Consider the following 54872-nt stretch of genomic DNA (forward strand, 5'->3'; position numbering starts at 1 on the left):
GGCGTCCGGATAGGGCTCGAGGTTCAGATAGGCCTGCAAGAGTTCGTCCCGTATCATCTCGTCGCGCACGCCATGCATCATCAGCGCATGGTCCAGGGCGCGCTGGGTCAAGGTCCAGAAATCCCGGTGATGGCCCATGAGGGCATGGACCCATGAGTATTCCAGTTGCTTGCTGCGCCAGAGTGCGGAAATTGCGCTTGCGTCGGGTCCCAGCAGGTCTGCATGACGGGCAACGGCGGAATGGACATCCAGAAGGGTACCGTAGGCATCGAAAAGACAGACGGTCATGGAAAGCTCCTTTAGTGGCGGCAGTGATCTTTTGACCTGCAGCTTGACAGGCTGTGCCCGGCAAGTCATAGCGCGAAAGTCCGCCTTGGTGCCACAAGGCAGCTGCAAGCGAAACAGACAGGCAAGGCATGACAGACCGGGAACAGCGCAGCGCGATCATACAGGCCTGCCTGGAGATGAACAGGAACGGGCTGAATCAGGGCACGTCCGGCAACATCAGTGCAAGGCACGAGAATGGCCTGCTCATAACCCCGAGCGGTCTCGCCTATGAGAAGCTTCGGCCCGAGGATATCATCTTCCTGGATATGCAGGGACAGCCCCACGGCCGCTGGAAGCCATCCAGCGAATGGCGCTTCCACAGGGATATCCTGCATGCACGTCCGGAGGCTGGCGCCGTGGTCCATGTTCACTCACCCTACGCCACGGCGCTTGCCATACTGGGGCGTGAAATACCGGCCATTCATTACATGATTGCGGCGGCAGGTGGACCGACCATCCGCTGTGCGCCCTATGCCACCTTCGGCACCGAAGAGTTGTCTCGGCATGCCGTGGAGGCGCTGGAAGGGCGCGCGGCCTGCCTGCTGGCCAACCACGGCATGATCGCAGTGGGGCCTGACCTTGCAAAAGCTCTCTGGCTGGCCGGGGAGGTCGAAACCCTGGCGCGTCAGTACCATGCCTGCCTGCAGGTGGGCGAACCTGTTATCCTGTCCGATGCCGAGATTGCTTGTGTGGTCGAGAAGTTCCGTTCCTATGGGCCTGCAGCCCAGGAAGCCGCTTCATCAACGTCGGATTGATCGTCGCGAGGAGATGCCATGTCCCGCTTAGCAGCCAATCTTTCCCTCATGTTCACGGAATGGCCGTTTCTGGAGCGTTTCGACGTGGCGGCTGCCTGCGGCTTCAAAGGCGTTGAATACCTTTCGCCCTACGATATTCCTCCACAGGAACTGGCGAGAAAACTGAAGGATGCAGGCCTGCAGCAGGTGTTGTTCAACCTGTCACCCGGTGACAAGGAGGCGGGTGAGCGCGGACTTGCGGCCCTGCCCGGACGCCAAGCGGAGTTCAGGGAGACGCTTCAGCGGGCGTTGGAGTATGCCGCGATTCTGGAATGTCCGCAGCTCCACGTCATGGCCGGGATCCCTAATGCAGACGAACCGCCTGCGCTTTGCCGCGAGGTTTATCTGGACAACTTGCGTTACGCGAGCGAAGAGGCCGCGAAGGCAGGGTGTCGATTGTTGATCGAGCCGATCAACCAGCGAGATATGCCAGGATACTATCTCAGCCTGCAGGAGGATGCGATGACGCTGCTGAGCGAGGTTGACGCAGACAATCTGAGGCTGCAATTCGACCTCTATCATTGCCAGATCATGCAGGGTGACCTGGAAAGACGTCTTCGCACGCAGATGCCACAGATCAGCCACATCCAGGTGGCCGGGGTGCCGGAACGCCATGAACCCTCGGTGGGTGAGGTCAATTATCCCTATCTTTTCAGTGTAATGGATGAACTTGGCTACGACGGCTGGGTCGGTTGCGAGTATCATCCGCTGGGCGGGACCCTGGAAGGGCTGGACTGGGCGCAGGCCTATGGGATTTCAGCCAGCTTGCCCGGGTGAAAGGAGCGCTTACATTAGTCTGCATGAAACGCTCCATCACGATTGCCGCTGCCTGGCTGTTTCTGAGCGCTTGCAGCACCACACCATCGGTCTATGCGCCGGCCGAAGATGGAAGGTATGGCTATTCGGAGCAGCGGCTGGAGGATAATCGCTACCGTGTTTCCTACTCCGGAAACAGTGCGACGTCGCGCGAAGAGGTCGAGGACTATCTGCTCTACCGCGCTTCCGAGCTTACCCTGCAGAACGGGTACGACCATTTCGTTATAACCTCACGGGATACCGAACCGCGCACCTCCTATTACGGCAATGGCTCGCCCTATGCCGGTTGGCCGCCCGGATACGGTTTCTATGGCTATGGCGGCAGCGGTTTCGGGTGGGGACTGTCCACCAGCACGAGCCGTCCTGTCACACGCTACAGAGCGTATGCGGATATCGTCCTTCATCGCGGCGAGAAGCCAGAGGGGAACGATTGGGCCTATGATGCGCGCGATGTCATGAACCAGCTGGGTCCGAGAATCGTCCATCAGGTTGAAAAGTGATTCTTTTGCCCTCGAAACGTCACGGATGTTCCAGTCGTCGATCCGTTGCCTTGAGCCCAAATACAGGTTTCGCCGACACCACTGAATGACGGCGATGCAGCCAAACCAAGCAATTGAGGAGGTGAGGATATGAATTGGGATACCATCAAGGGCGACTGGCGCCAGTTTCGCGGTAAGCTCCAGGAGCATTGGGGCAAACTGACCGACGATGACCTGGACGTGATCGATGGAAAGCGCGATCAACTGATTGGCCGTATCCAGGAGCGCTATGGCCTGGCGCAGGAGGAAGCCGAAAAGGAAGTGCGCGCTTGGGAGGAACGTTCCTGAACGTGCCTTGCCATTTCTTTTGAATCCCATAAGGGATTTGCAACGTTAAGTAATCGCCCTGGGATCCAAGTGTGGTTCCAGGGCGATTGCTTTCGGAATCCAGGCCCTTTTCGATAAGGGCGCAAGCGATTTCGGCAAAGAAATCTCTCTGGTTCGCATCTTTGGGAAAAGGCAGTTTTCCGGGCTTCTCGAGCGACGAGCCAACTGTCCGATTACCGCCAGCCCATGTCGTTTCTTGAAAAGACGCTGTCGTTGCCTATTATACTGTGACATAAATTAGACAGGCTGACGGGACAGACCGTAGCAGCAAAGAATGACTGACAGGGTATGACAGGCGGTTTGGAAGCGTGTTCCAGTGAACCCTATACCGCAGTCCTCTCCACATCTGTGTATAGCAGGCGCTTGGTTTTGCGCATGCGGTATTCTTTGTCTCTCGCCTGAACGGAAAACTGAATATCGGAAAAGCCGTGACAGACAAGCTAGTTGTAAAGAATCTCTTCAAGGTCTTTGGACCGGACCCTGACCAGGCAGTCGAACTGGCAAAGCAGGGTGTTGCCAAGGACGAAATCTATCGCCAGACAGAAAGTGTTGTTGCCGTCAACGATGTATCCCTGTCCGTCAAGGAGCGGGAGCTTTTCGTTGTCATGGGGCTGTCAGGCTCCGGCAAGTCCACGCTTATCCGCTGCTTCAACCGTTTGATCGATCCCACCAGCGGGGAGATCCTGATCGACGGCGAGTCCTTGACGAACGCTGGCGAGGAGGAACTTCGCCAGTTGCGCAAGAACAAGATGTCGATGGTCTTCCAGCACTTTGCGCTCTTCCCGCACAAGACGGTCTGTGAGAATGCAGAGTATGGCTTGAAGGTGCGCGGTATATCGCGTCGCGAACGGCGCGAGAAGGCCATGGCGGCACTGGAGGCGGTGGGACTGGATGCCTGGGCGGATGCCTATCCAGACAATCTGAGTGGTGGCATGCAGCAGCGTGTGGGGCTGGCGCGCGGCTTGGCCGTGGACCCCGAGGTCCTGTTGATGGACGAGCCCTTCAGCGCCCTTGACCCGCTGATCCGTCGTGAGATGCAGGATGAATTGGCAGGCATTCAGGAAAAGTACAAGACCACCATCATCTTCATCACCCATGACCTGCATGAAGCCCTGAAGCTGGGTGATCACATCGCGATCATGAAGGATGGGCGCTTCGTTCAGGTCGGACCACCCGAAGAAATCGTGACCGCACCGGCGGATGATTACGTTTCGGCCTTCACCCATGATGTGGATCGTGGACGTGTCCTGCGTGCCGAATCCGTTATGGAGGCGCCGGTGACACTGCAGGCCGGCAAGGATACGGCCTCCAGTGCCCTAGCTCGCATGGACGAGGCCGGTCAGGATTGCCTCTATGTGGTGGACGAGAAAGGCCAGCCCGCGGGATATATACGTCGGGCCATGCTCGCCGACCTGTCGGGCGATACGAAGATCACCGACGTGATGGAAAGCAGCTATCCACGGACCGATCCGGATCGGCTTCTCTTCGAACTTTACGAACAGTGCGCAGAGGGTGTCCCCGTGGCGGTCCAGTCCGAGGACGGGAAGTTCCTGGGCGTCGTGCAGCCCTCGCAGGTCTTCACCGAACTGGTGAGCGACGAGACCGCGACAGAGAGCCAGGACAAGGCTCCTGCCGGCGCCGCACAGTAGAGCCGCATTTTGCACGGGCATCCTTGCGCAAGAAAATACAGCCGGAGAATATGAGTTATGGCGAACGGGCCAGATAACGAACAGGCAAGCGGTCTCGGCAAGTTCATTGCAGATCTGCCGGAGTCCCTCAGCCTGTCCTATTACGACACACTTCCCCTGGACGACTGGATCGAGTGGTTCGTCAAGGATTTCCTTGTTCCGAACTTCCGTCCCTTTTTCCAGGCCATTCAGTGGCCCGTGCATCAGGTGCTTTCGGGATTGGACGTTTTCCTTCAGGGCATTCCCATGCTGCTTTTCGTGCTGCTTGTCGCGCTTTTTGCCTGGCGTGTGGCTGGCAAGGGGATAGCGATCTTCACGCTTATCGCCCTGCTGTTCATTGATCTGATCGGGATGTGGGACCCGACCATGACCACCTTCGCGATGGTGTTGACGGCTGTTATATTCTGTGCCCTTGTCGGAGTGCCCACCGGGATCGCGGCGGCCAGGAGCGATCGTTTTGCGACGAGCTTGCGACCAGTCCTGGATATCATGCAGACGATTCCGCCCTTCGTTTACCTGGTCCCGATCGTCATGCTGTTCGGGGTTGGCCTTGTGCCGGGCGTGATCGCGACCATTATCTTTGCCCTGCCACCGATCATCCGTTTCACGAACCTGGGTATCCGCCAGGTGCAGTCGGAAATGGTCGAAGCCGGTTTCGCCTTTGGGGCCACGAAACGCCAGGTACTTTGGGATATTCAGGTACCTCTGGCCTTGCGTACGATCATGGCGGGCCTAAATCAGACTCTGATGCTGGCGCTGTCCATGGTGGTGATTGCCGCCCTGATCGGTGCCGGCGGGCTGGGCGAAACGGTGTTTACCGGCCTTGGACGCCTGGATGTTGGACGGGCGGCTATTGGTGGTATCGGCATCGTGCTCCTGGCCATTGTCATGGACCGCATCACCCAGGCCATGGGTGAAGGCGGAGCCGAGCGAAAAGAAAACTGGACCTTCACAGGCGCATTCAAACGCGTTTTCATGGGGTCGAAACAAACTGCCGGCCAACGGCAGTGAAGAAATAGAGATGGAGCGGCGGGCCTTCGGGTCCGTGTTCCCCTAGCGTTTCTGTTTTTGAGACGCCGGATTGAACCCGCGAGAAAAGCCAAGACAGGAATGGCGGCGGGTCTGTCCGATCACCTTCAAACGAGGAGGACCAAATGAAATACTGGGATATCGCAAAAGCGGCCGGGCTGGCGACGGCCATCACTGTCATGGGAGCGACTGCGGTCACGGCCCAGGACGAACCCGGTGATGGCGTAAGCGTCAAATCCGCTCGCCCGAGTTGGGATACCGGTTGGTTCACCACCGAGATCTACAACGAATTGCTGCGCGAACTGGGTTACGAGGTTTCCGATCCCGTGACTCTGGACAACCCGGCCTTCTATCAGTCCGTCGCCCAGGGTGACGTCGACTACTGGGTCGAGGGCTGGTTCCCGCTGCACAACACCTACGAGGACACCTTTACCAATGGTGCCCAGGTTGTTGGCATGGTCGCCGAGGGCGGCGCGCTCCAGGGCTATCTGGTCGACAAGAAAAGCGCCGAGGAATACGACATCACCAGCCTTGAAGACTTCAAGCGCGATGAAGTCAAGGAAGCCTTCGACAGCAATGGTGACGGCAAGGCCGACATGGTTGCCTGTCCGCCGGGCTGGGGCTGTGAGACCGTGATCGAGCACCATCTGGATGCCTATGATCTGCGCGATCATGTCAACTCCATCAAGGCCAGTTACAACGCCTCGATGGCCGACGCCATCAGCCGTTACAACAACGATGAACCGATCTTCTTCTACACTTGGACGCCGAACTGGACCGTGGGTGTGCTGGAGCCTGGCACCGACGTGGTCTGGATCGAGGTTGATCATCCGGATCTGCCGGAAGACCAGAAAGAGCTTGAGGACGCCACCGAAATGGCTGGTGTCGAGGGCTGTGTGGATGATCCCTGCCAGATGGGCTGGCCCGCCAATGATATTCAGCCAGTGGCCAACAGCGAGTTCCTGAGCGAGAATCCTGCTGCCCGCACCCTGTTGGAGGAGGCCTCCATCCCCATCGGTGACATCTTCGCCCAGAACGCGACGATGAACGAGGGCGAGGACAGCGAGGACGACATCAAGCGTCACGCCCAGGAGTGGATCGAGAACAACCGCGACGCGGTCGACGGTTGGCTTGAGGAAGCCCGCGCCGCTGCCAACTGAGCGGTAAGCTCAAAGCCTCATGCAGACAAAGGGGCGGAGCCAGTCTCCGCCCCTTTTTGCGAGCGGCCTTGTCAATTTGTGAGGCCGCGTTCCAGCCCGCCGGAGCTGTTCCAGGCTTTGCTGGCGGGCCCGTCCTACAAACCAATATAAAGAGGACCAAGATGAATTACTGGAAGATTGCAAAAGCCGCCGGCTTGGCAACAGCCATCACTGTCATGGGCGCGACTGCGGTTGCGGCCCAGGAGCAGCCCGGCGACGGAGTGAGTGTCAAGTCTGCGCGTCCCAGCTGGGATACCGGTTGGTTCACCACCGAGATCTACAACGAACTGCTTCGCGAGCTGGGTTACGAAGTCTCCGACCCCGTCACGCTGGACAACCCGGCCTTCTATCAGTCCGTGGCTCAGGGTGACATCGACTACTGGGTCGAAGGCTGGTTCCCGCTGCACAACACCTACGAGGACACCTTCGAGAACGGGGCCGAGATTTCCGGCATGGTCGTCGAAGCAGGTGCGCTTCAGGGCTATCTGGTCGACAAGAAGACGGCTGAGGAATACGACATCACCAGCCTTGAGGACTTCAAGAAGGACGAGATCAAGGAACTCTTCGACGCCAATGGCGATGGTAAGGCCGACATGGTCGCCTGCCCGCCGGGCTGGGGCTGCGAAGAAGTGATCGAGCATCACATGGATGCCTATGACCTGCGCGATCATGTCAACCTGGTGAAGGCCAGCTACAACGCCTCGATGGCCGATGCCATCAGCCGTTACAACAGCGACGAGCCAATATTCTTCTTTACCTGGACCCCGAACTGGACCGTTGGCGTTCTGGAGCCGGGTGTCGATGTGGTTTGGCTGGAAGTCTCCCACGCGGACCTGCCCGATAACCAGAAGGAGCTCGAGGACGCAACCGAGCTTGCTGGGGTCAAAGGCTGTGTCGATGATCCCTGCCAGATGGGCTGGCCGGCCAACGACATCCGTCCGGTCGCCAACAGTGCGTTTCTGGAAGAGAACCCGGCTGCTCACGAGCTGCTTGAAGCGGCTTCCATCCCCATCGATGACATCTTTGCCCAGAACGCGAAGATGAACGACGGCGAAGACAGTGAGGACGACATCAAGCGTCACGCCCAGGAGTGGATCGAGACCAACCGCGACACGGTTGATGGTTGGCTTGAGGAAGCCCGCGCCGCTGCCAACTGAGCAGCGGTTAGCGTTCCATAGCTGATTCAGATAGGGGGCGAAGCTTGATGGCTTCGCCCCCTATTTCTTGTCTCGTCCTGCATCCGGGCAAGAAAAAACGGCGGCCCCGCAAGGGACCGCCGTTTCTTGTGACTGCTACCGACCCCGAAGAGCCGGAGTACAGTTTGTAGCTTACTCGACCTGCAGGTTGGCAGCGGCCTTCTTGCCGCGCTCCGTCACGATCTCGTAGCTGACCTGCTGGCCTTCATTCAGGCTGTTGAGCCCTGCGCGCTCGACGGCGCTGATGTGGACGAAAACGTCCGGGGCACCGTCATTCGGCTGAATGAAGCCATAGCCCTTGGTGGTGTTGAACCATTTAACCGTACCGTTTGCCATGTCTAGGCCTCCTTTTGTACGCAATTAGAAATCAGGCAAAACGCCCAATGGCGTTCGCCGCGCACAACCTCGATTTTTGGATAGCTTGAAGGGGCCTCTTGGAGAAACGCCGGTAGCAGTGGCCAAAACTCAGATTGCAGAACGCATCAAGCGCCAGAATCTGCAGAAGGTCAAGTGTTTATATTCATAGGTCTATGGCATGAAGATGGAACAGGGCTGTCCCTCACGCATGCTGGTCCTTGATTTACGATAGCCTGTCACGGAAAGTGCAGCCCACAAATCAAGGAGGAACAGCCCCGATGGCCAAATATCGCATCGCCGTGATCCCGGGAGACGGGATCGGCACCGAAGTCATGGAAGAAGGTATCCGCGTGCTCGATGTCGTGGGTGGGCGCTGCGGAATCGAGTTCGAATGGGATCATTTCGACTGGAGCTGCGAACTCTATCATCAGACGGGCCGGATGATGCCGGAGGATGGCCTGGAACAGATTGCGGGACACGACGCGATCTACCTGGGGGCCGTTGGCTTTCCTGGTGTGCCGGACCATGTTTCGCTATGGGGCCTGCTGATCCCCATTCGTCGCCGCTTCCGCCAGTACATCAACCTGCGTCCGGTACGCCTGCTGCACGGCGTGGCCTCGCCACTGGCCAACCGGCATCCGGGAGACATCGATTACTATATCGTGCGCGAGAACAACGAGGGTGAGTATTCCGAGATTGGCGGACGCCTCTATGCCGGCACCGACGAGGAAATGGCCGTCCAGGAGAACATCTTCACACGCAAGGGTGTGGACCGTGCCCTGAAATATGCCTTCGAGCTCGCCCAGCAGAGGCAGAGGAAGCATGTGACCTCGGCCACCAAGTCCAATGGCATCATTCATACCATGCCCTATTGGGACGAACGCTTTGAGGAGATGGCGAAAGCCTATCCGGATATCACCACCGACAAGTTCCATATCGATATCCTGACGGCGCACTTCGTGCTCAATCCCGACTGGTTCGATGTGGTGGTGGGCAGCAACCTGTTCGGCGATATTCTGTCCGACCTGGGGCCGGCGGCGACCGGTACCATCGGCATTGCGCCCTCGGCCAACCTGAACCCCGAGAAGGACCATCCCTCGATGTTCGAGCCGGTCCACGGCTCGGCGCCCGACATTGCCGGGCAGGGCATTGCCAATCCCATCGGCCAGATCTGGTCCGGGGCGATGATGCTGGATCATCTCGGAGAGACCGCTGCGGCGCGCCTGGCGGAACGCGCCTTCGAGACGGTGCTGGCAGAAAGCCATATACGCACACCGGATATGGGCGGCAATGCCACCACCCAGGAGTTCGGCCTGGCCATTGCCGAATCCGCTGCACGGATATCCTTGTAGAGCTACGAGACAGGCGTGAGGCCAGGCCTCACGCCTCGTCCTCAGGCCAGGATACGATATGCTCCTCCCAGTCCTCTTCGGGGACATCGGTTTCGGAGACAATCCGTCCACGCGCGGAAATGCCGGCTTCATGAACGCTGTCCGCGCGGCCGCTGATCAGCGGGTGCCAGTCATACAGCGGCTTGCCTTCGTCAATCAGGCGATAGGCACAGGTGGGCGGTAGCCATGACAGTTCCGGTACCGCTCTTGGCGTCAGGCTGATACACCCGGGTACATAACGCCGCCGGTTCGCGTAATCACTGCAGCGGCAAGTGCCCAGGTCGAGCAGTTTGCAGGCGACGTCGGTGTGCACGATCTGCCCATCGTCAGGATCCTGCAGTTTGTTCAGACAGCATTTCCCGCAGCCGTCACAAAGGGATTCCCACTCCTCGTGGGTCATCTCGGCCAGTGACTTGCGTTCCCAGAAGGGTGGAGTGTCATCGGTCATTGTGGACCAAGTTGTAACCTATCAATCGGTGCTACGCACTTGCGCAGCTTGAGGCTCCGGGCTGGGCGGTTCCACCGTCTCGCTGGGTATACGGCTGCTTTCCAGAAGCCAACTGTATTCGCCCTGGAAGATTGTGCTCATCCGGTCAGCCAGCAGGCGCCGGGCGGCCTGGGCCAGGCGTGCCGGTGCGTGGCCCATCTCACCCTTGCGGGCCATCAGGGTGATGCGGCGCGAGAAGCTGTTGCGAGAAAGGCGCAGAACCTGGAGGTGGGGCAGTTGGTGGGATTCCTGCAGCAGGCAGAGCGGCGTCGTCAGGCTCCAGCCCATGCCGTTGGCTACGGCAGCCAGATGCCCGGTTGCCGTGTCGAATTCTGCGAAGGCCGGAAGGTCCAGGCGCAGCCGATTGATCTGTCGCTCGATATGGCGGCCGATGGCGCTGCGCAGGGAATAGCGCAGAAAGGGCAGGTCCTCGATGAATTGCAGGTGATCCATGGGGGAAGGGTAGTCAGCCGGGAAGACCAGCACGAAGGGTTCGCTGATCAAAAGGTGGCGCTCCAGGCCCTCTACGGTGTCCAGTTCGTCGCCGGCAATGACGGCAATATCCACGCCATGGGTCATCAGCGCATGCTGATGATCGGGGGAAATGCCGGACCAGATGCGCCAGCGCCGCGCCAGGTGCCGGCAGTCGTTGAGCAACAGCGGTCCGATCGAATTGGCGAAGCTTTCGACCATGGCAAAGGTCAGCGAACTCAGTCCGGCATGATCATGTCCGCTTCGGGTTGTCTCCAGCGCTTCCGCGGCTTTCTGCAGAAGGTGACGCGTGGCTTCGTAAAGCTCTTCTCCGGCAGAGGTCATGGCAAGCGGTCGCGTATCCCGGTCGAACAGCCGTGTTTCCAGAGCCGCCTCGAGATTCGAGATGCTCTGCGAGACCGTGGACTGGGTCAGTGAGAGCCTGCGGGCGGCGGCGCTCATGCCGCCGGCTTCCACGACAATCTGGAAGACCCGGAGGTTGCGCAGATCGAAACCCTGCGGAAGTTCCATTTCACGCCCCGCTATCGCACATACCCCGCATTCCTGCAGGGGGTGTGGAATGCCATCGGCCTGATGCTGGCCGCCGGTTGTCTCTCTAGGCCTCAGCCGGCCTGGCGGGCAAGGAAATTCGCAGCTGTTTCATAGGCCCAGTCCCAAAGCGACTGGGCATAACTGCGGGTTACCAGCAGGCTGAAGTGTTCCGCTTGCCAGCGCAGGACCGTCACATCTGTGTGCTCGATCATTGTTGCTGCCGCACAACGATCGGGCCAGGCGGCAAAGTTGACAATGAGCCCGCTGGCCAGGACTTCCTGCACGCCCGTCCCCTGCAGGTCGAGCAGCAGACGCGAGTCGCTCTGATCGAAGAGCGAACCGGTTTCCATCGGAATGCCTGTCGGCAGTCGGTTTGCCAGCTCAGGTGCAAGGTCCACCAGCATTGCGCTGCCGGGGGCTGTCGAGAAGAGGCTGCCTCCTTCCTCGAGGGGGAACAGCTCTCCAGGCTCGGGCCATGTCAGCGATGGTAGAGCCTTCTTCAATGCCGTGGCCAGAGCATCCTTCTGGCCCGGCCAGGCCATGCATTGCAGAAGGTTATGCGGACGCTCCAGTCTGAGCTGCAGGCCAGAGGCTTCAGCGGACTCCGCCGGGAAGCGTTTCAGGACGGTACGGGCTGCCTCAGGCATTCATCCGTGCTCCTTCGGGGTCATAGAAATGCGGGCTGACTACGACGACGGGGACGTCCTCTCCTGTCAAGGGAGACGAAGCGGTCAGGCTTTCGCCATGGCGCGCACGCCCGTCGTGCAGCAGGGCGAGTGCAATGTATTTTCCGGTGGCCGCGCCATAGGTCGGCGAAGACACATGCCCCTGGGACTCCAGAGGCGGGGTCTTCTCACGGAGCATGCTGCTGTCCAGTAGCTGGGCCCCGGGGGGGATGGGCTGACCATTGCCGGAGACCAGCCCGACCAGTTGTGGCCGGTCGGCTTCGAGCAGGGCTTCGCGCTGAGCCAACGCCTCACCGAGGAAATGCTTCTTCTTGGACATCAGGCCACTCAGTCCCAGGTCGTCGGCCGTCGTGCGGCCATCCAGTTCGGGGCCGGCGACATGCCCCTTCTCGATGCGAAGCGAACCCAGGGCCTCCAGCCCATAGGGGACGATGTTCTGGTTTTTGCCGGTTTCAAGCAGCTTCTTCCAGACGGCCTCGCCATGCGGTGCGGGTGTATAGACCTCGTAAGCCAGCTCGCCGGAATAGCTGAGGCGCGCGATCCAGACCGGGGCACCGTCGATCTCCGCGGGCTTCACGTCCATGGGACGGAAGGAGTCGTTCTCCAGTTCGGTGCTGGAAACGCAGTTCTGCAGGACCGCACGGCTGTTCGGGCCGGCAATGGCGCAGCCGCTCCACAGGTCGCTTACCGAAGTAAGATGGACCTTCAATTCGGGCCAGACGGCCGCCAGCAGGAACTCCAGGTGCTTCATGACGCCACCCGCATTCCCCGTGGTGGTGGTCATGAGGTAACGGTTCTCTTCGAGCCGCCAGAGGGTGCCGTCGTCGAAGACCATGCCGTCCGTCCGCAACATCAGGCCATAGCGGGCACGCCCCACCTTCAGGTTGCCCATGCGGTTGGAATAGACACGATCCAGGAATTCAGGTGCATCCGGGCCCTTGATCTCGATCTTGCCGAGCGTGGAAACATCGGTCAGGCCCACGCGCTCGCGCACAGCGCGGGCTTCCCGGCGGATGGCCTCGATCAGGCTCTCGCCTTCGCGCGGATAGGCCCGCGGCCTTTGCCAGAGACCGACCTCGACCATGACAGCGCCGTTCGCCACATGCCAGTCGTGCAGGGGCGTCCGGCGTAACGGGCGAAGGTTCGGCCCGGTCGAGTGACCCGCCAATGCGCCAAGTGACACAGGCGTGTAGGGCGGGCGAAAGCGTGTTGTGCCTGCCACGTCCAGCGGCACGTCCAGCAGCGAAGCCATCATGGCCAGGCCATTGATATTGCTGGTCTTCCCCTGATCACAGGCCATGCCCAGCGTGGTATAGCGCTTCAGGTGCTCGACGGACACGAAGCCTTCCTGATGGGCCAGACGCACATCGCGGGCCGTAACGTCGTGCTGAAGGTCCACGAAAGCCTTGCCCTTGCCGCCCTCGACCTGAAAGAGAAGGCGGGTTGGGCCAGATTTGCGGTTATCCAGTCCTTCCGGTTTTGCCGGGTTGGAATTCGGGGAGCAGCCACAGTCCCGTGCGGCGTCATTGCCGGCCTGTACGCCTTGTTGCCAAGCTTCGGCCAAACTGTCAGCACCGCCAATGGCGCCCGCAGCCTGCCAGTCCTGCAGGGCTTCGCCTGGCATGAACTGTCCGCGTTCCTCGTCATACTGCGGCTTGCCACCGGCCTGGGCTGTCAGGTGAATGACCGGACTCCAGCCACCACTGATGGCCAGGCAATCGGTGCGGATGCTCTCCTGTTTTCCCTTTGGACGGCCTTGCGCGTCCAGTTCGGTAAGGACTGCCCCTGTCACGGCCTTGCGGCCTTCTGCCGCCAGAATCGTGCTGCCCGTTCTCAGGGGGATGGACAGGCCTTCCGCTTCGGCAGCCAGATCCGCGGGCGGTTCGCTACGTGCATCGGCCAGGCAGGCAACCTCGACACCTGCGCGGGCAAGATCGATGGCCGTGCGATAGCCACTGTCATTGGTGGTGGCGATCACCACCCTGCGGCCCGCGGCAACGGCATGGCGGTTGGTGTAGCTGCGCACGGCCCCCGACAGCATGACGCCGGGTAAGTCGTTGTTGGCGAAGACCAGCGGGCGCTCCATGGCACCGGTGGCCAGAACGACCCGCCGGGCCTTTATGGTCCAGTGGCGATGGCGCGGCTGGCCGGCCGGGGGCAGGGGGTGGTGGTCGCTGACACGTTCCACCGCCCCCAGGATATTGTCGTCGTAATAGCCATAGACCGTGGTACGGGGCAGGTAGTCCACACGCCCCGTCTCGATCAGTGCCTCGATTTCCCGGCGGGTCCACTCCAGACTTGTCTTCCCATCCAGCTTTGTGGTTTCGCTCAGTAGGGACCCGCCGGGTACGGGCAACTCGTCGGCAAGTAGAACATGGGCCCCGGCGTCTGCTGCACTGCGCGCGGCCGCCAGTCCGGCAGCACCGGCGCCGACCACCAGCACATCGCACCAGGCGCGTCGTGCCTCATAGTGGTCCGGGTCGGGCTCCAGGGATGCCTGGCCCATGCCCGCTGCCTTGCGGATCAGCTTTTCATAGAGCATCCAGGCATGGCGGGTCGGACCCATGAAAGTCTTGTAGTAGAAGCCAGCCACGAAGAAGGGTGAGAGCAGACCGTTCATGGCGCCAATGTCGAAATCCAGGCTGGGCCAGCAGTTCTGGCTTTCGGCCGTCAGGCCGTCATAGAGCTCGACACCGGTGGCGCGGCAGTTTGGTTCATGACGCGCCCCGTGGCGCAATCCAACAAGAGCATTGGGTTCGTCCGCACCGGCCGCATAGATTCCGCGGCGGCGATGATACTTGAAGCTGCGGGCGACCGTTTCCTGCCCATTGGCCAGGAGCGCAGAAGCCAGAGTGTCGCCTTCATAGCCGGTCATGGGCCGGCCATCGAAGGTGAAGCGCAGCTTGCGATCCCGATTGATCTGGCCGCCGTTGTTCAGGCGAAAGCCGCTCATTGCTTGGCCTCCGTACTTTGCGTTCCGGCTTCGCTTGCCCAGGGGCCAGTGGCCTTCACCTGGTGAATCCTGTGGGTGGTGGTGTCCCGTTCGATCACCAGGAACTGGCGGCAACCGTGGACATGCTGCCAGTATTCGCTGTGCGGGCCGGCCGGATTGCGGCGCTGGTAGACCGTGTCAGCCCAGCTGTCGATGTCCTGGGTGTCGGGTGTCGGCCAGCTGATCGTGGCATCCCCTTCATAGGTGAATTCCTCAAGGTGCCGATGGCCGCAGAATGGGCAGTTGATGTACATGAGACGATGTCCTGGTTGGTGAAGCCGTCTTGGGTTCGGGTGCAAGCGCGTCAGTGCAGTCGCGGCACCGGCCCGGCTCCTTTCTCGTCAAGCGTTCGCCCCGTTCGGAAGCGGTCGAGCCGGAAAGCGGCATTGAGTTCGTGTGGCTCGTCACGGGCAATGGTATGGGCAAAGCACCAACCGGAAGCCGGTGTGGCCTTGAAGCCGCCGTAGCACCAGCCGGCGTTGATGTAGAGGCCTTCCTTCGGCGACTTGTCGATGATGGGGCTGCCATCCATGGACATGTCCATGACACCGCCCCAGTGCCGCAGTAGCCGCAGGCGCGATAGGTTGGGGAACAGTGCGACAGCCATTGAGGCGACGTCCTGCACGATGGGCAGGTTGCCGCGCTGGGCATAGGAATTGTAGCCGTCCAGGTCGCCACCGAAGACCAGTCCACCCTTGTCGGACTGGGAGATGTAGAGGTGACCGGCGCCGAAAGTGACCACCGTGTCGATAAGCGGCTTCAGGGGTTCGGAAACGAAAGCCTGAAGAACATGACTTTCGATCGGCAGGCGGTCGAAACCGGCCTTGGCCAGGACACGGCTGGAATTGCCGGCAACGGCAACGCCAACCTTGCCTGCGCGTACCGGTCCCTTGACGGTATCGACCCCGGCAATCTGATCGCCTTCGAAGAGGAAGCCCGTCACCTCGCAATTCTCGATGATGTCGACACCAAGGGAATCAGCGCCCCGGGCATAGCCCCAAGCCACCGCATCATGCCGGGCTGAACCGCCACGTGCCTGAAGCAGGCCGCCTGCGACGGGAAAGCGTGCCTTGTCCGAGACGTCCATGCCCGGAACCATCCGGGCGACCCCCTCGCGGTCGAGCAGCTCGGCATCTATGCCGTTGACGCGCATGGAGTTTCCGCGCCGCATGTAGCCTTCCAGTTGAGCGGGGGAATGGGCCAGGTTCAGGACGCCGCGCTGGCTGAACATGACGTTGTAGTTCAGGTCGCGGCTCATGCCCTCCCAGAGTTTCATGCCCCACTCATAGAAACGGTTGTTCTGCGCCAGCAGGTAGTTGGAGCGCACGATGGTGGTATTGCGTCCGACATTGCCGCCCCCGATCCAGCCCTTCTCAATGACCGCGACATTCGTGATGCCGTGTTCCTTCGCCAGGTAATAGGCTGTGGCCAGGCCGTGGCCACCGCCGCCCACGATAATGACGTCATAGTGCGCCTTGGGCTGCGCGATGGCGCGCCAGGTGCGCGTCCAGCCGCGGTGACCCTTCAGGGCCTGCCGCGCGAGCGAGAAAGCGGAGAAATGCATGTCACCCTATCCGGTGTTCGTGGTCTGGCTCTAGATAAGCGCACCCTTGATGATAACGCGAGACCCATCGCATTCTTCGTTTGTTTTTATCGATTTTATCGATGCCAGGTCTTGTCCGAATCCAAAAAGAAGGGCGGGGTGAGCGAACAACTAGCCTATGAACAGGCACTTGCCGCCTGTTGCCATGGCCGGCTGCTTTCGGTAAAGACACAGGTTAGTTGTACTTGGCCTGTTGAACTCTCGCCAAGAATCACCCATAGCTTTAACTTCTCGGATTGTGGCCCGGTTTTCGGGCCTGATCACAAGGAACAGGGAACTATAAATCATGTTCAAGAAATTGCTGACCACTACGGTCATGAGCGTTGCGGCACTTGGTGTCAGCGCTTCCATCGCCGCCGCGGACGTCCTGGAGGATGTCGAGGAGCGTGGCACCTTGATTGCTGGCGTGAAGGCCGACTATCCCCCCTTCGGTTATCGCAGCGATGACGGCGATATCGTTGGCTTGGAAATTGATCTGGCCGAGGACATTGCTGAGCGCCTGGGCGTGGATATCGAGCTTGTCCCGGTTGTTGCCTCGAACCGCATGGAGTTCCTGGACCAGGGCAAGATCGACGTGGTGATCGCCACCATGACGAACACGGAAGAGCGCGAGAAGGTCGTGGATTTCGTGGAGCCGGGTCACTATGCTTCGGGCACCAACATCCTGGCCCCCAAGAAGGCAGGCTTTACTGAATGGGGCGATCTGGAAGGCAAGCCGGTCTGTGGTGTGCAGGGTGCCTTCTACAATCGCCGTACCCAGCAGGAATACGGTGCTGAAATGATTGCCTTCAAGGGCACGGCGGAGGCTTACACAGCGCTTCAGCAGGGCCGCTGCCTGGCCTTCGTCTATGATGACGCCGCGCTTCTGGGCCAGCTTGATAAGGATGCCTGGTCCGAGTTCGAGATGCCTCTCGAGACCATCGACGAATCGCCCTGGGGCATGGCTGTGGCCACTGGCGAGGACAATTTCCGCGAAAAGCTGACGGAGATCGTCATCGACTGGCATGGTTCGGGCAAGATTCTCGAACTTGAGGAAGAGTACGGCATCAACAACACGCCGTATGCCAAGCGGATGCACGAGGAATACAAGGATAACTGATATCCTTGGGTCATGATGACGGCGGGTGAGTCTTGATAGCAGGCTCATCCGCCGTTTTCTTTCCCAGCTTTTTAAAGGCAGCCAGAGTAAAGCGGTAGACACGCGTGGACATCATCTACAGCTGGTTCCAGCAACTGAATGAGACGACCGGGATCAATCTTCCGGTCTTCTACAATACGTTCGATCGCGAGCGCTTTTTCTCGGGGCTGCTCGTCACCATCCAACTCTCCGTCCTCAGCCTGATCGCCTCTGTGGTGATCGGCGTTGTCGGCGCCTGGCTGCAGGGCTCGAAGCTGGTCTGGACGCGGCGAATCGTTCAAGCCTATATCCAGTTCTTCCGTAATACGCCACCGCTGGTGCAGATGTATTTCTTCTTCTTCGGGTTGAGTGCGCTTTTGCCGACAGTGGAGAACGAATTCGGCTTCCAGCAGCCAATACTGGGGTCCTTTGCCTGGGCCTGCATCTCTCTGAGCTTCTTTGCCGGCGCCTTCAATGTCGAGATCTTCCGCTCCGGAATCGAGGCAGTGCCTGAGACCACACGTGAAGCGGCGGAATCCCTCGGCTACAGCCGCCTTGGCGCCTACATCCATGTGATCCTTCCGTTGGCATTCCGGGTCTGCCTGCCAGCGCTCAACAACAACCTGGTCAATCTGGTGAAGACGACGACACTGGCCTATGCCATAGCCGTGCCGGAACTGCTGTATGTGTCCGGACAGATCTGGTCCGACTATGCCAATGTGCCGGAGATGATGACGCTGCTGCTTCTGATCTACGTGGGCCTGGTTGGCATTGTGGTCCTGGGAATGAATCGCTGGGAGCGGGCCATGCGCCTGCCGGGATACGGAACATGAGCGGGTCATCGAACCGGAGACAGCGCCTGCAGGACTCGCTTCGATCCGGAACGGATCTGCCCGTCCTGCTTTCACCCGGATCCGCGGTTGCCGGTTCACGTGCCGGCGGGCGCGATGCCCTGGCCCTGCCGCGCGTGAACCTGAAAGCCTGGCACGGCGTTGTGCTGGTGTTGATGGTGTTGCTGTCGGCCGGTGTGGCCGAGGCACAGAGCGGCGATGGACGCGAAGGGATCCTCTCGATCCTGATCAAGTGGTCGCCGTTGCTGCTTCAGGGTTTCGTCTTCAATCTGGTGATCTCAGTCATGTCCATGGCGCTTGGCACAATCAGCGGCGCCTTCCTGGGTCTCATGCAGATATCGCTGCTGCCACAGGTGCGTTTCGGTAGCTGGTTTGTGACCCAGTTCTTCCGCAACGCGCCCTGGCTGGTGTTGCTGTTCTACGCCATGTTCATGCTGCCTTTCCAGTTCCAGGTGGCGGGCGTGACCATTCCCTTCCCGGACTGGGTGAAGGCCGTGATCGGACTGAGCCTGCCGGTCATGGCCAACGTATCGGAACTGGTGCGCGGTGCCGTCCAGTCGATCCCCTCTGGACAGTGGGAAGCCGCAGAATCCCTGGCCTTCACACGCCGCCAGCAGATCTGGCAGATCATCATGCCGCAGTGCGTGAAGCGGATGCTGCCGCCCTGGATGAACCTTTACGCAATCCTGACCATGGCGACGGTTCTGGCTTCCATTGTGGGTGTCAACGAGGTGATGACCCTCGCCGACCAGGTGAAGGCGGCGGAAGGAGGGCGTACGGACCTGTTGGCTCCGCTGTATGGCTATATCCTATTCCTGTTTTTCATCTACTCCTATCCGATTGCGCGCCTGACGGTACGCCTGGAGCGCAGGTACGCGGTCAAGATCTAGGCAGCACAAGCCGGCCAAGGCAAAGAAGGACGTTCCGCATGAGCACAGCAAACTGGACCGAGGATCAACCGATTGTCTCGCTGAAGGACGTTCACAAGTCCTTCGGTGACTTCGAGGTCCTCAAGGGCATTTCCTTCGATGTCAAGAAGGGGGAGGTGGTCTGCATCATCGGTCCGTCCGGATCGGGAAAGTCCACGCTTATCCGTTGCATCAATGCCCTGACGGAAATCAACAGCGGATCCATCAAGGTCGAGGGGATCGAGGTCAACGATCCAAACCTGGACAAGCTGGAGCTGCGCAAGCGTGTTGGCATGGTCTTCCAGCAGTACAACCTCTTTCCGCATCGGACCGCCTTGCAGAACATCATGATGGCTCCTGTGCAGGTTCTGAAACAACCGAAGCAGGAGGTTGAGGAACGGGCCCATGCGCTGATGAAAAAGGTGCGACTGGACGGCAAGGAAGATGCCTATCCGGGAGAACTCTCAGGTGGACAGCAGCAGCGTGTGGCGATTGCCCGCTCACTGGCCATGAATCCCCAGGTCATGCTTTTCGACGAGGTGACGGCGGCCCTGGATCCGGAAACGGTGAAAGAGGTTCTGGCCACCATCAAAGACCTGGCCCAGGAAGGCATGACCTGCATGCTGGTGACCCATGAGATGGGCTTTGCCAAGGAAGTTGCCGATCACATGTATTTCACGGATCAGGGCGTGATCGTGGAAGATGGTCCACCGGCGGAGTTCTTCGCCAATCCCAGGGACGAACGCACCCAGAAGTTCCTGGGCCAGATCATCTGACCGCCTGCAGGAGGGCCCGGGTTGTCTCTGCAGGATCATCGGCGCGCATGACCTCGCCCATCACGGCGATACCGATCGCGCCGGCATCCAGGCAGTCGCGGGCATTTGCGGCTGTTATGCCACCCAGAGCCAGGACAGGTGGAGCGATGCCATCTGTCAGCCGCCGCAGGCCCTCCAGTCCGAGAGCCGGTCCGTAGCCGGGTTTGCTCTGGGTCTCAAAGATGGGGCTCAGCGTGACATAGTCAGCCCCTTCCGCAGCTGCTGCCACGAGGGTTTCCTTGGAGTGTGCCGATACTCCGATCACGGCGGCGTCTCCCAGGACGGCCCGGGCGTGGGGAATCTCGCTCGTTTGCTGCAAGTGGACACCGGCTGCGCCGACCTCTGCGGCCAGGCCCCAGTCGCCGTTTATGAGCACCCGGCCCAGATGTGTGCGGGCAAGTTCACAAAGACGTTCCGCCAGCGCCCGCTTCTCCGGGGTGGGCAGGTCCTTGTCGCGCAGCATGAAGTTGCGAAGACCGGCCGCGAAAGCCCGTTCGGCAACTTGCTCAAGGTCATGCCGGGCCTGATGCCGATCGCTGATGACCAGCAGTTCGGGCACCTTACCGACCATCACGAGCCGACCAGGCCCATTTGGGGGCTTGAGGCCTTGGCATGCGGACGCTTCGGAATGCGCCCGGCCAGATGCGCCGCGCGACCGGCTTCGGCGGCATGGCGCACAGCGCGGGCCATGGCCACAGGGTTGCGGGCCCTGGCGACGGCGGTGTTCAACAACACGGCATCGCAGCCAAGTTCGAAGGATTGCACTACGTCGGAGGCGGTGCCCAGACCCGCATCGATCACCACCGGCACCTCCGCACGCCTGCAGATCAATTCGATGTTGGCGGGGTTTGCAACGCCCATCCCCGAGCCGATCAGGGATCCCATCGGCATCACGGCCGCAGCCCCCAGATCCTCGAGACGTTTGCAGATAACCGGGTCGTCATTGCAGTAGGGCAGGACGGTAAAGCCGTCCTTGACCAGTTCGTCGGTTGCCGACAGCAACTGCTCGACATCAGGATATAGCGTTTCCCGGTCGCCGATGATCTCAAGCTTGAGCCAGTTCGTCTCAAGGGATTCCCGTGCCAGCTGTGCCGTAAGAATGGCATCGCGTTTCGTCTCGCAGCCGGCCGTGTTGGGCAGGAAGTCATAGCCTTCCAGCAGGTCGACCGGGCTTTCCGCATAGCCTTCCAGGTCCAGCCTGCGGATCGACAGCGTCACCAGTTCGGTTCCGCTTTCTTCCACGCAATCCAGCATCACCTGCAGGTTGGGATATGCCGAGGTCCCCAGAAAAACGCGACTGGTGAACTGTCGCTCGGCTATGGTCAGGGGTGTGTCGTTGGACATGATATAGGCTTTCTGCGGCTCAACCGCCTGCCAGTGGACGTACGATCTCGATCCGGTCGCCCTCGGCCAGGGACTCGACCGGCCAGCTGTCGCGCTTCACCAGGGCGCCGTTGCGCGCTATGGCAATTCGTCGTGCCGTCGGGTCGATCCCGCGCTGATGCAGCAGGTCCTTCAGGCTGCCCGGTTCCACGCGTGTTTCTTCACCGTTCAGATTGATCGTCAATGACATGCTTGAACCATCCTATTGATATTGCAGATGGGATTTCTTCCTGCGGGCTGACAAGGGCTTGAAGCGCGCCAGCGTGAAGGGGCGGGCGGCTTCAGGCAGGGCCCCTGTCAGGATTTCCTGGGCAATGCAGTGTCCCGTTACCGGTGCGAGCAGGATGCCATTCCTGTGATGGCCGGTTGCCAGATGCAGGCCGGGAACCGGGGTTTCTCCCAGTACGGGCGCGTCGTCACGGCAGCCGGGCCGGAAGCCGCTCCAGCTTTCGATCAGAGGCAGGTCCTCGATGCCGGGCAGGGCGCGTCGGGCCCCTTCGATCAGCGCATAGATGCCGCCGGCTGTTATGCTGTCGTCGAAACCACGTTCCTCGACAGTGGCGCCGATGATCAGGCGTCCATCACGGCGCGGGACGCAATAGATCTGCTCAGTCCAGAGAACATGCGCGAGCAAAGATTCTTGTGGCACCATCTGCAAGGCGAGGGATTGTCCTTTCAGCGGACGGACCGGTGGTTTGGCGGCATCCGGCAAGCCGGGCAAACCTCGGGTCCAGGCGCCTGCGGCCAGAACGAGGGTCTTTGCCTCCAGAACCTCTCCACTGCCAAGCGAGATGCGTTTGCGCGTGGGCTCTGAACAATCCAGGGACGTGACTTCACAGTCTTCTCGCAGGCGGCCACCGGCATTCAGATAGGCCTGCTTCAGGCTTTCAGCCAGTTGGCGGTTGTCCACCTGGTGATCCTCGGCGCTATAGATGGCGGCGGCCGCACTTTGTCTCAGGTGGGGCTCGCGTTCGCGCAGTTCGTGACCTTCAAGCCAGGTCAATGGCAGGCCAAGGGATGTCTGGAATTCATGGCGAAAGCGCAGGCGCTCCACTTCATCCCGGTTGAGCGCCACGACGAGGGTGCCTTCATCCCGATAGTCGGGTCGCAGCCCGCTGCTGGCCTCGAGACGATCCAGGTAGCTGGGCCAGAGTTGCTGCGCCCAGCGTGTCAGTTGCAGCAGTTGCTCTTCGCCGGGCTCACATTCCGCCGCTGCGGCCAGCATGCCTGCCGCTGCATGCGTGGCTTCCCTGCCGCAGTGTCCGCGTTCCACAATCGTCACAGCCAGTCCGGCTTCGGCCAGTTCCCAGCCGATGGCAAGGCCACAGACGCCGCCGCCTATGATGACCGTCTGCTGATCCGTCGTGTTCCTGAAGTTTTCCTGTGCCACGTAACTCCCTTCGCTGGCATGACCCAGTGCAGGTTCCATGGGTGTGATCTCAGCCGCACAAGCTGCGGCACCCCAGTATTTCCATGACTCTAAGATGAAGGCGCAGTCTCTGACTTGCAAGGTTTCGAGGTCAGAAATAACACATTTATAAAATGTTTAATATATAATATATTATTTCCTAATGTGGAATATGTTGACTCAGCAAATCAAACTGATAAATATAAATGGAGAATTTATTTTATCACATAGATAAAGTGTTAAATCGCCATGCGATACTTTCCCCTCTTTCACGATCTCCGCAACGCCTCCTGCCTGGTGGTTGGCGGAACCGCAGCGGCGGCGCGCAAGGTGCGGCTTCTACAGCGAACTGAGGCGCGAATTCACGTTGTCGCCCCGGAACTGGGTGAAGAGCTTGCCGAAATGGCCGGTACAGGAAACGTCCAATGGCATGCACGCCGTTTCCGTGCAAAGGACCTGGATGGCGTGAGTCTGGTGATTGCGGCCTCAGGGGACGATCGTGTCGATGGCAGGGTCTCGCGACTGGCCCGGGCGCGCCGATTACCGGTCAACCTGGTCGATCGTCCGGCGCAATCGTCGTTCATCGTTCCGGGCATGGTTGACCGGGATCCTGTCACGATTGCCATTGCCAGCGGCGGCAGTGCACCGGTCCTGGTGCGCCAGTTGCGTGAGCGTATCGAGACGCTTCTGCCGGCACGACTGGGAGACCTGGCGCGCTTTGCCGACCGTTTCCGGCCTGCCGTGAAGGCCATGATTCCAGGCGAGGATGGCCGCCGGCGCTTCTGGACACGCTTTTTTCGCGGGTCCGTGGCGGAGGCCGTCCTGCAAGGCAATGACCGGAGCGCTGCAGAGGGAATGTTGACCCTGGTCAATTCCGCTCCGGAAAGCTGGGGAAATCCGCAAGGTTCTGTCGCCCTGGTTGGAAGTGGTCCCGGAGATCCCGACCTTCTGACTTTCCGGGCGATGCGCCTGATGCAGGAGGCAGACGTGGTGATCCACGACAGGCTGGTCAGCGATGGCATCCTGGACTGTGTCCGGCGTGATGCCGAACGCATTCCTGTGGGCAAGGCCAAGGGAGCGCACAGCATGTCCCAGGAAGAGATCAACAGGCTTCTCGTGCAGCAGGCGCGCGCGGGCAAGCAGGTGGTGCGCCTTAAAGGCGGTGACCCCTTCATTTTCGGACGCGGGGGCGAGGAGCAGGCCTATCTTCAGGCGCATGGAATAATGGTCCAGGTCGTGCCCGGCATCACGGCTGCCACCGGCTGTGCCGCGGCCGCGGGTATCCCCCTGACTCACCGGGACATCGCGTCTGCCGTGACCTTTGCGACCGGGTACAGCGCTGATGGCCTGCCAGACCTGGATTGGCAGGCTCTGGCCGCCGCCCGTCAGACTCTTGTCATCTACATGGGGCTTTCCAACGGCGAAGAGATTGCCAGGCGGCTGATGGACAAGGGGCTGTCCGCCAAGACACCGATTGCCGTAGTCGAGAAGGGCAGCCTGCCGGATCAGCGCGTGCTCGGCAGTCACCTGGCCGATCTTGGTGATCTGCTTCAGCGCGAGAGCGTTCAGGGGCCGGCCGTTCTTATGATTGGCTCTGTCACTGCAAGCGCCCGGAAGCTGGCGCCGGCTGAAGCGACCCTGGCGCTTGCCGTTTGAATACGAGGAAAGAAGCAATGACTCTCAAGGCTGTTACAGCAAATCGCCTGCGCGACGGGCGCGTCGTCTATCTCTCCCAATCCGGAAACTGGTCGCAAAGCCTGGAGGACAGCCGCATTGCCAGGGATGAAACGGAACTCGAGGCCCTGCTGGATCAGGCCGAGGTCAGCGTGCTGCGCAATGAAGTGGTGGGACCCTATGCCATCGATGTCCTGGAGCAGGACAGCGGTTACCTGACCACGCGCTGCCGCGAGGAGATTCGCTCGACAGGACCAAGCCGAAGGACCGACGCAGCCTGAAGGGGCTATAGACCGGAGGAAGACCATGTATCGCTATGACGAATTCGACGAGGCACTGGTACGCGAACGCGTGGCCCAGTTCAGCGAGCAGGTCCAGCGCCGCCTGAACGGGGAGTTGAGCGAGGACGAATTCAAGCCACTGCGGCTGATGAACGGGCTCTACCTGCAGCTTCATGCCTATATGTTCCGCATTGCCGTGCCCTACGGAACGCTGTCCTCGAACCAACTGCACAAGTTGGCGCATGTCGCGCGGACCTACGACAAGGGCTACGGACACGTCACGACGCGCCAGAACATGCAGTTCAACTGGCCGCGCCTGGAGGACGCCCCGGCGATCCTCTCGGAATTGGCGGACGCGCACCTGCATGCCATACAGACCAGCGGCAATTGCATACGCAACACCACGGCCGACCAGTATGCCGGCGTTGCGGCGGACGAGATCGCCGATCCGCGTCACTACTGCGAGATCATTCGTCAGTGGTCGACCCTGCATCCCGAGTTCTCCTTCCTGCCCCGCAAGTTCAAGATTGCGGTCACCGGTGCAGAGGAGGACCGTGCGGCCCTGCGCACGCACGACATCGGCCTGCGCATGCGCCGCAACGAGGAGGGAAACCCGGGCTTCGAGGTCATGGTTGGCGGCGGGCTCGGCCGCACGCCGGTGGTGGGTGTGACGATCCGGGATTTCCTGCCGGAAGAGCATCTGCTGTCTTACCTGGAAGCGATCCTGCGGGTCTATAACCAGCTTGGCCGGCGCGACAATATCCACAAGGCGCGCATCAAGATCCTGGTACAGTCCGTCGGCCGCGAGGAATTTGCCCGCATGGTCGAGGAGGAATGGGCGCACCTGCGCGATGGCTACCTGACTCTTCCGCAGGAGGAACTGGACGCCATCGCCCGTTATTTCGCGCCACCGCCCTACGAGACACTGGAGGACACACCGCCCGAACTGGAACTCTGGCAGAGCACCAGTCCCGGCTTCGGAGCCTGGATGAACGAGAATGTCGCCGCTCACAAACAGCCCGGCTACGCCATCGTGAACGTCTCGCTGAAGCCGGAAGGCGGTGTGCCGGGGGATATCACGGCGAAACAGATGGAGGTGGTTGCCGATCTGGCCGAGCGCTACAGCTTTTCCGAGGTTCGTGCGACGCACGAACAGAACCTGGTTCTTCCCTATGTACGCAAGCTGGACCTGATGGCGGTCTGGCAGGAGCTGCAGCAGGCCGGTCTGGCGACGGCGAACATCGGGCTGATCAGCGACATGATCTGCTGCCCCGGCCTGGATTACTGCAATTTGGCCAATGCCCGCTCGATCCCCGTGGCGCAGGAGATCAGCGAACGCTTCGCCGATCTCTCCCGCCAGCGCGACATCGGGCCCCTGAAGATCAAGATGTCCGGCTGCATCAATGCATGCGGCCACCATCATGTCGGCCACATCGGAATTCTCGGAGTCGATAAGAAGGGCCAGGAATACTACCAGATCACCCTGGGTGGTAGCGCCGAGAACGAGACCACGCTGGGGAACATCATCGGGCCGGCTTTCAGTGCTGATGAAGTCGGTGATGCGATGGAAACCATCGTCGAGACCTACCTGACTATCCGTGAGGAAGGCGAGAGTTTCCTGGAGACCTATCGCCGTGTCGGACAGCAGCCTTTCAAGGAGACGCTTTATGCCGCTCATTAAGAATGGACAGCTGGTTATAGACCCCTGGCGGGCCATCGGTGACGAGGACTCTCTGCCTGAAGATGTGCATGCGATCATCTCCCTGGAACGCTGGCAGGAGGACAAGGAAGGCTTGAAGGTCCGGACGGCTGGGCTTGGCCTGCAGCTGCGCAGCGATCAGTCCCCCCAGCAAGTGGAGGCGGACTTGCCGTCGTTCTCGCTGATTGCCCTGGAATTCCCGAAGTTCACGGACGGCCGGGCCTATTCCTATGCCCGGTTGCTGCGCGAACGCTACGGGTTTTCCGGTGAACTGCGAGCCGTGGGGAATGTTTTGCGCGACCAGCTTCTTTTCATGCAGCGCTGTGGCTTCGATGCCTTCGAGTTGCCGGAGGGTGCGCCGGTGGAGGCTTGGCTCAAGGCGCTGGACGACTTTTCGGTCTGGTACCAGCCGGCAACGGACAATCGCGCTCCGGTGTCGTCCCTGCGGCGGCGTTTGCGAGTGGCGGCGGAGTAGGAGAAATAAGAGATGCAGGACCTGTCGACAGCCTCGCGTCCGGACGCCCTTCCAGACACGGCGGACCCCATGTTTCACGCCATGCAACTGGAAGCGGAGACGCATGAATTCTATGCTCTGGAACTGCTGGATCATCTGATCCACGGTGTCTTCCCCGGACGTATTGCACTGGTCTCATCTTTCGGAGCGGAATCCGCCGTCCTCCTGGATATGGTGGCTCAGGTGAATCGGCACATTCCCGTGATCTTCCTGGAGACGGGAAAGCATTTCACGGAAACACTGATGTATCGTGATCGTCTGACCAGCCGGCTGGGACTAACCGATGTACGCGATATCACGCCCGAGGAAGACGACTTGCAGGCCTCGGATTCCGACGGCACGCTCTGGCGGCATTCACCGGATCGTTGCTGTCATATCCGCAAGGTTCTGCCTCTGGAGCGGGCTCTTGAAGGGTTTGACGCCTGGATCACGGGGCGCAAGCGCTATCAGGGCGGTGAACGTGCACGCTTGCCGCGTGTTGAAGCGGCAGAAGGCCGTATCAAGGTCAATCCGCTAACAGACTGGTCGCTGCGTGAGATTCGCAATGTCTTCAAGGCGCGCGACCTTCCGGCGCACCCTCTGACGAAAGTTGGTTACCCCTCCATAGGCTGCGCACCCTGCACGAATCCAGTGATTTCCGAAGAAATTTCTCGTGCCGGACGGTGGCATGGCCTGGGCAAGACCGAGTGCGGAATACACAAGCCGGTGCCGCCCACGGAATGAGCGGGTTTATTCAACGGGTGGAATTGCCTATGCTGAAAGGATACCGGATTCCCGGCAGCCAGTCAGAGCGTGCTGCCAGCGTGAAGGCAGCGCGAAGTTTGCGCTGTGGTTTGCGTTTTGTCCGGAAGGTCATATGTAAAAACCAAGATGGACGCTTGCGGCAAACGCGACCCAAAAGGTCTTTATCTTGTGGTATGAAGCCGCCAAATGGACGATACGAGAGTTGTCCTGATAGCGTGCACAACATGACCTGCTTCAGCTCTCGCGGACGTGTGCCCGGGACTTCCAGGGCGATTGTCCAGGACATTGTCCCGCGCGCAGGGCCGGTGGAACCGCTGAAACGACGCGTGAGATATTTCTGAGGCAGGGAAGAATGAAGATGGACGAGAACGTGATAGCCTTTGAGAAGAACCAGCCGATAGAAACCGACATTGTCATTGTCGGAGCGGGGCCAGTTGGCCTTTTCGCCGTATTCGAGGCCGGATTGCTGGGCCTTAATTGCCACCTGATCGATAACCTCGACAAGGTGGGCGGCCAGTGCGCCGAGCTTTATCCGGAAAAGCCCATCTATGACATTCCGGCGCTCCCCTACTGCACGGGGCAGGGGCTGGTTGACGAGCTGATGAAGCAGGCCGACCCCTTCAAGCCTGCCTTTCACCTCAACCAACAGGCCGACAGCCTGTCCAAGCTGGAGGATGGGCGCTGGCGCCTGGAAACCAGCACCGGCACGGTTTTCCATGCTCCGGTGATCGTGATCGCAGCCGGAGCGGGTAGCTTCGTGCCGCGCCGACCGCCTCTCGAGAACATCGAGGAGTATGAGGGAAGCTCGATTCTCTATGCTGTACGCAAGATGGAGGCGCTGCGCGACAAGAAGATCGTGATCGCCGGCGGCGGGGATTCGGCACTCGACTGGACGCTCAACCTGCATCCCCTGGCCAGCCAGGTAACGCTGGTGCATCGCCGCGACCAGTTCCGCGCGGCCCCGGATTCGGTGGACAAGATGCGCCAGCTGGTGGCCAATGACGAGGTCGACCTGCAGATCGGCCAGATCAAGGAGCTGAAGGGCGAGGGCGGTCAACTCGAAGCCATACAGATCAAGAGCTCGGACGGCGAGCTCTATGAAGTACCCTGCGATGTCCTGCTGCCGTTCTTCGGCCTGAAGATGGAGTTGGGTCCGATTGCCGAATGGGGCCTGAACCTGGACCGTGACCTGATTACCGTGGATACGGAAAAATTCGAGACCTCGGTTCCGGGAATCTTCGCCATTGGCGACATCAACTACTATCCAGGAAAGCTGAAGCTGATTCTCTCGGGTTTCCACGAGGCGGCGCTGATGGCGCAGCAGGCCTTCCGCTATTGCCGGCCCGACGAGAAGTTGGTCTTCCGCTACACCACTTCATCCACGGATCTGCAGAAGAAACTGGGTGTGATATGAGCTATATCGTCGTTGTCGATCGCGAGGGGCAGGAACACCGCCTCGACGCCCTGAATGGCTGGCGTGTCATGGAGATCATCCGCGACCATGAACTGCCCATCAAGGGCGAATGCGGAGGGTGCTGCAGCTGTGCCACCTGTCACGTCTATGTAGACGAGGCCTGGCGTGATCGGATTCCGAAACGAGAGGACGAGGAAGACGAAATGCTGGACGAGGCCTTCAGCGTGGAGGACAACTCGCGCCTGAGCTGCCAGATCCTCTTTTCGGAAGATCTCGAAGGTTTGCGGGTTTATCTGGCACCGGAAGGCGCCTAAGGCACTTCCAATGGCAACTGCCTGCGTGCGGCGCATGGCTGTTGCCCGCTTGTGACGCTTCCCAGCCACCTTTTTTCCGACAAGAATATACCTTCAGTAATGCAGGTTTCTGCGGCCACCCGATTTCCGGGTGGTCGCACTTGCTTGTGTCCAACCGGATGCAGTCCTGCGGGCCGGTTCACATTTGGATATTTGTCGGAAGATATGTCAGCTGTCGCAGAGGAGAGTACGAAGGTTCGCGCCAAACCCCCAATCGGCATCCTGATTGCGGCAAGTGCCATCGGACCGCTCGCGCTCAATATCTTCATTCCCTCGATGCCGGGGCTGCAGCATACCTTTTCCGCGGATTATGCCACAGTCCAGCTGACCCTGACTCTCTACCTGATTGGCCTGGCGGTCAGCCAATTGTTGTATGGTCCCCTGTCGGATCGCTACGGCCGTCGGCCGCTGCTTTTGGGCGGTCTCGGACTTTTCGTGCTGGCCAGCCTGGCCTGTTCGCTGGCGACCTCCATTGAAGGCTTGATCGTTGCCCGTGTCCTGCAGGCCGTCGGCGGTTGTTCTGGTATCGTCCTGGGGCGCGCGATCGTTCGCGACCTTTACGAGCGGGACAAGGCGGCCAGCATGATCGGCTATATCACCATGGCCTGGGTGCTGGCGCCCATGGTGGCGCCCCTGATCGGTGGAATCCTGGACACCTGGTACGGCTGGCAGGCCAGTTTCTATTTTCTGGTGATTGCCGGAGCTCTGGTCTTCCTGGCCTGCCTGCGCTGGCTGCACGAAACCCATTTCGATCGGCATAACACCAGCGGCCTGCGCGGCTTCGTGGCAGGCTTTCCCATCCTGCTGAGGCGGCGCGAATTCCTGTCTTACGCATTGCAGCTGTCCTTCAACAGCGGTGTCTTCTTCTCGTTCCTGGCGGGAGCACCCTATGTCATGACCGAGACACTGGGGCGCAGCCCCGTGGAGTACGGCATCTATTTTGCTTTGGTCTCGCTGGGCTACATGGCCGGCAATGGTCTGGCGGGGCGCTATTCGGTGCAGCGCGGAATCGATTCCATGATCCTTATGGGACTTGCCGCCACGCTGATCGGGACGGCCATCATGATGGCCTTCGTGGTGGCCGGTGTCCTGCATCCGCTGACAATCTTCGTGCCCATGCTGCTCTGTTCCTTGGGCAACGGACTCTCCATTCCCAATGGTCTTGCTGGCGCCATCAGCGTCCGACCGGATATGGCCGGGGTCGGTTCCGGCCTTGCGGGTTTCATCCAGATGTCACTGGGCGCCATGATATCCCAACTCGTGGGCTTCCTTCAGGATGGGGCTGTCTATCCACTGTTCGTCATCATGTTGACCAGCGCGGCACTGGCCTGTGTGGCGAATTTCTTCGGGCGGACAGCGCCGACCCGCTGATTGAGAGGGGCAGAGATGTCCGCTCAAGCCGCACAGCCGTATCCACGATCCATTCTGATGGGTTCGATGGGCTGAACGCGCCCTTTTTCATTGGTGGCATGGAAGGAAGCGGCGCCCGTCGATGGCTCCAGCACCATCAAGCTGAGCACGCCCGTGGCAAAGGCGCCCGTGTCCATGGAGATGCGGTTCTCGGTAATGACCGGGCAGGGCGGGTCGATCATGGGCGTGTGACCATGCACGACGATATGGGAAAGCGGGCCCTTATGATTGAGAAAGGGCCCCCGGATCCAGATGCAGTCCTCTGGCCTCTGTTCGGGAATTGGACGGCTGGGATCAACGCCGGCATGAACGAAGGTGTAGTTGCCCTCGGTTTCCTGGATCGAGGCATTGCGCAGCATGGCATGATGATGGGCATAGGCTTCGGCAACGATTGTCCGGACCGCTTCCGGTTCGCTTGACGCAAAACCATAGGAGTCCAGCGTTTCGCTGCCACCATTCATCAGCCAGGTGGGATCCGGTACGCCCTGTTCAAAGAATTCCAGAAGCCAGCTGTCGTGGTTGCCTAGGATCAGGCGTGAGCGGGGCCAAGCCACCAGGGCGTCGTGCACCAGGTCCATCGCCCGCCGGTTCTCCGGGCCGCGGTCCACGATGTCACCCAGGAAAATCACCTTGGGCCGGCCGCCTTGCCGCACTGCGTGGTCATCCACGAAATCCAGGAGCCTTTTCAGCAGACCTGCATGGCCGTGAACGTCACCAATGGCATAGATCAGGCTGTTGTCTGTCACGGGTTGCTCCTCGCCTTGGCAGGAGGTGCTTGCCGCAGGGCGGGTGTGCACCAGTTTGATGACAGGACTCATATGGGATTGAATAAGCCGATGTGCAGGCTGACGAGTGTCCTTTGCTTTCTGAGCCTGGCTCTGATGGTTGCGCTGGCGACTACCATGCCGACGCATGCGCAGGAGGACGATGAAGGCTCATGGGCGCTGCTGCAAAGCGGAAACGCGGTTGCCCTTATGCGCCATGCCCTGGCGCCTGGTACCGGCGATCCACCCGGCTTCGAGCTGGGGGACTGCAGCACGCAGCGCACCCTCTCGGAAGAAGGCCGCCAGCAGGCCCGGGCCCTGGGGGAGCTTTTCCGTGCGCAGGGGATCAGCAAGGCCGACGTGCGCTCAAGCCGTTGGTGCCGTAGCCTGGAGACTGCGGAACTGCTGGAACTCGGCGAGGTCAGAAAAGCGCCGTTCCTGGATTCCTTCTTCCGCAACCGCGAGCGAGGTGTGGAACAGACCGAGGCGGCTCGAACGTTCATTCGTGCACATCTCGATCGGGGCGAAAGGCCGCTCGTCCTGGTCACGCACCAGGTCAACATCACGGCTCTGAGCGGTGTCTACCCCGCTTCTGGGGAGGTTGTTCTGCTCCGTCAGGATCCGGACAGTCCCGACCTGAAGGTGGAGGGGCGTATAAAGCAGGACTTCTGAAGTCTCAACCCGTTTTGCCGCCCCGCAGTTTTGCGATCGCCTCACAGACTGCCTCGAAGGGCAGCAAAGCCGATCCATGGCGGTGACGCATGTCGATGGCAGGTAACAGCAGTTCCAGATCCTTCCAGTCTCCCTGTGGCGCATCTGCTTTCTGTTTCAGCATCTGGCGCACCTGTTCGCTGATACGCTCGGCTTCGGCAAAGGACTTTCCCGGAAGCTGCCGTGCCAGCACCGCGGTTCCCAGCTGCCCAAGGGAGCAGGCCCTAACGGCGTAGCCGATATCCGTGACGGTTTCTCCATCGACCGCTAGGTCAAGCGTCATGGTGCTGCCGCAGATCGGGCTGCGCTGTTCCACGGTGACATCGGGCCGCTCAAGAGGACGGTCATGCTCCACCTCGCGTGTCAGCTCATGCAGCCGCTTGCTGTAGAGTTCCAGCAGATCATCATCCAAGGGGGCGCTCACACTGCTCTCCGCCATGTTCCGGCAATCATTTCTGACCTCTAAGGTATTCAGCCCTTCACCGGCTCGACAAGGGAAAGTTCCGGTGGATTGCCGGTTTCCCAGCCGTTACTCAGCGGGTACAAGCCTCAGGATCTCGGCATCTGAGTCGTCGATCACGACGTATAGGTACCCTTCCGGGCCACTACGGACATCCCGGATCCGCTGGCCGCGATCCTCCAGCAGCCGTTCCTCGTCAACGATTTCCTCGCCCTCGATTTCCAGGCGGGTCAGGTGGGTCATGGCAAGCGCGCCGACAAAGAGGTCGCCGCGCCATTCGGGAAAGTGGTCTCCGTCATAGAAAGCCATGCCCGAGGGCGCGATCGAAGGTGTCCAGTGGAGCAGTGGCTGCTCCATGCCCTCCTTCTCGGTGCCTTCACCGATGGTGCCGCCGGAATAGGCCATACCATAGGTGATGACCGGCCAGCCGTAATTCAGGCCCTTCTCGGGGATATTGAGCTCGTCGCCCCCTCTGGGGCCATGTTCATGCTCCCACAGCACGCCGGTTTCGGGATGCAGGGTAAGGCCCTGCGGGTTGCGGTGGCCGTACGAGAAGATCTCGGGCCGAGCATCGTCTCGGTCGGTGAAGGGGTTGCCTTCGGGAATGCTGCCGTCGTCGTGCAGACGAATCAGCGAGCCGGCGTGATCATCGATATCCTGGGCCCGGTCTTTCTCGCCGCGATCGCCCACCGTGATGAAGAGGTAGCCATCGCGGTCAAAGGCCAGACGCGAGCCGAAGTGCCGTGTCGCTCCCGAGAAAGGCTCCGCCGTGAAAATCCGCTCCAGGTTCTCCAGGCGATCGTCTTCGAAGCGCGCGCGGCTGACCGCCGTGGTCATGCCGTTCCCACCGGAAATGGAATGACTGATGTAGATCAGGCGATTGTTTTCGAAATCGGGATGTAGCGCGATGTCCAGAAGGCCGCCTTGGCCGCGTGCGGCAACATCGGGCGTGCCCGGAACGAGATCAGGGACCAAGGTGCCATCGCTTTCCAGGATGCGCAGGCGTCCCGGACGCTCCGTCACGAGCATGCGGCCGTCCGGCAGGAAAGCCAGGGCCCAAGGGTGTTCGAGACCTTCCGTGAAGGTCTGGACCTGGAACTCGGCCTGCTGTGTTGAATGCCTGTCCTGGGCAAGAGATGCAGGCGCCAGGACCATGCCGGCCAGAAGTGCGGGGATCAGGGGACGGAATGATTTCTTCATGGGCCTGTCCATTCTTGTCTGAAAGCGCTCTACGCGCTGCTTGGGCGCAGCGGACAAGGAATTTCGATCTGAGTCTAATCTGGTATGATCTCCCATTCTTGCCAGGGTTATCTTGTGCGTTGGTAGGTGGTTCGCGATCTGCAGCCCCTTGTACTGAAACCACTGGCGGGGCATGCTGTCTTAATACTTGTATGGTGCCGGGCCCCATTCCCGGCCCGGTCAACAGGGGGGCAAGAGATGAAAGTCGCGGTTGCCAAGGAGCGACAGACAGGAGAGGCGCGCGTTGCCGCGACTCCCGACAGCGTGAAGAAAATGGTGTCGCTGGGTATGTCTGTCGTTGTCGAAAGCGGTGCCGGCAGCGGGGCCAGCCTGAACGACACGGCCTACAAGGAGGCCGGCGCCGAGATTGCCAAATCCGGGAAGACACTGCTGTCCGATGCCGATGTGGTGTTGCGTGTTGCGCGCCCTGAGGCTGACGAGGTCTCGGCCTGTCCCAAGGGCACCTTGCTGATCGGACAGATGAGCCCCTATCAGGACCAGCCCGAGCTCGAGAAGCTGATCGATCAGGGTCTGACGGTCTTTTCTCTGGAGTTCCTGCCGCGCATCAGTCGCGCCCAGGCCATGGACACCCTGTCCTCCCAGGCCAATCTGGCCGGCTACAAGGCGGTCATCGATGCCGCCGCCGAGTACGGACGGGCCCTGCCGATGATGATGACGGCCGCTGGCCGCATCAATCCTGCCAAGGTTTTGATTATGGGCGCTGGCGTGGCGGGCCTCCAGGCGATTGCTACGGCACGGCGTCTGGGGGGGCGTGTCTATGCCACGGATGTTCGTCCTGCCGCCAAGGAGCAGGTCGAATCCCTCGGGGCCGAATTCGTTGCCGTTGAGGACGAGGAGTTCAGGGCGGCCGAGACGGCCGGCGGCTATGCCAAGGAGATGTCGGACAGTTACAAGAAGAAGCAGGCGGAACTGATCGCCGAGACCATTGCCGACATGGACCTGGTCATCACAACGGCGCAGATTCCAGGCCGACCGGCGCCGCGCCTGATCGATGAGGCCATGGTGAAGTCCATGCGACCCGGCTCGATCATCTTTGACCTCGCGGCCGAGGGCGGAGGTAACTGTGCACTGACCCAGCCAGGCAAGCTGGCAACCAAGCATGGTATAAAGATCATGGGCTACTTGAATGTGCCCTCGCGCCTGGCAGCCGATGCCTCGATGCTCTACGCCAACAACCTCTTCAACTTTCTTTCCCTGCTCTATGACAAGGAAAGCAAGGCCTTGAAGATCGATTGGGACGACGAGATCGTGAAGGGCACCTTGCTCGGACGGGATGGCAAGGCCGTGCATTCCGCGTTGACCGGAAAGGCGACAGAACCGGACCAAGCCGCCGACAGCAAGCAGACTTCGGAAGAGGGGAAGGCCAATGGCTGAGGAAAAACTTGTCGATCAGGCCATGGACCTGGCCAATCGCGCGAGCGAGCTTTCCAAGGATATTGCGGCCCTCGGACAGGACGCCAGCCGCATGGCTGTGGAAAGCACAGGCGGCGCGGGCGGTACTTCAACGCTCGTGGTCGGGTTGACGGTCTTCGTGCTGGCAGTCTTCGTCGGTTACCATGTGGTTTGGCGTGTAACGCCGGCTTTGCACTCGCCGCTGATGGGCGTCACCAATGCCATTTCCTCGGTGATCATCGTTGGCGCGTTGATCGCCGCTGGGACGGGGGATTACGGCTTCAGCGAGATCATGGGCTTCATCGCCGTGATGCTGGCCAGCGTGAACATCTTCGGCGGGTTCATCGTGACCCATCGCATGCTGTCCATGTTCAAGAAAAAGCAGAAATAGGCAGGGGAAAAGACAATGGACAAGGATTTCGCCGCCCTGCTGTATCTCGTGGCTTCGGTTTGCTTCATCCTCGCACTGCGGGGGCTGGCGCATCCCGAATCCAGCCGCAACGGCCTGCGGTTCGGTATGGCCGGCATGGCGATTGCCGTGCTGACCACGCTGTTCGTCGTCCCTGAGGTCAACTTCCTGTTGATCCTGGCGGGCGTGGCTGTTGGCGGCACCATCGGCACGGTGATCGCGCTGCGCATCCAGATGACGGCCCTGCCGCAGCTGGTGGCAGCCTTCCACTCACTGGTCGGCCTGGCTGCCGTCCTCGTGGCCCTGGCCGCCTTCTACGACCCGGCGGCCTACGGCATCGGATCGCCCGGGGACATCAAGGTCAGTTCCCTGATCGAGATGTCCATCGGCACCGCAATCGGCGCCATCACCTTCACCGGCTCCATCGTGGCCTTCGGCAAGCTGCAGGGGCTGGTCAGCGGCAAGCCGGTGTCCTTCCCCATGCAGCATTGGCTGAACCTGGGGCTGGGTATCATGACGGTTCTGCTGGTTGTCTGGGTCTGCGTGACCCAGGCGGAACTGCCGTTCTGGCTGATTATCCTGGTGACCCTGGCACTGGGCATCCTGATCATCATTCCCATCGGCGGGGCCGACATGCCGGTGGTGATCTCCATGCTCAATTCCTATTCCGGCTGGGCGGCCTGCGGGATCGGTTTCACCCTGGAAAACAACCTGCTGATCATCACCGGCGCCTTGGTGGGTGCTGCGGGTGCCATCCTCAGCTACATCATGTGCAAGGGCATGAACCGCTCCTTCTTCTCGGTCATACTCGGCGGTTTCGGCGGTGAATCGGCCGCTGGCGGCAGCGATGACATGGACCGGACCTATCGCCAGGGGGCAGCCGATGACGCCGCCTTCCTGATGCGCAACGCGGACAAGGTCATCATCGTGCCGGGTTATGGCATGGCGGTGGCCCAGGCCCAGCATGCCCTGCGCGAGATGGTCGACCTGCTGAAGGCGGAAGACGTCGAGGTGAAGTACGCCATTCACCCTGTGGCCGGCCGCATGCCGGGCCACATGAACGTCCTGCTGGCCGAGGCCAATGTGCCTTATGACGAGGTCTTCGAGATGGACGAGATCAACCGCGAATTCGGCGAGACGGACGTGGCCTTCGTGATCGGCGCCAACGATGTCACCAACCCCTCGGCCAAGACCGATCCATCCTCGCCCATCTACGGTATGCCTGTGCTGGATGTGGAGAAGGCGCAGAACGTGCTGTTCGTGAAGCGTTCCATGTCCACGGGCTATGCCGGCGTCGACAACCCTCTGTTCTACATGGACCAGACCATGATGCTGCTGGATGATGCCAAGAAGATGTGCGAGCACATCGTCAAGGCGCTGGAGCAATAGACGCTTCAATTCAAAGCGTCCGCTCCAGAACGGGTCAGGCGCGGAACGGGGTGGTTTTAAGAAGGTAACGGACCGACTGCAGTATACGCGTGAGGCGCTGATCCCACAGATCGGTCAGCGCCTCCGGCGTCCTGGGAGCCGTGAGCGGATGCGGAGCGCGCACAAGCGGTGATCTGCGATCCACGATCAGATAGAAGGTCTCGTTATTCACTCCGGCCGCTACTGCCTTTTCCCTCATGTTGCTTGTCAAAAGTCCACAGAGGATGCTTGCGAACGTGGTAGTATCAAGACGCCGTCCTTCGGCTCGACCTATGCCTTCCAGCGCAGTCAGCACCTCAGGTGTGATCCAGGTTCTTGCTTTTTCGGGAGCATCCGACCGTATCGTGTAGGAATGCGTTTGCGCGAGCTCGCGCATGGGACTGCGCCGTACCTTGGTCCACAGCTTCTGCAGCAGCCGACGCATGAATGAGCTGCGCGCGCGCACTGTCGCCGTTATTCCGGTCGTCTGTGGTAGATCAAAACAGAACAAAAGCCCCTTGAACACCACGCGACGTCCGGTTCCCCCTGTCTGGGTCAAAGTCAAGTCAAACAGTCTGGTTGGTACACCGTCCAGCGAACCGGTCAGTCCGACTGAGACATCGAACCTGTTGTAGTCGGGAAGCAATTCCAGTTTGTTGGCACCGGCCAGTGCGACCGATGCGTTGCCATCCAGATCGAGAGACTGCAGGTCCGTCAATGTCCAGGCGGCCGGCAGGCCCCTCTTAATGACCTGTTCGCGCCAGGCCGTTGGTCCGGCAATCACAATCAGATAGGCCGGCACACCAAGGAACAATGCTGTCAAAACGACAAGCCCGCCCAGGTCCTTGATGCCATCGACGCGAACAGCCAGAAGGTATAGTGGGCCGGCTGCAATCAGGCCGGCTACCAGCAGACGCTTAGCCATACGGCGCAGCTCTCGCCGCCGATGGGGGCCCAGCAGTTGTGCCAGGTCGGTCGTCTGCTCTATCATTTCAGGTTCATCATCTTTCAATTCCTTGCGTCTGCTCAATCCCCAGCGATGAAGCCGGTCCAGGTTCCATCCGCACGGACCGTCAAGCGATAGCCCGTATAACCGATCTCCGCGGCCTGTCTGTTCCAATCCTCGCGCGTCATAAGCAGGCTGACGTCAGCGGCCTGGTTCGGGGTCAGTTGCTCGAAGGGCTGTGCAGGCATGTTGGCGATGTAGGGCCACACGAAGGCACCATCCGGTGTGCGTGCCGCGGGAAGCGCGAGTACCTGTGCCAGCGCGCGCAGTACCGACCGTCCACCTTGACGGTCGGCAAGCCGCTGCCAGTAGGCAATCGGGTCTGAGGCGACAGCATAGCTGAACTGGAAGTATTCGGCCTTTTCAAGGATTGGCCGCAAGGCTTGTAGGTCGCCGGCTTGCGCGGCCTTCAGCAGCTTGCTGCGAGTCTGTGCCACGGGTGCCGGTAGGTCGACCGGCTGGTAAAGGGTGCTTGACCGCTGGTCTGCCACCCCATGGGCACATGCTGCCGCCAGAATAGCCAAGATAACCCCGGAGCCAATGCCAATCATTCTCCATCTTTGCATACTATCCCCGTAATGATGGGTTCTCCATTAATGGAATATTATTATTATTATATTACAGATACCATGGATTCTGATACGTATTTATGTAAAGGTAAACAAATTCGGTGTATGGGGAGCTGAAAACAAAGAATAAACGATGAACTTAAGTTGCCACATACTAGGGATAGCTGGGCACGCGCCTCTACACCGGAGCGATGCCATGCTTGGCACCGGCCAATACCGACAGGGGCAAGGAGGCACAAAGGGAATGCAACGAATATTCAAACCTGGATTAGCGGGCGCTCTTGTGCTCGCCGCCACCATGGTACTCGGACCTGTGGCCCATGCTGCGAACTGCACCACCGGAGCCAGGGCAGCTGCGGATATCTGGAAGGAATACGACAAGATTGCCAAGAGTGCCGGCTGCGCTGTCGGTACGGCCGGGGCGGCGATCCTGAGTGCCGGCGCGACACTGCCGCAGTCTGCCCAGATCTATAAGCAGTGCTTCGAGCAAGCGGACAAGATCGACCAGACCAGCCGCAAGATGATCGCCCAGTGGAACAAGCTGAACAAGAATGGTTGGGGCACGATTGGTCCGCGGGAACTGCGCGTCGGCGGCAGCTATGAAGGCAATATCAAGTCCCAGTTCACGCGCATGTTCATCAGTTCGTCACCGATCGCCGAACCCTTCGTCAAGCTTCGTATCAAGAAACGGGACGAGCGCGCCAACAAGGGCAAAACCCGCGTGACGGTTTGCTCGTATCCGCCCGGAGGGCCTGGTCACGGTGTCGAGGGCAAGAAGATCTGGAGCTTTACCATTGCCCCCGGCCGGCAGAACCAGGGCAAGGTTTGGCAGCGCGCCTTTGCCATACCCGGTAATGTGCTGACGGTTGCCTTCAAGGGACAGAGCGCGGTCAAGGCGATGAAGTACAGACTGGAGGCCGACCGCATCGGGGCCGACCACACTGTATTGATTGCCAGCAGTGATGTTTCCGGATCAACTGGTTACGACCTGTCTGTCTCCGACTACCTGGAGCCTGTCGCCGGTACGATTGCGGGCTATTACGCCAGCGTCGATTCCAACGACAGTCGCTCGCGCAGACGTGCGCGCGGAACTGTCGGTAGCGGCAATGATGCCTACCGTGTTGTCGGCCGGGTGAATGACGTGCAGCTGGACGATCCAAATGCCGCCAATGTTCTGATCGATGGTAAGCCGCGTGGCAGTGGAGGCCAGCAGGACAATTCTGTCGGTCGTGTCTCGGGTGTTCCCAAGAAAAGCGAAGCTCAGCAGCCCACTGGAATGGCAGGTGGCTCGAGCCCCAATACCGACAGCGACCATTTTGCCGGCACTTGGGACAGCTCATACGGGGAACTGCAGCTGCATCGGATCGGCCGGTACCTGGTAGGTGACTACGCGAGCCAAGGAATCATCGCGGGCAAGGTGACTGATGGCTGCGTCGCGGGTGTCTTCACCAATGGTGGTCGGAACGGCGTGTTCCGCTGGAAGACTTCCGGAAACGGTCAATTCAATGGCCGCTGGGGTTGGAGCGGTCAAGGGCTGAGCGATTCCTGGAGTGGCCAGCGCACCGGACCGGCTCCGGACAGGCTGAACAATTTTGCGCGTGGACAAGGAACAACACAGACCATGCAGCAAGACAGAACGGTCTATGACGGCCAGTACAACAGCAATTACGGCCCCATCACGTTGCTCTCCCGTGATCTCTTCATGGTCGGCGATTACGCCGACAAAGGTATCATGGCCGGCATGTGGGATGGTAACGGCTTTGTTGGGCGCTTTACCAACGGTTCTCGGACCGGCTGGTTCGACCTCGAGTTCTTCTCCAAGACCGGCGATTTCCGCAAAGGCCAGTGGGGCTGGGTGGACAACGATAACAGTGGCAGCTGGACGTTGTCGCAAACCGCCAGTGGCACCTTGCCTGACTTCGGCTCGCTGCCTTCGAGTGTAAGCTGCCGCTAAAGATATCCTCCCGGTGCAGCTTCCCTGCACTGGGAGATATGGCTCCCACCCGGGGAACCCTCTCGGATGACGATCTTCATGGATCCAGCATGTCCCAAGAACCTGATTTCTGATGCTTCAATCGGACTCCTGCTCAGGGATCTGCATTCAAATAGCGGAGACTCCATCGAGGATCATCCGCTCTCAAAGCTGCTTGTAGAGGATGGTGGCGGGGTCCAGGCGGTCTTCGTGCGGGTCTCGGGCATAGGCGGGAATGGCGCCCAGGTCGATAAAGCCCAGTGAGAGGTAGAGTTGCTCGGCTGCGCTTCCGGTGGTGGTGTCCAGAGTGATCAGGCTGCGCCCCAGGCGGCGTGCCTGGGTTTCGGCTTCCTGCATCAACCGGCGGGCCGTGCCGCGTCCGCGATGGTCGGGGTGGACCATCAGCTTGGTGATTTCCGCTCTGTGAACCTGATTGGGTGGCATGTCGCAGTCCAACTGGACCGTACCGACCAGTTGCGCGGTGTCTGATGACCTATATGTCCTGGCGACAAACAGGAAGCGTTGTTGCGTGCCCAGGGCCGGCATGATCCGGTCGCGCCAGAAAGCGCACGCATCATCGACACTGAAAGGCAGGATGAAGTTGATGTTTGCACCGTCATGGACACAGGCATGCAGCAGCGTCGCCAGCTCCTGCAGGTTGTCTGCTAGCTCATCCTTCGTCAGGCGGTCCAGAGTCACGGAGGATGTTTCTTGCATGGTCGTACCCCTTATACCGTGAACAAGACATAGCGGGCCACGCTGTCCGGCCCCGTGTGAAACAGGCTGGGGCCTGACAGGCGATAGCGCAGGCAATCCCCGGCGCGTAGATGGTGGGTTTGATCATTGATCGTGATGTTCAGCGTGCCTTCGAGCAGTAAAAGGTGATGCTCGAGGCCTTCACGCGGAGGCCTGTCGTAGGCGATGCTTTGATTGGGCTGGATTTCCGCCTCGATGGCTTCACCGGCCAGCGGCTGGGCCGGCGGCGAGATTGTGCGTCTGGTAAAGCCTGAGTGTGGGTCGTTCCAGACTTTCTGCTGCGCGCGTTTGATCAAGGGAGTGTAGGCGTCGTCCTCGACCAGGTGGATCAGGCGCGACAGGGTCAGGCCGTAAACGGAACAGAGGCGCCCCAGAATATTGGCTGTCGGGCTGACCTCGCTGTTCTCGATTCGGGAAAGGGAGGCGCGACTGATACCGCTCTCTCGGGCCAATCGATCGAGCGACCAGTCATGTGCCAGACGCAGGCTCTTCAGGTGGGCAGCAAGGCGATCATCGATACATATCTCGCTCATATATGGAAATAATTCTCATATATGAGAATATGTCAAGATTTTCGAATACAATTGCCTGAATATGGTACTGCGTCAAAAACACAAGAAAAGCGCAGCCCGACAACCGAGCTGCGCTTTTCAAGAGAAATGTTCGAGCCTCTGGTAGAGGAGAGGCCTAGAAGCCCTCGCGTTCCATGCGCTTGCGGAGAAGCTTGCGATAGCGGCGCACGGCTTCGGCGCGCTCACGCTTGCGCTTCTCGGATGGCTTTTCGAAATGGCGACGCAATTTCATTTCACGGAAGACGCCTTCGCGCTGCAGCTTCTTCTTGAGTGCGCGCAGGGCCTGATCGACGTTGTTATCGCGGACGTGTACTTGCACGGAAGCTCGAACCTCCTGATCTCTTGAACAAAAACAACCGTTCCGCAACGCTCACCGTTGCGGAGCCGGTTCAATAGCACGGCTCGGTTCCTGTGAAAAGAACCTATCTGCCATCTGCAGACGCAATCTTTACGCCCGCAGACAATTCATACATACAACAGGTCATGGCTGTTCTCAAGATCCTGCGGATGGGACATCCGTTACTGGCACAGAAGGCGCAGGCCGTTCAGGACCTGCAAGCTGCCGAAGTGCAACGCCTGATCGCGGACATGAGGGATACCCTCCTGTGCGAGGGAGGCAGCGGGCTTGCGGCGCCCCAGGTTGGAACTACGCTGCGCCTAATTGTCTATCGCGTTCCAGGCCGTCATCTAAAAAAGGCCTCTCGGGGCGGTGGAGGCGATATGCGTGTTCTGGCCAACCCCTCGATCGAGCCCCTGGGGGACGAGAAGGAACCTGGATGGGAAGCCTGCCTATCACTGCCTGGCCTTGTGGGCGAGGTCTGGCGCTACAAACAGGTGTCCTGTCGCTATTATGATGAGTTGGGAAAGCTGCATACGCACCAAGCCGAGGGATTCGAAGCCCGAATCCTTCAGCATGAGTGCGACCATCTCGACGGCGTGCTCTATGCGCATCATATAGATACCATGAGGAAGCTCATCTATTCCTCGGAACTGCACCATCAGGGAGCGGACGCGTGAGTGAAGAAGCCAGGGATGAAAACGAGGCACTGGAAGCGTTGAGGGCGCAACTGCTTGAAGCGGCCCTGCCTCACGTGCCCTTTGACGGTTGGGGTGAAACGGCCCTGCTGGCCGCAGGGCGGGAGCTTGGCCTGGACACGGTTCTGGTCCTGAATGCTTTTCCCGATCCGGGAAGGGGCCTGATCGAGGCCTACAATCATCGAATCGACCTGGAAATGCTGGAGCGCTTCGATGAAGAGATACCCCGGGACTCCAAGGTCCGCGATAAGATAGCCGCCCTGGTGCGCCTGCGTCTTGAATTGCTGGAACAAGACAAGGAAGCCGTGCGTCGCGGTGCCGCGTTCCTGTCGCTGCCTTTCAATGCCGGCCTGGCTTCGCGCCTGCTTTGGCGGACCGTGGACATCATGTGGTATGCCGCCGGCGATACGGCCACGGATTACAACTACTACAGCAAGCGCGCGCTTCTGTACGGAGTCTATTCTTCAACCTTCCTATACTGGTTGAATGATCGTTCGGATAATCACGAAGCGACCTGGGCCTTCCTGGAACGGCGGATCGATGAAGTCCTGAAAGTCGGAGGCCGCATTGGCAAGACCATGTCGCGCTTCATGTCCTTGCCGGACCGAATGATGGGTAAGCAAAAGAGTGACAGCCTGACAGGCAGGCTGACGCGCCGCAAAGGACGTTTCACACCCCGCGGTTACTGACTGCTCTGCCCCAGAGACAGGCGGCCGTCAGGCCAGTTTGCCAAGCAGGCGGATGAACGCATCCTGTTCTTCCTTCTGTAAGGGGGACAGGACTTCGTGATTCACGCGAGAGGCGGCCTCGATCAGGCTTTCTGACAGTTCTCGGCCGCTACCTGTCAGTTCCAGAACCATCCGCCGCCGATCCAGAGGATCGGGTTTGCGATCTATGAAGCCCCGGGCTGCGAGGCGCTGGACCACCCCCTGTATGGTGGCGGGATCCATGGCCGTTTCACGGCCAAGCTGGTTCTGGGACAGCCGCTGTTTCTCGCGCAGCCGCGTCAGTGCAAAGTACTGCGCGGGCGTCAACTCGTATTGGGCCAGCTGCCCTTGGAAAAGCGAAGAGGCGCGCTGATGGGCGCGACGTAGAAGATGTGCAATCTGTTCGTCGAGCTGGAAGCCGTTCCCTTCAGCGCAAGGGGAACGGGATCTGTCTGTCATGACTTCGGGCATTCGGACCTCTGATTAAAGGTTGGCGATCATGCCCTCCGCCGAATTCTTGCCGCTTCTTCCGGCGGCCAGGTCAGCAACGATTTCAAGGCAGCATATGCGCTTCTGTCCCTTGCGTCCATGCTCCCTGAAAATTGGATCTGTAAATCGTGCAGGGCGGCCTTTCGCATGCTGCGGCCAGTCTTTGCTTGTCCTTGCGCCGCGCGTCTGCACACTGCTTGTCGGCAGCACGGTCGACTTTTCCTTTTTCAGGTTGTTTCAGATGAAGCCAAAAGTACTACAGATCAGACATATGCCGGGCGAGCGCAACGATCGGATCAGCGCCGATCTGCTGCGCCGCGGCTTCGAGCTGGATACGCGCTGGATTGCCGAGGGCCATGAACTGCCCAAGGAGACAGAGCCCTATGCGGCCACTGTGATCTATGGCGGTGCGCAGATGGTCGATCAGGTCAATGAACTGGATTATCTGGGCCGGGAAATCGATTGGATTCTGCGCTGGATGAAGACAGACAAGCCCATGCTGGGAATCTGTCTGGGGGCCCAGATGATTGCCCATGCTCTGGGGGGCAGGGTTGGACCGCATGCGGAGGAGAAGGCGGAGATCGGCTTTGTCCCGATCGAACCCACGGAAGCGGGACAAGATCTGATGCCCGAGGAGATGATGGTCTTCCACTGGCACCTCCAAGGCTTCGAGACACCACCGGGCAGTGAACAGCTGGCACGTGGCCCTGTGTTCGAGCATCAGGCCTTTCGCCATGGAGAATCTGTCTATGGCTTGCAGTTTCACCCCGAGGTGACGCGCGACATTCAGGCCCAGTGGCTCGAGGCCGGCGCGCACATGCTGGAAATACCGGGGGCCCAGTCACGCGAGGCACAGCTGGCTGCCACGGAACGCCACCTGGATCCGTTGGGGGAATGGCTGTGCGGGTTCCTGGATGTTTGGACCGGCCATCAGGCAGTTAAACCAGCGCGCCAGGTTTCATGAGGCAGCCCATGCCGTCGTTACGCCTTTTGCTTTTGGATTCCGGCGTCGGCGGCCTCTCTGTCCTGAAGGAGCTAAACAAGGCACTTCCCCAGGCTGAGGTCATCTATATGGCCGATACGGCCGCTTTTCCGCACAGCGACCAGAACGAGGCTACGCTGGCGGATCGAATGAAAGCCTTGATCGGTGGCTTCGCTGAAACCGGGCAACCCGACATGGTGGTCGTGACGGGAAGCACCGCCAGCAGTCTGGTGCTGGGAAGCCTGCAGGACCATTTTCCGTTTCCTTTGATCGGATGCCGCCCGGCTCTTGAGAGCGGCATCGAAATGACCGGTCGTTCGTGCGTCGGGCTGTTGGAAACAGAGGCCACGCTTGGACTACGAGCCCGCCGTGCGTGGATGGATCGGGTTGCGGCAAGCTGCAAGGTGGTACGTGTGGGGGCAAGGCATCTGGCCGCACTGGCCGAGCGCCGTTTTCGCGGTCTGCCCGTTGATCAGGCTGTCCTGGCCCAGGAAACCGGTGGGCTCTTTCTTGGAGAAGAGTCGCCGACTCCCGATACCGTGGTCCTGGGCTCTTCGCATTACTGGTTCCTTCTCGAGGAACTGCGCCGTCTGGGGCCACCGGGAACCCTGTGGCTGGAACCCGGTCTTGAACTGGCGCAGCGTGTTGTGGCGCAAGCCGGAACCATTGCGCTGCCGGAAAGGCGGCCGCCACTGAATGGTGGCAATCTGGCGGTCTTCTCACGGCTGTCGCCGCAGGATCGACGCAGCGTGGCGCGTGGTTGCGCGGCATTCGGACTGGAGCGTGTGTTCAGCCTAGACCCCCTGTCCAAAGACGGGCGCGCGCGGTTATCGGGCCTGCTATCGCAGGCGTAACGGATAACGCGTTGCGTCCAGGCAATCGCTGGGGCACCTTTCGAGCGGTTTCCACTGAGTGAGTAACTGGCGCGTGATCACTGTTCTGCCCTTCGTTCGTTCCTTTCACAGCGTTTGGCTTGTAACTGGACTTCTGTTGGCCCTGACAGCCTGTGCCGGGCCGAAACCGTCCCCAGAGCCGGCCCCTGAACGCTATCCACCGATCAGCTATCCCTATCAGGCCAAGGAACGCATTCTTTCGATTGCTTATCGTGAGTGGCTGGAGTTCCGGCGTCCGGTGCTGGATCAGACCGGGACAGAGGAACGGCAATTGCGTAAGGGCTACGAGGAGGGTGATCCCGAGGTCTTCCCACACCTTCAGGCCTATTGGAATGCGGTGCGCGCGGACTATGCAGGCTACGTCCGACAGCAGCGGGACCGCCACCGTGCCGGGGTGCGAACGGGTTTGTGGCAGGGTGAACCCTGGTCCGCCGCCTTCATTTCCTATGTCATGCGTTCGGCCGGGATCGACCTGGATGACTTTGAATGGGACGCAGGCCATCGCAACTACGTGGATGCTGCCATTCGCAGTGAACGACGCTACGGTCGGGACAGCGTGTTCCTGCCCCATGAAATCACCGATTACGCTCCGCGCGTAGGAGACCTTGTCTGTTCGGATCGCAGCCTGCCGGCGGAGCAGCGCATACGCAGCCTGGCTGAACGCGAGGCCGAGTTGGGCGGATCGCGTGGTATGCATTGCGATATCGTCGTGCAGACAGAACCTGGCAGGATTGCCGTGATCGGGGGAAATGTGCGCGATGCGGTCACACTGTCCTACCTACCCGTGAACGCCCGGGGGCAGCTTATCCCCTGGCAACCGGAGGATGGGCCGGAAATCCGGACCTTCTTCACTGTCCTGCAGACCAACATTCCCGATCCGCCAGGCGGCTTTCCCGTGCCGCGTGGCTTGCGCGAGGCCGAAAGGCTGTTACGCGATCAAGAAGGGAATACGGCATCTGGCTGAAACCGCTCCGTGGCGCAATTCGTGCGCTCGCTGTCGATCCTGGAACAGTGATCGGGCAGGGCGAACGCTAGCGTCCAGCGGAAAATTGCAAGAATCCGGAAGGGGATAGCCCAGATGCCGAAGAGTGATATCGAAATTGCCCGCGAAGCCTCGATCCGCCCGATTATCGAAGTGGGCGAGAAGCTGGGCATCCCGCAGGAGCAGGTGCTTCAGTACGGTCCCTACAAGGGCAAGGTGTCCTTCGACTTCATTCGTTCGATCCAGGACCGGCAAGACGGTCGCCTGATCCTTGTGACCGCCATAACCCCGACCCCGGCCGGTGAGGGCAAGACCACGACGACAGTCGGACTTGGCGATGGACTCAACAAGATCGGCAAGAACGCATCGATCTGTCTGCGCGAGCCTTCCATGGGTCCCTGCTTCGGCATGAAAGGGGGCGCAGCAGGGGGCGGTTACGCCCAGGTCGTGCCCATGGAGGATATCAACCTGCATTTCACGGGCGATTTCCATGCCATCGGAATAGCCCACAACCTGCTATCCGCCCTGATCGACAATCACATCTACTGGGGCAACGAACTTGGCATCGACAGCCGCCGGGTGGCCTGGCGGCGCGTGGTCGACATGAACGACCGCTCGCTGCGCCAGATCGTTTCTTCTCTGGGCGGTGTTGCCAATGGGTTCTCGCGTGAAGATGGCTTCGATATTGTGGTGGCTTCGGAGGTCATGGCCATCTTCTGCCTGGCCAGCGACCTGGAGGACCTGACCGAGCGTCTGGGCAAGATCGTGGTCGCCTATACCCGCGACAAGAAGCCGGTGCTGGCACGTGACCTGAAGGCCGAAGGCCCCATGGCCGTGCTGCTGCGCGATGCCATCGCCCCCAATCTGGTCCAGACGCTTGAGAACAACCCCGCCTTCATCCATGGCGGTCCCTTTGCCAACATTGCCCATGGCTGCAACTCGGTGATTGCCACCAGGACGGCGTTGAAGCTGTCCGATTACGTGGTCACCGAAGCCGGCTTCGGGGCCGATCTGGGGGCCGAGAAATTCTTCGACATCAAATGCCGCAAGGCCGGATTGAAACCCAATGCCGCCGTGATCGTGGCCACGGTCCGCGCCCTCAAGATGCATGGCGGTGTGGGCAAGGACGACCTGGGCAAGGAGAATGTCGAGGCGGTCAAGAAGGGGTGTTCGAACCTGGCCCGACACATCCGCAACGTGAAGGCCTTCGGCGTACCAGCTGTCGTGGCCATCAACCGTTTCATCACGGACACCGATGCCGAGGTCGAGGCCGTGCAGTCCGTGGCACAGGAACTGGGCTCGAAAGCCATTCTCTGCACGCACTGGGCCGAGGGCTCGGCAGGGACCGAGGAACTGGCACATCACGTCGTGGACCTGGTCGAAAGCGGCGTCGACCAGTTTGCACCTCTCTATGATGATGACATGCCCCTCTGGGACAAGATTCATACCATTGCGACGCACCTTTATGGGGCGCATGATATCCAGGCGGACAAGTCGGTGCGCAACCGAATCAAGGAACTGCAGGATACTGGCTACGGGCACCTGCCGATCTGCATGGCGAAGACGCAGTACTCCTTTTCCACGGATGCCAATCTGAAGGGTGCGCCTTCAGGACATTCCGTAACGGTTCGTGAGGTGCGCCTTTCGGCCGGGGCCGAGTTCGTCGTCGCCGTCTGCGGGGATATCATGACCATGCCGGGCCTGCCACGCGTGCCGGCGGCCAATAACATAAAGCTTGATTCGGAAGGCCGGATCGAAGGGCTTTTCTGACCCCTTTGCGTGCCTGCCTGATCGGCGCTGGCCGTCGATCAGGCATTGCGTCCGCAACAGCTTGCGTGTATTTGATATGTATGGTCAAGAAGGGGGCTTCTATGATAGGACATATCAAAGCTGTAGCCTGCGCGGTCATCGGGGGTGCCTGGCTTGCTTTGGCTTCGGTTGCGACAGCCGAGGACGCAACCCAGACAGCAGCCAAGACCGATGGAACGGGCCTGGAAGTCCACGCCGTCATCATGGAAGGCGCCGGTGCGATATCCAAGGATGTTTCCTTCAGCCTGCACAGCGCCACCAGGAGCGGAAATCGCAAGCTGGAAGCTTCTGGCACGGGTGGCCAGGCCGTTCTTGAAGCACCGCCGGGCGATTACATCCTGACGACGGTTTACGGTGCCACCACGCGAAAGCAGAATGTGCGTATCGACGAGGATGGATCGCACCATGTCGTCAACCTGGACGCCGGTGAGATCACCCTGGATGTAATTCGCGGCGTTGGTGAGCCTTCGGTCACCAAGCCGATCGAATGGAAGATCATGACGTACGGCAAGAACAGCAACGGGAATCGAAAGGTTCTCTATGAGGAAACGGCCGTCAAACCCTTCCTCGTATTGCCGGAAGGCTGGTACGTCGTACATGCCATCAATGAAGGCGAATTGATCAAGCATACCATCGAGGTGACGAGTGGTGTGCGTTATGATTACACCCTTGTACACTACTAGGCGGCCGGCCTGATTTCGTTCAGGCCAAGAGAAGAATTGATCGAGGGCTCATTCCTGAATTCGGGATGGGCCCTTTGTTTTGCGCAACTTACGGCGTACCATTTTTGACCCAGCCGATTTTCTTGATTCCCCAGAAAAAACGAACCACTTGCCCTAAAATCGAACCCATTAAAATTCATCAATTCACATGGGGTAAAGAGCAATGCTTGAATGGGCTATAGTTTTCTTCGTTGTCGCCATCATTGCCGCTGTTTTTGGTTTTGGTGGAATTGCAAGTGCGGCAGCCGGGATTGCCAAAATACTCTTCTTCATCTTCCTGGTGCTTTTCCTGATTGCCGTTATCAGCGGGTTGGCCGGTGCTGCGGTTGTCATCCCCTGACAGTGAGGGCAGGCTAGGACTGGCGAAGTCGGGATAGCATTCCCACATCATAAGGGTTGCAAGGCGCAGACTCATAAAACGGAAAGGATATAACCGTGGCAAATCAAAGCGTGGACAAGGAAACCGAGAACCTGAAATCGGAATTGGACAATCTTCGCAAGGACCTCGGGAAGTTGAGTGAACAGGTCAGCAAGACGGCTGGCGCTGGGGCCCGCGCTGCTTCGGATGAAACGCGCGCGGAGATCAACCGCCTGCGCGGTGAGTTGAATCGCCTGGCCGGTTACGCATCCGACCACGGCAAGGCCGGCGTTGACACGGTTCACCAGCAGGTGGAGCGCCATCCCTTGGCAAGCCTCGCGACGGCCTTTGGCGTCGGTTTCGTGCTTGGCAAGCTCCTGGATCGTCGCTGAGCGCTTTTTCCGAGTTCGGCCATCCAAGGCCATGTAAGGCAGGGGGTGCTCAATTGATCGAAGAGCTACGCAGTCTAGCGGCGCGTTTCGCGGCCGCACTCTTCCTGATGAGTCTTGCGGTCCTGGCCTTGCTGGGCGCCGCGATATGGGGGGCATTCGCCCTCTATCTCCGCTTGGAAGAGATCATGGATGCTGCGTCCGCGGCAGCTATCACGGGAGGCGTGGTGCTTCTCGTAGCAGCTGTCCTGGCGGGTATTGCCTGCCTTGTCCTGCGAAAATCCGGCTCGTCCGGCCCCAAGCAACCTGCCGTGGATCCGGCAAGTGGCCTTCCTCTTGGCAAGAACTCACCTCTGAAGGACCTCCCATTGCCAGGCCGACCCTGGGAAAGGGTCTATGCCGGTCTGATTGCCGGTTTCTGTCTGGGCGCTTCGCCTGAATTGAGGCGCTCGCTCAGCAAGATCATAGAGGATTATACCCGGCCTCCCCCTTCCTGAAGTGGAGACTGGAAGATCAGAATTGAAAAACGGCGCGCCTTCCTGGCGCGCCGTTTTTCGGGTCAGGCCTGACCGACCCAGCGGTTCCGCCGTTCAGGCGGCACGCATCTTGTCGAGAAAACTCTGAACTTCTTCTCTCAGCCTGTTCGTTTGTTCCGTCAGGCCTTCGGTCGACTGGAGAACATCGTTGCCCATTCGTCCTGTCTTGTCGGCGGCGTCCTGAACCTGCGCGATCACTGAATCCACCTGCTGGGTTCCGCTGGCCGCCTCGTTGACGCTGCGTGAGATCTCGCTTGTGGCCGCAGACTGTTCCTCAGCGGCCGAAGCGATCGAGGATATCATCTCGTCAATGCCGGTGATGCTTTCGCTGATCTTGCGGATGGCGTCGACGGCTTCCGTCGTGACACCCTGCATGTCCGAGATCTGCTGAGAAATCTCCTCGGTCGCCTTGGCGGTCTGGTTGGCCAGGTTCTTCACTTCACTTGCCACCACGGCAAAGCCCTTGCCGGCCTCGCCGGCCCGCGCCGCCTCGATGGTGGCGTTCAGCGCCAGCAGGTTCGTCTGCTCGGCAATGTCCTGGATCAGCTTCACAACGTCGCCGATCTTCTCGGCTGCTGCGGACAGACTGGTCACGGTCGAGTTGGTCTGTTCCGCTTCTGTTACCGCTTCGCGCGCCATGCGGTTGGAGGATTCCAACTGCTGATTGATTTCCTGGATTGAGCTTGAAAGCTCATCCGCTGCCGAGGCGACAGTCTGTACACTGGTGCTGGCCTGACGTGAGGCTGAGCTGACGGATAGAGCCTGACTGTTGGTGTCTTCGGCAATCTGTGAGAGTGTTTGTGCACTTTCGTGCATGCGTGACGCATCGGAGGCAATGGAACTGCCCAGTGTTCCAACACTGCCTTCCAAGCCTTGAGCGAGCTCTTCCAGAGTCTCCTGCTTTTCTTTCTTCAACACTTCTGAATAAACAGAAATGGCAAGGTCCATATCCAGCAGGGCCGCCTTGTTGATGGCCTGCAGGGCGGCACTGCGCAGCGCGCTCATCTGTTTTGCCTGCCAGCGGCCGTTGTAGTGTTCGCTCAGCACCTCGAGGAAGCGGTTGGTGAGAAAGCTGTAGCCACCAATGTACAAGGAAGGCGTCAGGCCGATGCGAGCGTGGGCCGCGCCAATTCGGCGCGCGGATTCATAGTAATCCTGATTGAAATTGGCGGAGAGAATCTGGTGCCAGTGCTTGACCTGCAGCTCACGTGCACGTTTGCGCGCCTCATCTGAGGCAAACAGACGATTGGTTTCCTCGTAGTTTGCCAGATGGCCGTAAAAAGCTTCCATGATACGCGGCAACTCCGCCTCGATGACGGGCTTGATACGACGCAGAGATGATATGGCGTCCTGGTCGAGCTGGAAAAAGTCGAGGCGTCTTTCTAGGGACAAGTCGTCCGACATGCAGCGAAGCTCCTGGATAAAGTTTTCTGATAGCCGTTAGTTGGCATGCACTTGCTGCCGGACAATACGGGAAAGGTGTTAAGAGAGCCTTTATGGCTCAGGCATGATTCGGCCAGCTTAGCATCGCTCCTCCGCTGCACGCTCTGCTCACGGCATTGCCACAAAGACTTGCGATTGTCTGCGGTCCGAGGACGCGGTAAGCCTGTGCTATCTGCGATACCGGAGTTGCACGACAGGAATGTGGAGATGAGCGGGGGAGCTACCCTGAATGTGGTGATACTGGCGGCCGGTCAGGGAACGCGCATGCGTTCTGCCAAGCCCAAGGTGCTGCACGAAGTTGCGGGCCTGGCGATGGTGCAGCATGTCCTGAACGCGGCCGAGGCACTTGAGCCCAGTCGCGTTGTGGTGGTGGTGGGCCCTGACATGCCGCAGCTTGCCGAGGCCGTTGCACCCTGGCCTGTCGCCGTGCAGCAGCAGCGCTTGGGCACCGCGGATGCCGTTCGCGCGGCGGCACCGCTTCTTGAGGGTGTGGACGAGACGGGGGACCTTCTGATTCTCTATGGGGACGGGCCCTTGATTACGGCCGAAACGCTTCGGGCGCTCCAGGAGCAGAAGAAGTCAAGCGGGGCCGATCTTGTCTGGCTGGGCTTCAAGCCTCCCGATCCGACGGGCTATGGCCGCCTGTTGCTGGCTGAGGACGGGACGCTTGAAGGTATCGTCGAGGAAAAGGATGCCACGGCCGAACAGAAGCGCATCAGCTCGTGTTGGGCCGGATACCTGCTGGGCAATGCCCGGGTCATGCTCGATCTGCTCGAGGCGGTCGACAACGACAATGCCAAGAGGGAATACTATCTGACAGATCTCGTGCGGCTTGGGCGGGCGACAGGTAAGGTTTCCCGCATCAGTGAATGTGGGGTGGATGAGGTTACCGGCGTCAATTCCCGCAGCGAACTGGCCCAGGCCGAACGACTGATGCAGGAGCGCCTGCGCCGCCGGGCTATGGAGCAGGGCGTGACCCTCATCGATCCGGATACGGTCTGGCTGTCGCATGATACCCAGCTTGCTGCCGATGTGGTTATCCATCCCAACGTCGTTTTCGGCCCTGGGGTCCGTGTGGCCGAGGGGGCCGAGATCCTGAGTTTCTCTCATCTGGAAGGCGCGAAAGTTGCCAAGGACGCGCGTATCGGCCCCTATGCGCGGTTGCGCCCCGGCAGTCACATCGGTGAAAAGGCGCGCGTGGGCAACTTCGTGGAGATCAAGGCCTCTCGGCTAGAGGCCGGGGCCAAGGCCAATCACCTGAGCTATATTGGTGATGCCACAGTCGGTGAAGGCGCGAACATCGGGGCCGGTACCATTACCTGCAACTACGATGGCTATGGCAAGCATCACAGCGATATCGGGGCCGGTGCTTTCATCGGCTCGAACACGGCTCTGGTCGCGCCCGTGCGTATCGGGGCGAATGCAATCGTGGGCGCCGGCTCGACCATAACGAGGGATGTTCCCGATGACGCCCTTGGCCTTACACGTGCAGAACAGTCAGTGCGCCCCGATGCAGCCGCCCGCTTTCGGGCGCAGCGCAAGAAAAGCAAGGAGAAATCCTGATGTGCGGTATTATTGGTATCCTGGGCCAGAAAGCGGTCACGCCTCTTCTTGTGGATGGCCTTAAGCGCTTGGAGTACCGCGGCTATGATTCGGCCGGCATCGCCACGCTGCGCAACGGCCAGATCGACCGCAGACGGGCCGAGGGGAAGATCGTCAACCTTGAAGCCGTGATCGAGAGAGAGCCGCTGGAGGGGACCGTGGGCATCGGGCATACTCGCTGGGCCACCCATGGACGTCCCACCGAGGTGAACGCCCACCCCCATGCCAACAGTGAAGTGGCCGTGGTACACAACGGCATCATCGAGAACTTCCGCGCGCTCAGGAAGGAATTGGAGGCGGCCGGCCACAGCTTCGAAACCGAAACCGATACCGAAGTGATCGTCCATCTGATCACGGATTACCTGAGAAGCCAGAAAAGCCCCGAGGAAGCCGTGGCAGCAACCCTGAAACGGCTGCATGGCGCCTTCGCGGTGGCCATCGTCTTCGCGGGCCGGCACGACCTGATGATCGGGGCCCGGCGCGGCAGCCCCCTGGCGTTGGGCTATGGCAATGGCGAGCTCTACCTGGGCTCGGATTCCCTGGCGCTGGCGCCGCTGACGGACCAGATCTGCTTCCTGGAGGAAGGGGACTGGGTCGTCCTGAAAGGCGGGGAGGCCCGCAT

60 protein-coding genes and 1 riboswitch (2 of these 61 only partly in view) are annotated in these 54872 nt (G+C 60.1%); of the genes, 38 read left to right on the forward strand and 22 right to left on the reverse strand.

Going from position 1 to position 54872, the window contains the following annotated elements; translation table 11 throughout:
- Positions 1-288, reverse strand: the 5' end (the start) of a protein-coding gene (locus tag G502_RS0113180; RefSeq protein ID WP_022729145.1) for a haloacid dehalogenase type II. 372 nt of this gene lie to the left of the window's left edge; the window shows 288 of its 660 coding nt (coding positions 1-288); it begins with the start codon at positions 286-288; the stop codon falls past the left edge of the window.
- A gap of 128 nt (positions 289-416) precedes the next feature.
- Between G502_RS0113180 and G502_RS0113185 the strand changes: the two genes are divergently transcribed.
- The 8 genes from G502_RS0113185 (at position 417) to proX (G502_RS0113220) (ending at position 7876) form a co-directional block, all read left to right on the forward strand.
- Positions 417-1082 carry an L-fuculose-phosphate aldolase gene (locus G502_RS0113185; protein WP_022729146.1) on the forward strand — a complete coding sequence of 222 codons (666 nt, stop codon included), beginning with the start codon at positions 417-419 and terminating at the stop codon, positions 1080-1082.
- Between the two features lie 18 nt (positions 1083-1100).
- Complete coding sequence (gene otnI, locus G502_RS0113190) at positions 1101-1898, forward strand: 2-oxo-tetronate isomerase (protein WP_022729147.1); 798 nt, start codon at positions 1101-1103, stop codon at positions 1896-1898.
- 23 nt (positions 1899-1921) lie between these two features.
- The gene (locus G502_RS0113195) at positions 1922-2437 is read left to right on the forward strand and encodes a CC0125/CC1285 family lipoprotein (protein ID WP_022729148.1); all 516 of its coding nucleotides are present in this window, start codon (positions 1922-1924) and stop codon (positions 2435-2437) included.
- A gap of 129 nt (positions 2438-2566) precedes the next feature.
- Positions 2567-2764: a CsbD family protein gene (locus tag G502_RS0113200; RefSeq protein ID WP_022729149.1), complete on the forward strand. Its 198-nt coding sequence runs from the start codon at positions 2567-2569 to the stop codon at positions 2762-2764.
- A 467-nt stretch (positions 2765-3231) separates the two neighbouring features.
- Positions 3232-4452, forward strand: a complete 1221-nt coding sequence (locus G502_RS0113205; protein ID WP_022729150.1) for a quaternary amine ABC transporter ATP-binding protein — start codon at positions 3232-3234, stop codon at positions 4450-4452.
- A 57-nt stretch (positions 4453-4509) separates the two neighbouring features.
- Positions 4510-5502 carry an ABC transporter permease gene (locus G502_RS20195; protein WP_081649808.1) on the forward strand — a complete coding sequence of 331 codons (993 nt, stop codon included), beginning with the start codon at positions 4510-4512 and terminating at the stop codon, positions 5500-5502.
- 143 nt (positions 5503-5645) lie between these two features.
- Positions 5646-6680, forward strand: coding sequence for a glycine betaine/L-proline ABC transporter substrate-binding protein ProX (proX, locus tag G502_RS0113215; protein ID WP_022729151.1), 1035 nt, complete (start codon positions 5646-5648; stop codon positions 6678-6680).
- Positions 6681-6841: 161 nt separating this feature from the next.
- Positions 6842-7876: a glycine betaine/L-proline ABC transporter substrate-binding protein ProX gene (gene proX / locus G502_RS0113220; RefSeq protein ID WP_022729152.1), complete on the forward strand. Its 1035-nt coding sequence runs from the start codon at positions 6842-6844 to the stop codon at positions 7874-7876.
- Between the two features lie 171 nt (positions 7877-8047).
- Here the strand turns inward: proX (G502_RS0113220) and G502_RS0113225 are convergent, their stop codons facing one another.
- Positions 8048-8251, reverse strand: coding sequence for a cold-shock protein (locus G502_RS0113225; RefSeq protein ID WP_022729153.1), 204 nt, complete (start codon positions 8249-8251; stop codon positions 8048-8050).
- A 299-nt stretch (positions 8252-8550) separates the two neighbouring features.
- Here G502_RS0113225 and G502_RS0113230 point away from each other — a divergent pair, with 299 nt between their 5' ends.
- Positions 8551-9624, forward strand: coding sequence for a tartrate dehydrogenase (locus G502_RS0113230; RefSeq protein ID WP_022729154.1), 1074 nt, complete (start codon positions 8551-8553; stop codon positions 9622-9624).
- A 28-nt stretch (positions 9625-9652) separates the two neighbouring features.
- Here G502_RS0113230 and G502_RS0113235 read toward each other — a convergent pair whose 3' ends face one another.
- The 6 genes from G502_RS0113235 to G502_RS0113260 all read right to left on the reverse strand — a co-directional run bounded on the left by G502_RS0113235 (position 9653) and on the right by G502_RS0113260 (position 16415).
- Positions 9653-10111: a YcgN family cysteine cluster protein gene (locus G502_RS0113235; protein ID WP_022729155.1), complete on the reverse strand. Its 459-nt coding sequence runs from the start codon at positions 10109-10111 to the stop codon at positions 9653-9655.
- A 21-nt stretch (positions 10112-10132) separates the two neighbouring features.
- Positions 10133-11152, reverse strand: coding sequence for a LysR family transcriptional regulator (locus G502_RS20200; RefSeq protein ID WP_022729156.1), 1020 nt, complete (start codon positions 11150-11152; stop codon positions 10133-10135).
- 92 nt (positions 11153-11244) lie between these two features.
- Positions 11245-11820 (reverse strand): aminomethyltransferase family protein, encoded by a 576-nt coding sequence (locus G502_RS0113245; protein WP_022729157.1) that lies wholly within the window; start codon positions 11818-11820, stop codon positions 11245-11247.
- On the reverse strand, positions 11813-14812 hold the full coding sequence (locus tag G502_RS0113250) for a sarcosine oxidase subunit alpha family protein (protein ID WP_022729158.1): 3000 nt from the start codon (positions 14810-14812) through the stop codon (positions 11813-11815). The genes G502_RS0113245 and G502_RS0113250 overlap by 8 nt, the downstream gene beginning before the upstream one ends.
- Positions 14809-15105 carry a sarcosine oxidase subunit delta gene (locus G502_RS0113255; RefSeq protein ID WP_022729159.1) on the reverse strand — a complete coding sequence of 99 codons (297 nt, stop codon included), beginning with the start codon at positions 15103-15105 and terminating at the stop codon, positions 14809-14811. The genes G502_RS0113250 and G502_RS0113255 overlap by 4 nt, the downstream gene beginning before the upstream one ends.
- Before the next feature lie 50 nt (positions 15106-15155).
- Positions 15156-16415 carry a sarcosine oxidase subunit beta family protein gene (locus tag G502_RS0113260; protein ID WP_022729160.1) on the reverse strand — a complete coding sequence of 420 codons (1260 nt, stop codon included), beginning with the start codon at positions 16413-16415 and terminating at the stop codon, positions 15156-15158.
- Between the two features lie 325 nt (positions 16416-16740).
- On the opposite strand from G502_RS0113260, the gene G502_RS0113265 reads away from it, so the two are divergent.
- The 4 genes from G502_RS0113265 (at position 16741) to G502_RS0113280 (ending at position 20106) form a co-directional block, all read left to right on the forward strand.
- The gene (locus G502_RS0113265) at positions 16741-17553 is read left to right on the forward strand and encodes a transporter substrate-binding domain-containing protein (protein ID WP_022729161.1); all 813 of its coding nucleotides are present in this window, start codon (positions 16741-16743) and stop codon (positions 17551-17553) included.
- A gap of 104 nt (positions 17554-17657) precedes the next feature.
- A complete protein-coding gene (locus G502_RS0113270; RefSeq protein WP_022729162.1) occupies positions 17658-18404 on the forward strand; it encodes an amino acid ABC transporter permease in 747 nt (248 codons plus the stop codon).
- Positions 18401-19312, forward strand: a complete 912-nt coding sequence (locus tag G502_RS0113275) for an amino acid ABC transporter permease (RefSeq protein WP_022729163.1) — start codon at positions 18401-18403, stop codon at positions 19310-19312. The genes G502_RS0113270 and G502_RS0113275 overlap by 4 nt, the downstream gene beginning before the upstream one ends.
- 38 nt (positions 19313-19350) lie before the next feature.
- Positions 19351-20106 (forward strand): amino acid ABC transporter ATP-binding protein, encoded by a 756-nt coding sequence (locus tag G502_RS0113280; RefSeq protein ID WP_022729164.1) that lies wholly within the window; start codon positions 19351-19353, stop codon positions 20104-20106.
- Here G502_RS0113280 and G502_RS0113285 read toward each other — a convergent pair.
- The 4 genes from G502_RS0113285 to thiO all read right to left on the reverse strand — a co-directional run bounded on the left by G502_RS0113285 (position 20099) and on the right by thiO (position 22918).
- Entirely contained in the window at positions 20099-20716 is a 618-nt protein-coding gene (locus G502_RS0113285) for a thiamine phosphate synthase (RefSeq protein WP_022729165.1), read from the reverse strand. The genes G502_RS0113280 and G502_RS0113285 overlap by 8 nt on opposite strands.
- Complete coding sequence (locus G502_RS0113290; protein ID WP_022729166.1) at positions 20716-21489, reverse strand: thiazole synthase; 774 nt, start codon at positions 21487-21489, stop codon at positions 20716-20718. The genes G502_RS0113285 and G502_RS0113290 overlap by 1 nt, the downstream gene beginning before the upstream one ends.
- Before the next feature lie 19 nt (positions 21490-21508).
- Complete coding sequence (gene thiS, locus G502_RS0113295; protein ID WP_022729167.1) at positions 21509-21718, reverse strand: sulfur carrier protein ThiS; 210 nt, start codon at positions 21716-21718, stop codon at positions 21509-21511.
- Positions 21719-21730: 12 nt separating this feature from the next.
- Entirely contained in the window at positions 21731-22918 is a 1188-nt protein-coding gene (gene thiO, locus G502_RS0113300; RefSeq protein ID WP_051152248.1) for a glycine oxidase ThiO, read from the reverse strand.
- Positions 22907-23003: riboswitch (TPP riboswitch) on the reverse strand. It overlaps the preceding gene by 12 nt.
- A 182-nt stretch (positions 23004-23185) precedes the next feature.
- Here thiO and cysG point away from each other — a divergent pair.
- From cysG to G502_RS20210, 8 genes are all read left to right on the forward strand, one after another.
- On the forward strand, positions 23186-24592 hold the full coding sequence (cysG, locus tag G502_RS20205; protein ID WP_022729169.1) for a siroheme synthase CysG: 1407 nt from the start codon (positions 23186-23188) through the stop codon (positions 24590-24592).
- A 17-nt stretch (positions 24593-24609) separates the two neighbouring features.
- Entirely contained in the window at positions 24610-24891 is a 282-nt protein-coding gene (locus G502_RS0113310) for a DUF2849 domain-containing protein (RefSeq protein ID WP_022729170.1), read from the forward strand.
- A 25-nt stretch (positions 24892-24916) separates the two neighbouring features.
- Positions 24917-26572, forward strand: a complete 1656-nt coding sequence (locus G502_RS0113315; RefSeq protein ID WP_022729171.1) for a nitrite/sulfite reductase — start codon at positions 24917-24919, stop codon at positions 26570-26572.
- Positions 26559-27065, forward strand: a complete 507-nt coding sequence (locus G502_RS0113320) for a DUF934 domain-containing protein (protein ID WP_022729172.1) — start codon at positions 26559-26561, stop codon at positions 27063-27065. The genes G502_RS0113315 and G502_RS0113320 overlap by 14 nt, the downstream gene beginning before the upstream one ends.
- 12 nt (positions 27066-27077) lie before the next feature.
- A complete protein-coding gene (locus G502_RS0113325; RefSeq protein WP_022729173.1) occupies positions 27078-27827 on the forward strand; it encodes a phosphoadenylyl-sulfate reductase in 750 nt (249 codons plus the stop codon).
- A 379-nt stretch (positions 27828-28206) separates the two neighbouring features.
- A complete protein-coding gene (locus G502_RS0113330) occupies positions 28207-29262 on the forward strand; it encodes an NAD(P)/FAD-dependent oxidoreductase (RefSeq protein WP_040488296.1) in 1056 nt (351 codons plus the stop codon).
- Positions 29259-29576: a 2Fe-2S iron-sulfur cluster-binding protein gene (locus G502_RS0113335; RefSeq protein WP_022729175.1), complete on the forward strand. Its 318-nt coding sequence runs from the start codon at positions 29259-29261 to the stop codon at positions 29574-29576. The genes G502_RS0113330 and G502_RS0113335 overlap by 4 nt, the downstream gene beginning before the upstream one ends.
- 204 nt (positions 29577-29780) lie before the next feature.
- Positions 29781-30986 carry a multidrug effflux MFS transporter gene (locus G502_RS20210; RefSeq protein WP_022729176.1) on the forward strand — a complete coding sequence of 402 codons (1206 nt, stop codon included), beginning with the start codon at positions 29781-29783 and terminating at the stop codon, positions 30984-30986.
- 23 nt (positions 30987-31009) lie between these two features.
- Here the strand turns inward: G502_RS20210 and G502_RS20215 are convergent, their stop codons facing one another.
- Complete coding sequence (locus tag G502_RS20215) at positions 31010-31771, reverse strand: metallophosphoesterase (RefSeq protein WP_162140982.1); 762 nt, start codon at positions 31769-31771, stop codon at positions 31010-31012.
- 156 nt (positions 31772-31927) lie between these two features.
- On the opposite strand from G502_RS20215, the gene G502_RS0113350 reads away from it, so the two are divergent.
- Positions 31928-32461: a histidine phosphatase family protein gene (locus tag G502_RS0113350; protein WP_245560765.1), complete on the forward strand. Its 534-nt coding sequence runs from the start codon at positions 31928-31930 to the stop codon at positions 32459-32461.
- Positions 32462-32465: 4 nt separating this feature from the next.
- Here the strand turns inward: G502_RS0113350 and G502_RS0113355 are convergent, their stop codons facing one another.
- Both G502_RS0113355 and G502_RS0113360 read right to left on the reverse strand, forming a co-directional pair.
- On the reverse strand, positions 32466-32924 hold the full coding sequence (locus G502_RS0113355) for an iron-sulfur cluster assembly scaffold protein (protein WP_162140983.1): 459 nt from the start codon (positions 32922-32924) through the stop codon (positions 32466-32468).
- A 105-nt stretch (positions 32925-33029) separates the two neighbouring features.
- The gene (locus G502_RS0113360) at positions 33030-34160 is read right to left on the reverse strand and encodes a PQQ-dependent sugar dehydrogenase (protein ID WP_022729180.1); all 1131 of its coding nucleotides are present in this window, start codon (positions 34158-34160) and stop codon (positions 33030-33032) included.
- A gap of 237 nt (positions 34161-34397) precedes the next feature.
- Between G502_RS0113360 and G502_RS0113365 the strand changes: the two genes are divergently transcribed.
- From G502_RS0113365 to G502_RS0113375, 3 genes are read left to right on the forward strand one after another with little or no spacing between them, the layout of a single operon-like run.
- A complete protein-coding gene (locus G502_RS0113365) occupies positions 34398-35594 on the forward strand; it encodes a Re/Si-specific NAD(P)(+) transhydrogenase subunit alpha (protein WP_022729181.1) in 1197 nt (398 codons plus the stop codon).
- Entirely contained in the window at positions 35587-36003 is a 417-nt protein-coding gene (locus G502_RS0113370) for an NAD(P) transhydrogenase subunit alpha part 2 (RefSeq protein WP_022729182.1), read from the forward strand. Before G502_RS0113365 ends, G502_RS0113370 begins: the two co-directional genes overlap by 8 nt.
- Positions 36004-36018: 15 nt before the next feature.
- Positions 36019-37410, forward strand: a complete 1392-nt coding sequence (locus G502_RS0113375; protein ID WP_022729183.1) for an NAD(P)(+) transhydrogenase (Re/Si-specific) subunit beta — start codon at positions 36019-36021, stop codon at positions 37408-37410.
- A 34-nt stretch (positions 37411-37444) separates the two neighbouring features.
- Here the strand turns inward: G502_RS0113375 and G502_RS0113380 are convergent, their stop codons facing one another.
- Together G502_RS0113380 and G502_RS0113385 are read right to left on the reverse strand one after the other, a co-directional pair.
- Positions 37445-38458 carry a hypothetical protein gene (locus tag G502_RS0113380; protein ID WP_026989471.1) on the reverse strand — a complete coding sequence of 338 codons (1014 nt, stop codon included), beginning with the start codon at positions 38456-38458 and terminating at the stop codon, positions 37445-37447.
- Positions 38455-38925 (reverse strand): hypothetical protein, encoded by a 471-nt coding sequence (locus tag G502_RS0113385; protein ID WP_155957854.1) that lies wholly within the window; start codon positions 38923-38925, stop codon positions 38455-38457. The genes G502_RS0113380 and G502_RS0113385 overlap by 4 nt, the downstream gene beginning before the upstream one ends.
- Positions 38926-39247: 322 nt before the next feature.
- Between G502_RS0113385 and G502_RS0113390 the strand changes: the two genes are divergently transcribed.
- Positions 39248-40957 carry a hypothetical protein gene (locus G502_RS0113390; protein WP_155957855.1) on the forward strand — a complete coding sequence of 570 codons (1710 nt, stop codon included), beginning with the start codon at positions 39248-39250 and terminating at the stop codon, positions 40955-40957.
- Positions 40958-41140: 183 nt separating this feature from the next.
- Here G502_RS0113390 and G502_RS0113395 read toward each other — a convergent pair whose 3' ends face one another.
- From G502_RS0113395 to rpsU, 3 genes are all read right to left on the reverse strand, one after another.
- Positions 41141-41692, reverse strand: coding sequence for a GNAT family N-acetyltransferase (locus tag G502_RS0113395; protein ID WP_022729187.1), 552 nt, complete (start codon positions 41690-41692; stop codon positions 41141-41143).
- Positions 41693-41703: 11 nt separating this feature from the next.
- Positions 41704-42264, reverse strand: coding sequence for an XRE family transcriptional regulator (locus G502_RS0113400; RefSeq protein WP_022729188.1), 561 nt, complete (start codon positions 42262-42264; stop codon positions 41704-41706).
- A 154-nt stretch (positions 42265-42418) separates the two neighbouring features.
- Positions 42419-42622, reverse strand: coding sequence for a 30S ribosomal protein S21 (gene rpsU, locus G502_RS0113405; protein WP_022729189.1), 204 nt, complete (start codon positions 42620-42622; stop codon positions 42419-42421).
- A 164-nt stretch (positions 42623-42786) separates the two neighbouring features.
- Here rpsU and def point away from each other — a divergent pair, with 164 nt between their 5' ends.
- The gene (def, locus tag G502_RS0113410; RefSeq protein WP_022729190.1) at positions 42787-43320 is read left to right on the forward strand and encodes a peptide deformylase; all 534 of its coding nucleotides are present in this window, start codon (positions 42787-42789) and stop codon (positions 43318-43320) included.
- Positions 43317-44027: a COQ9 family protein gene (locus G502_RS20220; RefSeq protein ID WP_022729191.1), complete on the forward strand. Its 711-nt coding sequence runs from the start codon at positions 43317-43319 to the stop codon at positions 44025-44027. The genes def and G502_RS20220 overlap by 4 nt, the downstream gene beginning before the upstream one ends.
- Positions 44028-44054: 27 nt before the next feature.
- Here G502_RS20220 and G502_RS0113420 read toward each other — a convergent pair whose 3' ends face one another.
- Positions 44055-44504, reverse strand: a complete 450-nt coding sequence (locus G502_RS0113420) for a MarR family winged helix-turn-helix transcriptional regulator (protein ID WP_026989473.1) — start codon at positions 44502-44504, stop codon at positions 44055-44057.
- Between the two features lie 271 nt (positions 44505-44775).
- Between G502_RS0113420 and G502_RS20225 the strand changes: the two genes are divergently transcribed.
- The 8 genes from G502_RS20225 (at position 44776) to G502_RS0113465 (ending at position 51166) form a co-directional block, all read left to right on the forward strand.
- Positions 44776-45498: a glutamine amidotransferase-related protein gene (locus G502_RS20225; protein WP_162140984.1), complete on the forward strand. Its 723-nt coding sequence runs from the start codon at positions 44776-44778 to the stop codon at positions 45496-45498.
- 8 nt (positions 45499-45506) lie between these two features.
- The gene (locus tag G502_RS20230; RefSeq protein WP_022729195.1) at positions 45507-46370 is read left to right on the forward strand and encodes a glutamate racemase; all 864 of its coding nucleotides are present in this window, start codon (positions 45507-45509) and stop codon (positions 46368-46370) included.
- Between the two features lie 58 nt (positions 46371-46428).
- A complete protein-coding gene (locus G502_RS20235) occupies positions 46429-47373 on the forward strand; it encodes a DUF2272 domain-containing protein (protein ID WP_081649813.1) in 945 nt (314 codons plus the stop codon).
- 114 nt (positions 47374-47487) lie between these two features.
- Positions 47488-49161, forward strand: a complete 1674-nt coding sequence (locus G502_RS0113445; protein WP_022729197.1) for a formate--tetrahydrofolate ligase — start codon at positions 47488-47490, stop codon at positions 49159-49161.
- A 101-nt stretch (positions 49162-49262) separates the two neighbouring features.
- Positions 49263-49883, forward strand: coding sequence for a hypothetical protein (locus G502_RS0113450; protein ID WP_022729198.1), 621 nt, complete (start codon positions 49263-49265; stop codon positions 49881-49883).
- 202 nt (positions 49884-50085) lie between these two features.
- Positions 50086-50262, forward strand: coding sequence for a DUF1328 family protein (locus G502_RS22055; protein ID WP_022729199.1), 177 nt, complete (start codon positions 50086-50088; stop codon positions 50260-50262).
- A 95-nt stretch (positions 50263-50357) separates the two neighbouring features.
- On the forward strand, positions 50358-50672 hold the full coding sequence (locus G502_RS0113460; RefSeq protein ID WP_022729200.1) for an ElaB/YgaM/YqjD family protein: 315 nt from the start codon (positions 50358-50360) through the stop codon (positions 50670-50672).
- A gap of 53 nt (positions 50673-50725) precedes the next feature.
- Positions 50726-51166, forward strand: a complete 441-nt coding sequence (locus G502_RS0113465) for a hypothetical protein (RefSeq protein ID WP_022729201.1) — start codon at positions 50726-50728, stop codon at positions 51164-51166.
- Between the two features lie 93 nt (positions 51167-51259).
- Here G502_RS0113465 and G502_RS0113470 read toward each other — a convergent pair whose 3' ends face one another.
- On the reverse strand, positions 51260-52609 hold the full coding sequence (locus G502_RS0113470) for a globin-coupled sensor protein (protein ID WP_022729202.1): 1350 nt from the start codon (positions 52607-52609) through the stop codon (positions 51260-51262).
- A 246-nt stretch (positions 52610-52855) separates the two neighbouring features.
- Between G502_RS0113470 and glmU the strand changes: the two genes are divergently transcribed.
- Together glmU and glmS are read left to right on the forward strand one after the other, a co-directional pair.
- On the forward strand, positions 52856-54211 hold the full coding sequence (gene glmU, locus G502_RS0113475) for a bifunctional UDP-N-acetylglucosamine diphosphorylase/glucosamine-1-phosphate N-acetyltransferase GlmU (RefSeq protein ID WP_022729203.1): 1356 nt from the start codon (positions 52856-52858) through the stop codon (positions 54209-54211).
- A protein-coding gene (gene glmS, locus G502_RS0113480) for a glutamine--fructose-6-phosphate transaminase (isomerizing) (protein WP_022729204.1) crosses the window boundary here: on the forward strand, positions 54211-54872 show its 5' end (the start). The gene runs 1162 nt beyond the window's last position; the window shows 662 of its 1824 coding nt (coding positions 1-662); the start codon lies at positions 54211-54213; its stop codon lies beyond the right edge, outside the window. The genes glmU and glmS overlap by 1 nt, the downstream gene beginning before the upstream one ends.

The sequence above is a fragment of the Fodinicurvata sediminis DSM 21159 genome (assembly GCF_000420625.1).
GTDB classification, from domain to species: domain Bacteria; phylum Pseudomonadota; class Alphaproteobacteria; order Kiloniellales; family DSM-21159; genus Fodinicurvata; species Fodinicurvata sediminis.

Excerpts from the sequence above, each read along its gene's own strand:
- G502_RS0113450 (WP_022729198.1), top strand. The coding sequence starts at position 49,263 with ATGATAGGACATATCAAAGCTGTAGCCTGCGCGGTCATCGGGGGTGCC.
- G502_RS0113230 (WP_022729154.1), top strand. The coding sequence starts at position 8,551 with ATGGCCAAATATCGCATCGCCGTGATCCCGGGAGACGGGATCGGCACC.
- G502_RS20200 (WP_022729156.1), bottom strand. The coding sequence starts at position 11,152 with ATGGAACTTCCGCAGGGTTTCGATCTGCGCAACCTCCGGGTCTTCCAG.
- G502_RS0113225 (WP_022729153.1), bottom strand. The coding sequence starts at position 8,251 with ATGGCAAACGGTACGGTTAAATGGTTCAACACCACCAAGGGCTATGGC.
- glmU (WP_022729203.1), top strand. The coding sequence starts at position 52,856 with ATGAGCGGGGGAGCTACCCTGAATGTGGTGATACTGGCGGCCGGTCAG.
- G502_RS0113245 (WP_022729157.1), bottom strand. The coding sequence starts at position 11,820 with ATGCCTGAGGCAGCCCGTACCGTCCTGAAACGCTTCCCGGCGGAGTCC.
- G502_RS0113265 (WP_022729161.1), top strand. The coding sequence starts at position 16,741 with ATGTTCAAGAAATTGCTGACCACTACGGTCATGAGCGTTGCGGCACTT.
- G502_RS0113400 (WP_022729188.1), bottom strand. The coding sequence starts at position 42,264 with ATGAGCGAGATATGTATCGATGATCGCCTTGCTGCCCACCTGAAGAGC.
- G502_RS0113315 (WP_022729171.1), top strand. The coding sequence starts at position 24,917 with ATGTATCGCTATGACGAATTCGACGAGGCACTGGTACGCGAACGCGTG.
- G502_RS0113330 (WP_040488296.1), top strand. The coding sequence starts at position 28,207 with ATGGACGAGAACGTGATAGCCTTTGAGAAGAACCAGCCGATAGAAACC.
- G502_RS0113350 (WP_245560765.1), top strand. The coding sequence starts at position 31,928 with ATGCCGACGCATGCGCAGGAGGACGATGAAGGCTCATGGGCGCTGCTG.
- G502_RS0113195 (WP_022729148.1), top strand. The coding sequence starts at position 1,922 with ATGAAACGCTCCATCACGATTGCCGCTGCCTGGCTGTTTCTGAGCGCT.
- G502_RS20210 (WP_022729176.1), top strand. The coding sequence starts at position 29,781 with ATGTCAGCTGTCGCAGAGGAGAGTACGAAGGTTCGCGCCAAACCCCCA.
- G502_RS0113285 (WP_022729165.1), bottom strand. The coding sequence starts at position 20,716 with ATGGTCGGTAAGGTGCCCGAACTGCTGGTCATCAGCGATCGGCATCAG.
- G502_RS0113275 (WP_022729163.1), top strand. The coding sequence starts at position 18,401 with ATGAGCGGGTCATCGAACCGGAGACAGCGCCTGCAGGACTCGCTTCGA.
- G502_RS0113325 (WP_022729173.1), top strand. The coding sequence starts at position 27,078 with ATGCAGGACCTGTCGACAGCCTCGCGTCCGGACGCCCTTCCAGACACG.
- G502_RS20230 (WP_022729195.1), top strand. The coding sequence starts at position 45,507 with ATGCCGTCGTTACGCCTTTTGCTTTTGGATTCCGGCGTCGGCGGCCTC.
- G502_RS0113310 (WP_022729170.1), top strand. The coding sequence starts at position 24,610 with ATGACTCTCAAGGCTGTTACAGCAAATCGCCTGCGCGACGGGCGCGTC.
- G502_RS0113420 (WP_026989473.1), bottom strand. The coding sequence starts at position 44,504 with ATGACAGACAGATCCCGTTCCCCTTGCGCTGAAGGGAACGGCTTCCAG.
- G502_RS0113185 (WP_022729146.1), top strand. The coding sequence starts at position 417 with ATGACAGACCGGGAACAGCGCAGCGCGATCATACAGGCCTGCCTGGAG.
- G502_RS0113335 (WP_022729175.1), top strand. The coding sequence starts at position 29,259 with ATGAGCTATATCGTCGTTGTCGATCGCGAGGGGCAGGAACACCGCCTC.
- G502_RS0113250 (WP_022729158.1), bottom strand. The coding sequence starts at position 14,812 with ATGAGCGGCTTTCGCCTGAACAACGGCGGCCAGATCAATCGGGATCGC.
- G502_RS22055 (WP_022729199.1), top strand. The coding sequence starts at position 50,086 with ATGCTTGAATGGGCTATAGTTTTCTTCGTTGTCGCCATCATTGCCGCT.
- G502_RS0113375 (WP_022729183.1), top strand. The coding sequence starts at position 36,019 with ATGGACAAGGATTTCGCCGCCCTGCTGTATCTCGTGGCTTCGGTTTGC.
- otnI (WP_022729147.1), top strand. The coding sequence starts at position 1,101 with ATGTCCCGCTTAGCAGCCAATCTTTCCCTCATGTTCACGGAATGGCCG.
- proX (WP_022729151.1), top strand. The coding sequence starts at position 5,646 with ATGAAATACTGGGATATCGCAAAAGCGGCCGGGCTGGCGACGGCCATC.
- G502_RS0113235 (WP_022729155.1), bottom strand. The coding sequence starts at position 10,111 with ATGACCGATGACACTCCACCCTTCTGGGAACGCAAGTCACTGGCCGAG.
- G502_RS0113445 (WP_022729197.1), top strand. The coding sequence starts at position 47,488 with ATGCCGAAGAGTGATATCGAAATTGCCCGCGAAGCCTCGATCCGCCCG.
- thiS (WP_022729167.1), bottom strand. The coding sequence starts at position 21,718 with ATGTCATTGACGATCAATCTGAACGGTGAAGAAACACGCGTGGAACCG.
- G502_RS0113365 (WP_022729181.1), top strand. The coding sequence starts at position 34,398 with ATGAAAGTCGCGGTTGCCAAGGAGCGACAGACAGGAGAGGCGCGCGTT.
- G502_RS0113260 (WP_022729160.1), bottom strand. The coding sequence starts at position 16,415 with ATGCATTTCTCCGCTTTCTCGCTCGCGCGGCAGGCCCTGAAGGGTCAC.
- G502_RS0113290 (WP_022729166.1), bottom strand. The coding sequence starts at position 21,489 with ATGTCCAACGACACACCCCTGACCATAGCCGAGCGACAGTTCACCAGT.
- G502_RS0113360 (WP_022729180.1), bottom strand. The coding sequence starts at position 34,160 with ATGAAGAAATCATTCCGTCCCCTGATCCCCGCACTTCTGGCCGGCATG.
- G502_RS0113200 (WP_022729149.1), top strand. The coding sequence starts at position 2,567 with ATGAATTGGGATACCATCAAGGGCGACTGGCGCCAGTTTCGCGGTAAG.
- G502_RS0113390 (WP_155957855.1), top strand. The coding sequence starts at position 39,248 with ATGCAACGAATATTCAAACCTGGATTAGCGGGCGCTCTTGTGCTCGCC.
- G502_RS0113395 (WP_022729187.1), bottom strand. The coding sequence starts at position 41,692 with ATGCAAGAAACATCCTCCGTGACTCTGGACCGCCTGACGAAGGATGAG.
- proX (WP_022729152.1), top strand. The coding sequence starts at position 6,842 with ATGAATTACTGGAAGATTGCAAAAGCCGCCGGCTTGGCAACAGCCATC.
- G502_RS20195 (WP_081649808.1), top strand. The coding sequence starts at position 4,510 with ATGGCGAACGGGCCAGATAACGAACAGGCAAGCGGTCTCGGCAAGTTC.
- G502_RS0113370 (WP_022729182.1), top strand. The coding sequence starts at position 35,587 with ATGGCTGAGGAAAAACTTGTCGATCAGGCCATGGACCTGGCCAATCGC.
- G502_RS20225 (WP_162140984.1), top strand. The coding sequence starts at position 44,776 with ATGAAGCCAAAAGTACTACAGATCAGACATATGCCGGGCGAGCGCAAC.
- cysG (WP_022729169.1), top strand. The coding sequence starts at position 23,186 with ATGCGATACTTTCCCCTCTTTCACGATCTCCGCAACGCCTCCTGCCTG.
- G502_RS0113470 (WP_022729202.1), bottom strand. The coding sequence starts at position 52,609 with ATGTCGGACGACTTGTCCCTAGAAAGACGCCTCGACTTTTTCCAGCTC.
- G502_RS0113320 (WP_022729172.1), top strand. The coding sequence starts at position 26,559 with ATGCCGCTCATTAAGAATGGACAGCTGGTTATAGACCCCTGGCGGGCC.
- G502_RS0113280 (WP_022729164.1), top strand. The coding sequence starts at position 19,351 with ATGAGCACAGCAAACTGGACCGAGGATCAACCGATTGTCTCGCTGAAG.
- def (WP_022729190.1), top strand. The coding sequence starts at position 42,787 with ATGGCTGTTCTCAAGATCCTGCGGATGGGACATCCGTTACTGGCACAG.
- G502_RS0113255 (WP_022729159.1), bottom strand. The coding sequence starts at position 15,105 with ATGTACATCAACTGCCCATTCTGCGGCCATCGGCACCTTGAGGAATTC.